Source organism: Myxococcus sp. CA005 (genome assembly GCF_006518205.1).
Lineage (GTDB): Bacteria > Myxococcota > Myxococcia > Myxococcales > Myxococcaceae > Myxococcus > Myxococcus xanthus.
In genome coordinates, this window is the sequence record NZ_SRLV01000054.1 from 1 (window position 1) to 56,566 (window position 56,566).

Here is a 56,566-nt window from a genome sequence, read left to right on the forward strand (position 1 = left end):
CCCCTGCCCGCCCATGCGCAGCCGCTGAAGGAAGTGCCGTGTGAGTTCACCGCGCTCCTCGCGGAATATCGCCAGGGCCACGCCTCACCAGCGTATCGGCGTTACGTGCGAGAACAGCTCCGCGGACTCGTGGAGTCCCTGTCCGAGGACGTGCATTGGCAGCACCTCAGCGACGAGCAGGACGCTGACGTGCTGGCCTTGCTCTCCGACACCTGGGTGCTGCGCTACGCCCTGGAGGGACAGGCCCGCATCCTGGAGCGGCTGGTGGACCGCGTAAGTGAGACACCCGACGCGCGCCTGCGTGCCGTGTTGATTCGTTCACTGCAACAGACGGGGGAGCCCTCCACCCAACTGTTGGGCATCCAGGTCCTCCAGGGCCGAGACGTCTACCGCGACTGGGTGACGGACGCAGCGCCCGAAGTCCGCGCGGCCGCGGTGGAGAACTTCCGGGAGGAAGCTGCTCGCAACGCCGGCCGCTACCGCGTGGTGGCGGAGCGAGCGGTGTCGCTGGCCACCGTCGCGGAAGACCCGGCCACGGCAGCAGGACTCCTGGGCGCGTCTTCCATCGAAGCGGTGAGAGGGCCGTCCGTGGCGCAGGTCCGTACATTGCTCCAGTCACCGAAGTCCCCCGTCGTGCGTGCCGCGGCTGCACGGGCCCTGGCGACCTCGCCCGTGACAGAGCTCTCCGCGAGCCTCGATGCACTCGCCGCCCGCTACAGCGCTGAGCCTGAGGCGAGCGTGCGCGCAGCGCTGCTGGAATCCATCTCCCGGCTGGGCCTGAGCCGCGCCGTGCCCGTCCTCGAGCGGCTCCGTGACACGAACGCCGCGGCTCGAGACGAAGTGAATCCCTGGATTGCACTGCTCGCGGAGCATCCCCAGCGGTGGGAAATGCTCGATACCGCACGGAGACACTCTCACCGATGAACGGGGCATTTTGACCTGCACCCTGCCTCGGGACGCGTTAGCTACGCCGGCCACGGCCCGCGGGCCGACCACTCACCGAGGGAGCGACAGGCAATGCCCCAGACGAAGCTCGAAGCACGCAAGGCACTCGGAACCACGGGCCTTCAGGTATCCCCCCTGTGCCTGGGAGGGAACGTCTTCGGTTGGACAGCCGACGAGGCGACCTCGTTCGCGGTGCTCGATGCCTTCGTCGACAACGGCGGCAACTTCATCGACACAGCTGACGTCTATTCGAGCTGGGTCCCCGGCAACCGCGGCGGCGAGTCGGAGACGCTCATCGGCAAGTGGCTGAAGTCGCGCGGCGCTCGGGAGCGCGTCGTCATCGCCACCAAGGTGGGCTCGCAAACAGAGCTGGGGAAGGGCCTGGGCCGCGAGCACATCCAGCGCAGCGTGGAGGCCTCGCTGCGCCGGTTGCAGGTGGACGTCATCGACCTCTACTACGCGCACTACGAGGACCTGGACACGCCAGTGGAGGAGACGATGGCGGCCTTCGACGCGCTGGTGCGCGCCGGCAAGGTCCGCGCACTGGGCACCAGCAACCACTCCCCGCAGCGGCTCACCGAGTCGCTGGAGGTGTCCCGCCGCAACAACCTCGCCCGGTACGCGGTGCTGCAACCGCACTACAACCTCGTCGAGCGCAAGGACTTCGAGTCATCGCTCCGGGGCATCTGCGAACGGGAAGGGCTCGTGGTGGCGCCCTACTTCGCGTTGGCCTCGGGCTTCCTGACGGGCAAGTACCGCAAGGACCAGCCACCTCCGAAGTCGGCCCGCGCCGAAGGCGTGCTGAAGCAGTATGGAAACGCGCGAGGCTGGGCGGTGATTGATGCCCTGGAGGCCGTAACGCGCCGGCATCCGGGAGCGAACTTCGCCCAGGTCGCGCTCGCGTGGCTCGCGGCTCAGCCCACCATCGTGGCGCCCATCGCGAGCGCGACGTCCGCCAGCCAGACACAGGAACTGCTGGGTGCGTTCACGTTGCAACTGACGGAGGAGGACCTCCGCGCCCTGGACGTTGCGTCGTCCCGCGAGGCCTGAGAAGGCTCGAAGCCCATGAGCACGTTCACCGACTTCAAAACGGCCGACCTCTGCGATGCCCACGCGGGCACGCCGCGGTTCCAGATTGCCGAGCCCGGGTTCCAGGACTACGGCGGCGTCCGGACCTTCGCGGGTCCCATCAGCACGGTGCGGGCACCCGAGGACAACTCCCTCGTGCGCAAGGCCTTGGAGGAGCCCGGCCAGGGCCGGGTGCTGGTAGTGGACGGAGGAGGCAGCCGCCGCTGCGCGCTCGTGGGAGACCAGCTCGCGTTGCTCGCCCAGCAGAATGGCTGGGCGGGCGTGGTGGTGAATGGCTGCATCCGAGACGCCGAGGACGTGGGCCGCATGCGCATCGGCGTCAAGGCGCTGGGCACCCACCCGCTCAAGAGCCTCAAACGCAACGAGGGACAACGTGACGTGGAGGTCCGCTTCGCCGGAGTCACCTTCCGCCCCGGCCACTACGTCTACGCGGATCTGGACGGCATCGTCACCTCCGAGTCGCCCCTGGGCTGACGCCAGAGGCCCCGGGCGGAAGTGCGGGCACTACCCGCGTCGCCACCACTTCCGCCGCGCGGCCCTCACATCGGACCAGTCCACCAGGCAGTCGTGCACGTTCTCCTGGCCGCGTTGGGCGTCAGGCATGTCCCCTGACTCCACTCGCGAAACCAGCTCCGGCAGCCGCTCGTAGAACGTGGGCGAACGGTACTGGGGATGCAATGTCCACAGGCCCGGCGCGGCGCCCAGGAAGTCCAGCCGCCACAACCCGCGACGCTTGAGCCTCCGGGTGACCAGGTTCTCCGGCTCGCGGTACGGCGGATTGCCCGCGCGTAAGGCACGCAGCACGTGAATGGGCGGCGCCAGCTTCGCCTGCAGCGGGCCTATCCGGCGCACCAGTGCATCGCGGTCCACGAAGAAGGCCCGGCTACTGAAGCGCCGGAAACGGAACGCGTGGGAGCCCTGTGCATCGGGCTCGTACCAGCGACTGTCTCCCGCAATCGTCCCGTCCGCACGCGGCGGGCCCGACAAGGGACTGCAGCTCACCAACTCCTCGCGTGACGCGAGCTGCGCGGCCGCCTCCGCCATCCAGGCGCGCGACGCTCCGCCGACGAGCATGTCGGCATCCAGGTGCATCACGTGCGGGTGCTTCGCCGCCGCGAGCCCGAAGAAGTAGGAATGGAAGGGCCCGCCGCGCGAGTCCTTCATGGGCAGCCGGGAGCCTCCGAAGAACTGCTCGGAGAGTGACTTCGTGACGGCGGGGGAGTAGTCCACCTCCACCAGCCGGATGCGCGGATCCGCCGAGGACAGCTCCGACAGCAGCGCGTCCATCTTCGGCTTTCGCTCCAGCCATGCCCCCGCGAAGCGGCTGCCCTGGCTGCGGTGCAGGTCCAGCACGAGCAGCACCTCCTGCACGGAGGGCCCGAGCTGGCGCAACTGATGCGGAAGGATGAGGCGCGCGTGCGGATAGTCCGTCGGCGCGAGGTTGATTTGCAGGGTGACCGGGCTCACGGAGTGTCCAGCAAGAGGGAGGTCGCGTCATCCATGACGGAATGGCCCTCACTTGCCATACCCACGGTGCACCAGACAACTGAAGGAGGAGTGGTCCTGGCAGGAGTCGAACCTGCGGCCTCTCGGTCCGCAACCGAGTGCTCTATCCCCTGAGCTACAAGACCGGAACTGCGACTGCGAGAGCGCCCCAGCCACGAGGCGCGGTGTCAGAAGGAAGCGATGCCGTCGAACAGGTCTTCCGGCTCGGACTCGATGGGGAGGGGATTCATGGGCGTCACCTCGGGGATGAGCGCTCCGACAGGGAATCGAACCCTGTTCACACGGTAGACGGCCGTGCTGCGATTCCAATCGCATCCCGGAGCAGTGGGGTTGACCCGGAAAAGAAAGAGGCCGGGTCCCCTCGGGGAGCCCGGCCTCTTGCCTGCCATGCCCTGTCCTTCGACGGGGCACGGTGGGTCAAAACCCAGGCGGGAGATCTCGACGGGAGGTCGCCCCCCGCTTGGAATCACGAGCGGTGGCCCGGCCAGCGAGTGCGAGCGCATCGATGCCGATGACAGTATCGTTCAGGGTGTCGGGATTCATCGGGCTCGTCAGGTTCGCCGTCTTCATGGCCACCGCTCCTTTCATGGGAAATGGACGCAATGGCCGCACAGGGCCTGACAGGCTGTGCACGGGCTGAAGACAGGGACGCGATGGCGGAGGACGCACAGCAGCAGGGCTACACCCAGTGGGCACCGCCTATCGAGATGGCGGATGCGGTGGACGCGTTCTGGCAGTTCTGGGTGCCCCGAAAGCCCCACGACGTCCCCCTCCCCCGGCAGCACCGGGTCCTTCCGGATGGCTGCACCGACCTCATCTTCGGATTCCAACACGCCCCAGGCCCGGTGTGGCTGGCCGCACCCCGGCTGGCCGTCGTCGGCCCCATGAAGCGCTTCATCCTCGTCGACCTCGAGCCCGGCGGGGTGAGCCTGGGCGTCAGGCTCCGCCCTGGCTGGGCGCAGGCCCTGCTGGGTGTCAGTCCGCGTGAACTCTGCGGACTCAACGTCTCCGCCCAGGACTGCTCGCCCGCCCTCATGCAGTTTCAGCGGCGGATGGAAGACTGCGCCTCGCCCGCCCAGGCCATGGCCCTGCTCCAGCGCACCATCGCCCGACGCTGGGCTTCGTTCCGGAGCATGGCGAAGCCGCGCGCCGTCCAGGCCCTGGGACACCTCCAAGCCTCGTCGGGACAGGTGCGCATGGCCGCGCTCGCTCGCGAGCTGGGCGTGAGTGAGCGCACCCTGCACCGGGACATCCTGGACGAAGCCGGCGTACCGCCGAAGCTGCTCGCGCGCGTGCTGCGCCTCCAGCGGGCGGTGTCCCTGCTGCGCTCCCGTGAGGGCACGGACCTGTGTGACGTCGCGCTCGAATGCGGCTACGCGGACCAGGCGCATTTGTCACGAGACGTGCGGGAACTGGCCGGCGTGTCGCCCACCGCACTCGTGGGTTGAGCGCTGTCCGATTCCTTCAAGACAGGCCCGTGCCATCCGTGTGACGACGCACTCACACAGACGTCCCACTGACCAACAGGAGTCCGCCATGAAGCTCGGCTACATCATCCTCTACGTACCGGACGTGAGCGCCGCCATCGTCTTCTACGAGAAGGCCTTCGGACTGGCGCGCCGCTTCATCCACGAGAGCGGTGGCTACGCGGAGATGGAGACAGGCACCACCGCCCTCGCCTTCGTCGAGGAAGGCGCGGCGAAGGAGCATGGCTTCACCGTGCGCCATCTGCGGCCGAAGGAAGACGCCGCGGCCATCGAACTGGCGCTCGTCACTCCCGACGTGGCCACCGCGTACACACGCGCCGTGGAGGCGGGCGCCGAGGCCACGCAACCTCCCAAGCAGAAGCCCTGGGGACAGACGGTGGCCTACGTGAGAGACATCAACGGCGTCCTGGTGGAGCTCTGCTCGCCGATGGAGGGGTAGTGGCAGTCGGGACGACTGGATTCGAACCCGCGACCGGGTGGAGCGAAACCCCAGCAGGAGCGCGCCTGGAGTTGCCCCCATCAAATCGGACAGCTCGGGGTTGGGAATTAGCAGTACGGAATTCGCGGGGTGACATCATCTTCAGTCCGCGACGAGGGCGGCAGCGGCCGTAGTCGTCGTCCCGTCCGGCGGCCGTGCATCACTGGTGGGCGCCGTGGGGTCGCCCGCCGTCACCTTGCCCGCGTGCGGCGCGCGCTCAGACGCGACCTTCGGACTCAACCGCCACTCGCGCTCCGTGATGAGCCGCGCGCCGCGCGTGCTGAACAGGTAACTCCACACCCACGTGACGAACACGCCGAAGCGGTTCTTGAAGCCCACCAGGTACCAGACGTGGATGAAGAGCCACGCCACCCACGCGACGAAGCCCGTCAGCCTGGCGCGGCCCGTCTCCGCGATGGCCCGGTGCTTGCCGATGGTGGCCATCGCGCCCTTGTCCTTGTAGCGGAAGGGCGTGCGGGGGCGGCCGCGCAGGTCCGCGAGGACGTTGCGCGCCACGGCCCGGCCCATCTGCATGGCCGCAGGCGCGACACCGGGCACGAGCTTACCGTCCAGCTCCACGTGGGCCACGTCACCCGCGGCGAAGACCTCCGGGTGGCCGGGCAGCGTGAGATCCGCCGCCACCTGCACGCGCCCCGCGCGGTCCAGCGGCACGCCGAGCCCGCGCGTGAGGTACTCGGCCTGCACACCTGCAGCCCACACCACCGTGCGCGAGGCCAGGCGCTCGGAGCCGAGCATCACACCCTCGGCGTCCACCGCCGTCACGCGTGCCTCCGTGCGCACTTCCACGCCCAGGGCCGCAAGGTCGCGGTGCGCACGCACTCCCAGCTTCTCGCTGAAGGACGGCAGAATGCGTGGGCCCGCCTCCACGAGGAAGACGCGCGCGCGGGACGGTTTGATGCGACGGAAATCGCGCACCAGCACCGTGCGGCTGATGTCCGCGATGGCGCCCGCCAGTTCCACGCCCGTCGGGCCCGCGCCCACGACGACGAAGCTCAGGAGCGCGCGCTGGCGCTCGGCGTCGCGCTCGTTTTCCGCCTGCTCGAAGGCGCTGAGGATGCGGCGGCGCAACTCCGTCGCCTGCTCCAGCGTCTTGAGTCCCGGGGCGAAGTCCTCCCACTCCGACTTGCCGAAGTAGCTGTGCTGCGCGCCGCACGCGATGACGAGGTAGTCGTAGCGCAGCCGCACGTCGCCCTCACCGCCCACCCAGCGTTCCTTGAGGTTCACCCACGTGACGCGGCCCAAGTGCACCGACACATTGGGCTTGCGTGCGAACTGCGAGCGGATGGGCACCGCGATGTCCGCGGGGCTCAGTCCGCTAGTAGCCACCTGGTAGAGCAGCGGCTGGAAGAGGTGATGGTTGCGCTGGTCGAGGACCGTCACGTACAGCGCCGAGTGGCGCGCGAGCGCCTTGGCGGCCGTGAGTCCGGCGAAGCCCGCACCCAGCACGACGACGTGCTTCTGGCCGAGGGCGAGCGGAGGCGTGATGGGGTCCATGGGACATCTCCTTCACCTGGCCGTCGCACACGGCCGAGTAACCGTGGTGCGCCACCATGGCGTTGATGAGGCTCAGCCGATAGGCGCAGCGCGCGTCGTCGCCAGGGCTCGATACGTACTGCGCGCGCTCGGATAGACAGCCCCTAGTGCGCGTCCCCGCCGCTGGTGAACTTCAGGCCGATGACAGAGACGACCATGAGTCCGAGGAAGAAGAAGCGCCCCAGTGTGGCCGGCTCACGGAAGAGCACGATGCCAACAAGCGCGGCGCCCAAGGCCCCAATTCCAACCCAAACCGCGTACGCAGTTCCGGCCGGCAGCGTGCGCATCGCAATGGACAGCAGCGCCAAGCTGCTAATCAACGTGACGGCAACAAAGAGACTGGGCCAAGGCCGGGTGAAGCCCTGCGTATACTTGAGGCCCACAGCCCAGCACGTCTCCAGCAACCCAGCAACGAGAACAAGCAGCCACGACATGACGCACCCCTGGTCAGGGCGTCGTCTTACGTAACCGGGTACGGCGCATCTCGTCCGGGCAGGGCTGCAATCTGAACTGATTGCAGCTGGTGCGGCTGGCCTACTAGCCCGGCGAGGCCGTTTTGTCCACCGCAGTAGCTTGTGAGTCGACAGGCTGGATGCTGGGCAGTGGAGCTGCCCTCGTCAAATCGGACAGCTCAGGCTTGGGAATTGGCAATACGGACCGCGATGAGGGTGGCAGCGGTTGTAGTCGTCGAACCAGGCGGGCCATCTGGCGTTGGGTGACGGACGCGATCAAGGAGCACCGGCACCTGCGCGGGCCCTACGTGTTCTGCCTGGATGACGGCAAGCCGCTGACTGCCCACAGGATGGACAGGCCGCTTCAGCACTCGCTTCGACGAGCGGGCATCACTCGCGAGGTGGGAATCATCGGCTGGCTCGACTTGCGCCACACCGACGCAAGCCACCTCGCCATGCGAGGCGTTCCGAGGCGTTCCGCGGAAGGTCATTCAGGATCGATGGGCCACACGCCGCCATCGACATGACGGAAAAGCGGTACGCCCATCTCAGGCCGGATACGCGGAGGAACGCCGTCAGCGTCCTGGGGACCTGCCTGTTGCGCCCACATGCGACACAGGTGCAACACGGACGAAGGCCGTTGCCAACCATGCGTCCTTGGACTCGGAAAACTTGCCGCGGGCGGGATTCGAACCCGCACGATCTGCATTCTGAGTGCAGTGCCTCTACCAGTTGGGCTACCGCGGCGTTCTTCGATGACGGCAACCCGGGTGGGCTGCCGGAAAGCGGTCGACGGGATTCGAACCCGTGTTCACCTGGATGGCGACCAGGGGCCTGACCACTCGGCCACGACCGCATGTGCTGCCACGACCCGGAAAAGAAAGAGGCCGGGTTCCCTCGGGGAGCCCGACCTCTGGCCTGCCATGCCACGTCGATGGACGGGCGAAAGGCGTCAGAGTCCGGGCCATCTACCGCCAATGGGTAGACCAGGCAGCACGGGAGCGGGCAGCAGGGCGACGGGCGCGAGCACGCCGATGCCGATGACAGTGTCGTTCAAGGTGTCGGGATTCATCGGGCTCGTCAGGTTCGTCGTCTGCATGTCACCGCTCCTTTCTGTGAAAAATGACGCGCTGGAAGCGCGGGGCCTGACACGGCACCACGCCTGTCACCGGCCCGGCCAGCGGATGGGGTAAGAAGGCCCTGGAGCCTGCGCCGCCTCCCCCAGGCCGAGGTCACCCGGGCGGCGTCCCCTCGATGAAGACCGTTCCCTGCCTGCTCGCATGGTCCGCGATGTTGTTCCTGTCCGGGTGTGCGGACACCGGCGATGACTGCGACCTCGTCCCGCTGCCAGGAGGCCTGGGACAGCTCCCGCCCCTGCTGTCGCTGGAGCTCCCGGCGGAGCTCCATGTCCAGCCGAGCCTGAACTCCACCTGTGAGGGCCTCGATACTTCCCAGGTCCCCGACAGCATCACGGCGGAGGTGTTCGACCCGAACAACCACGCCGTGGCCTCGGAGGCGTCCCTCACCGGCAATGGACAGGCGGCCACCGTCCGCTTCACCCCGACGACCACCGGACGCCACCACGTCCGCGTCGCCTTCGCCCCGGTGGGCAGCCTCCAGCAGTTCGGCGCCTACGTGTCACGCGCGTGGACCGGAGGAGAGCCGACAGTGCTCCCGCTGCCCCGCTGCACGCAACTGGACCGCACCACGCATGGCACCTGGCTGTGTGACGGTGTGGCGGTGCACACGGCGAACGGAACCCAGACGCCACTCGGCGGCGTCTCCGGCATGCCCGACGTGGCCGTCGCGGGAGATGTCGTCTGGGTCGTGGGCGAGGACCGGGTGCGCCGCTTCGTCGACACGGGCTCGGAACTCGAACTCACCGGCTCGCTCCTGCTCAACCAGCGCGACACCATGAAGGTCATCCAGAACCGGCTCGCCACCGCGGATGAGCTGTGGGTGCTCGACTCGGAGCGCCTGCACCGCTTTGCCTTCACCTCAGAAGGTGTCGTCGTTGGTGCCACCCCCACTCCGTGGGGACGGGCCAACCAGTTGCCCTTCGGCGTCGACATGGTGCTGGGCCTGCTCGTGCGTCTGGGCCCCGACACGGTCAGCGTCATCCAGGTGACGCAGGAACCCGACAGCCGCGCGTGCACGTTCCGGTTGGGCCCGAGCGGGGCCTTCGTCGCCTCGGAGGCGCCGTGTCAGCGCCTGCCGGGCGTGCCAGCGGGCATCGAGGCTGGCGCGGTGTGGACCCGCGTGGACACCCTGCTCCCGCCGCAGCCAGGACAGACGCTGTACCGGTGGGCCGCGGTGGATGGCGCGCTGACCGAACGAGGCACCCTGGTCGTGGACGCGCCGCTCGAGTTGGTGAGCGCGCCCCTCCGCCCCGGCTTCGCCATCCCCTTCATCCAGTGGCGGCAGTCACGCATCGGCTCCGCAGTGCCCGTGCCGCCCGAGTCACAGGGCCCGCTGGGACTGGAGCTGCTGCCGGGCAACGCGGACCTGTCTCCCGGACTGCGAACCCTCTCTCCGCGCTTCTACTGGGAGGCCGGCGGCGGGCAGGGCCTCGGCGGCACGCGGGTGTACGAACGGCGTGCGTCTTCGTTGAAATAACGAGACGGTTGGGGCACACACGGAAGGAAAGCGCGAAATGTCGCCTGCCTGCCTCTCGCGATACCTGGCCTTCCGGGTGTAGAGAGGCCCGCGCGCCGCGGCACCACGCGCTCCACCCTACACGCCCGGAGGTGAGCCCCCATGATGGAAAGCCCCCAGAGCGCCGCGCTCTCCATGGAGGAACTGCACGAGGCGTGGCCCGTGCTCTCCGTCGATGAGCGGCTGGAGGGCTTCCGGTTGCTTCCCGCTTCGGTGGCGGACGACTTCTTCCTGGCGTTGTCGGCGCGTGAGCAGGCGGAGCTCATCCTCCACCTTCAGCCGGCCGAGCGACGGACCTGGGTCCGGCTGCTGCCCCCGGACGACCTGGCCGACCTGGTACAGGCGGTGGAGCCCGAGCAGGCGGAGTCCATCCTCTCGCAGCTCGACGACGCCAGCCGCCGCGAAGTCAACGTGCTCCTGGCCTACGCGGAGGACGACGCCGGCGGTCTGATGAATCCGCGCTTCGCTCGCGTGCGGCCGGACATGTCCATCGACGAGGCCATCAGCTACCTGCGCAAGCAGGCGCGGGAGCGGGTGGAGACCGTCTACTACGCCTATGTGCTCGACGCCGAACAGCACCTGCTGGGCGTGCTGTCCCTGCGTCAGCTCTTCCAGACGGCCAGCGACAAGCGCGTGGCGGACGTCATGCAGCGCGACGTCATCACCGTGTCGGAAGACACCGACCAGGAGGCCGTGAGCCGGCTGTTCACCGAGCACGGCTTCATGGCCCTGCCGGTGCTCGACGTCCAGCAGCGGATGAAGGGCATCGTCACGGTGGACGACATCGTCGACGTCGTCCAGGAAGAGGCCACCGAGGACATCCAGAAGGCCGGCGGTATGGAGGCCCTGGAGGCGCCCTATTTCGAGACCGGCTTCTTCGGCATGCTGAAGAAGCGCATCGGCTGGCTGCTGGTGCTCTTCCTAGGGCAGATGCTCACCGCCACCGCGATGAGCAGCTTCGAGGACGAAATCGCCACCGCCGTGGTGCTGAGCCTCTTCGTGCCGCTCATCATCTCCTCGGGCGGCAACTCCGGCAGTCAGGCCTCCACGCTCATCATCCGCTCGCTCGCGCTGGGCGAGATGCGACTGAGGGACTGGTGGCGCGTGGCTCGCCGAGAGCTGCTCTCCGGACTGGTGCTGGGCGTGGTGCTGGGTGTGGTGGGTCTGGCGCGCATCCTCATCTGGAACTCCATCTCCGGCGTCTACGGGGAGCACGCCTTGGTGCTGGGCATCACCGTCGCCCTGTCCGTGCTGGGCGTGGTGACGTTCGGCACCCTGGCCGGCTCCATGCTGCCCTTGGTGCTGCGAAAGTTCGGCTTCGACCCCGCGAGCGCCTCCGCTCCCTTCGTGGCCACACTGGTGGACGTTAGCGGCGTCCTCATCTACTTCACCGTCGCCAGCCTCCTGCTGCGCGGTACGCTGCTCTGAAGCGCCGGGGCCCGTGAGGCCGCGGCTTCGCGGGAGACACGGCCATGCTTCACCTGACCCCACGGCGCACCCTCGACCTGGAGGCGCCCGCCGCGCCAGGACGTCCGTCTCACGTCACCGCCTCGATCGGACTGGTCCGCTCGGGCGACTGGCTCTACACCGTCGCGGATGAGCCGCTGCACCTGGCCGCGTTCCCCCTGTCGAGGGCAAGTCCCGGTCATGGCGTGGTGCTCTTCGCGAACCACCAGCCCGAAGCGCCCGTCTCCCTCAAGTCGTCGCAGCCCGACCTGGAGGTGCCCTGCCTGCTGGCGCCCCAGGGCAGCTCGCCCCACGGTTCGCTGCTGATGCTGCCGTCGGGCATCTCCGCGGGCAGGCAGCGCGGCGCGCTGGTCGCCCTGGGCGCGGACGGCACCCTGGCGGGAGATGCCCGGGCCGTGGACGTCACGGCGCTGTACACCCAGATCAGCCGGGAGTTCGGACCGCTCCGCATCGCCGGGGCGGCGATGTCGGGCGGACTGATGCGGTTGCTCCAGCGCGGCAGCGGCGAGCCCGGCACCGACGCCCTCGTGGACCTGGACGCGGAGCGGGTACTGCGCGGACTGGAAGCCGGCGCGCTGGGCCCGGACGTAGTGCGCATGACGCGCCGATGGGAGCTGGGACAGGCCGGAGGCATGCGGCTGTCCTTCACGGCGGCGTCGCCGCTTCCTGGCGGGCGGATGGTCTTCACCGCGACCGCGGGGAGCACCGGCCCGACGGCAACCGTGAGCGGCTCCGTCGTGGGCGTGCTGGCGCCGGATGGCTCGCCGCAGTTCCTCGACGCGCTGGAGGGCCACGTGACAGTGACAGGCGTGGATGCCCGGGTGGAACAGGGGCGCGTGCGGCTGCTCCTGGCGGCCCTCTCCGAAGATGGGGCGGGCCCCGCGAACCTGCTGGAAGCGACGCTGGACGTCCCGGCGTAGGGCGGCGCGTCCGCCCCGCGTCAGTCGTGCTCGTGCGCGGCTTCCTCGGGGCGGCCACCGACGGCTTCCAGCGACGTACGCGCCGGGCGGACGCGGTCGAAGGCCACCTCGCGCTGCCCCACGCCCGCGGCCGTGGTGTTGGCGATGCGCCGACGCGCCCTCGCGATGTAGTCCTGCACCAGCGCGGGGTCAGGGTGTGTCTTCAGCGCATCCACCCACGTCTCGATGGCCTTCTCGTTCTCTCCGGCGTCGGCGCGCAGCTTGCCCATCTCGAAGAGGGCGTGCGGCGCCAGCTCGGAGTCCGGGAAGCGCGTGCGCAGGTCCGCGAAGGTGCGGGAGGCCTCCTGGCGGCGGCCCTCCATCATCGCGATGGCCTGGGCTTGGAGGTACAGGGCGTCATCCACGTAGGCGCTCGTGGGGAAGCGCTCCATGACTCGGCGGGTCTCCAGCTCGCACTGCTGATAGTCGCCCAACTCGAAGTAGAGCTTGGTGACCAGGTAGTGCAGCTCCGCGCCCTGCGGCGGATTGAGCTTGAGGGCCGCAGTGAGCTGGTCGATGGCGCCGCGCAGGTCGCGGTAATGCACGCGCAGCAGGTCCGCCAGGATGATGCGGGACTCGAGCGCCTCCGGCGACTCGGGGCACTGCTGGATGAGCTCGCGGTAGACGCCCACCGCCTCCTTCACCTTGCGCTGCTCCAGCCAGTAGACATCCGCGGCCCCCTTGAGGGCGCGCGCGCGGAGCACCAGCGCCTCCGGTGAGGAGTCGTGGCGAAGCGCGTCGAAGGCCTTGCGGTACTCGACGAGCGCCTCGTCGGGCCGCTTCTCGAAGGTGGCGTCACGGGCCCGCTGGAGATGGTCCACGGGCTTGTCCCGGCACGCCGTGGCGGCCAGGGACAGCACGGCGAGCGCGAGCCGCAAGGACTTCATCAGTCGCAGGCCTCCGGCGTCACGGTGACGCACTTCGTGTCCTGACAGCGGACGCAGACTTCCACTGGCGAGACGTCGGTGACGCAGACGTTGACCCGCGAGGTGCGCGGGCAGTCCTCGGACGTGACGCAGCGGTAGGGCTCCCCGCCATCACGCGTGATGGCGCTGGCCGTCGAGCCACAGACTTCCAAGTCGTTGCATCCGAAGAGGCCCACCGCGATGGCGGCGAACGCTCCGCACAAGGCGCGTCTCACGGCGGCGGTTGTACCCGGATTCGCCCGCGTCGTCACTGACGCCCCGCTCGCTCGCCTGGCGCCAGGAGCCGCGTTCGCGATTTTGGGACAGGGATGTCGGGTGTGTCATGGAGCACCCGGTGTCAGGGCCGTTCTGGGCGCTCGCGTCAAGGCACCGCCGGGGAGATGGCGGCGAAGGCCGCGACAAGGACATGCTGAGCGCCAACGACACGCATGAGCCTTCCATCCCATCCAAGAGCCGTCATCACGGGTGCAGGCAGCGGCCTGGGCCGCGCGCTCTGCGAGGAGCTCGCACGCAGACGGGCCCGCGTGCTCGTCACCGACATCAACGCCGCCTCCGCCGAGGAGACAGCGCTGCGCGTCACCCGCGCGGGAGGCGAAGCGCACGTCCATGTCTGTGATGTCACCGAGCCGGCCCAGGTCGAAGCCATGGCCGACGCCGCGGAGCAGGCCCTGGGCGGCGTGGACCTGCTGGTCAACAACGCGGGCGTCGTCAGCGCGGGCCCAGTGGGCGAGCTGTCACTCTCCGAATGGAAGCGCGTGCTGGACATCAACCTGTGGGGCGTCATCCACGGCTGCCATGTCTTCGTCCCCCGGATGCGCAGGCAGGGGTCCGGCCACATCCTCAACATCGCCTCGGCGGCGGGACTCGTGTACGTGCCCGACCTGGCGGCCTACAACGTGTCCAAGGCGGGCGTGATCGCGCTCTCCGAAACACTCCACGCCGAACTGAAGGCCACCGGCATCGGCGTCACCGTGGCGTGCCCCAGCTTCTTCCGCACCCGAATCGCCAGCACGGGCCACTACACCAAGGACACGCTTCGAACCCTCGCCGGCTTGATGCTGGATGAAGCCCGCCTGGGCCCGGAGGTCGTCGCGCGCAGGCTCCTGAAGGCCGTGGACGCGCGAAGCCTCTACACCGTCCCCATGGCGGATGCGCGCTGGGGCTGGCGCCTGCGCCGCATGGCCCCCAGCCTCTTCCTCCGCGCCGTCGCCGCGATGAACCCCTCCGCTCGCGCGTGGCTTCTGCGACGACGCTGAGCCCCTTCAAGGCGCTGGCCGACAGAGGCCGCGCTCGATGAGGCTCGACGGCAGCATCCCATCCTCGCCCGGCTTGAAGATGGGCTGCATTTTCGCCACGCCCTTTCGTCGCTGTTCGTCCTGTCGCTGCGCCTGCGCGGTGCCGCGAGGTGGAGATGTCCCGCCGCCAGTCGCAGCGCTTCCGCGAAAGGCTCAGCGTCTGAGCGCCGTCAGTTGTTGCCGCGCGGCGCCTTGCCGGAGGTGAGCACCGCCTTGTCCACCGAGGCGACACCACTGCCGCGCCGCTTGAGCTGACGCGCGCGGTCCTCCTGCTTCTTGTAGTGCTTCATCATCGCGATCATGTGTGGGTCGGACGTCTCGCAGTGCAGCTGCGTCACTTGCTGGTGGCGGCGACCAAGCTCCTGCCACGTCTGGAGCATGGCCTGGTTGCCCAGGAGCCGCTCCTCGACGGAGTCGAGCACCGCGTCCATCGCCTCGCCTTCGGCCTCCAGCGCCGCGAGACGCTCCTGAGCCTCCTGAGAGGGCGACATGCACCCCGTGCCCAGGGAGAGTCCCATCACCATGGAAAGCCCGAGCCACCTCCGCCGAATCCCCACGTCGCCTCCCGCAGTGTCTCGCGCCGCCCACCGGCCGCTTACGCGAAACGCAAGCTAGGGAGGCACCCCCGGGGCGACAACCCGCCCAAGCAGCAGAGGCAGTCGTTCTTTCAGCAGGCGACGATTCCCGACACTGGTGGCGCGGGGGGCAGGTCGGCGGCGGAAGGGGATGCGCGCACACCTGCGTCCAGCCAACGACGTGCGGCCGCCCGCGCACTGTCCGGTGACGTCTACTTCGGCACGGCCTTGAGCGATGCCTTGCCGTCCTTGATGACGACCTTGAACTCCACCGCCTTCGCGTTGTGCTGCTTGAGCAGCTCCGGCACCTGCTTGCGCAACGTGGCCGCCACCGACTCGTAGGACAGCTTCGACGTGTCCTCCTGGCAGCGGCGCTTCGCGGTGACGTACGCGTCGTAGACGGCACGCAGCTTGTCATCCGCCAACCCGCCTCCGCCGCTCGCCGAGGGGGGCCGGGATGCGGCAGAGGAAGGCGGCATCGAAGCGGGCCGCGACGGCGGAGGGATGTTGCCGGCCGTGCCCGTGCCGGGCGCCCTCGGCGGGGGAGCCATGCTCCCGGCGCCGGTGGCCACGGGCCGCGACGGAGGCGGCGTGCTGCTCGCGCCGACGGCAGAAGTCCTCGACGGAGGCGGCGTGCTGGCCACGGCGCCCGGTGCCTTCGCCGCCATGCCCGGCGGCGCCACCGACGTGCCGTGCGCAGGCGTGCCACCCGCCGCGGGCGTCACAGTGGGCTGCCCGCGCGGAGGTGTCCCCGCCACGGGCGCCACGGAGGGAATGCCTGTCAGCGGCGCAACGGCGGGGGCGCCTCGCAGCGGCGTGCTTCCCACCGCGGGCGTGAGGGGCGCAATGGCGGGCGTCAGCGGCGCGACCGCAGGCGGGCCCTTCGACGGCGCTCCACCCGTGGCTTGGAGAAAGCTGGCGGCCACCTGCGGCTCGTTGACGGGACGGGGGCGGATCAACTCCTCCACCTCCTCGAAGTCCATGTCGGAGATGTCCTCCGGCAACTCGACCACGCCCTTCTGCCCCGCCGTGCCCGTCGCGCCGGCCTTCCGGGTCTCCGCGCGGCGGCGCGCCTTGAAGACATCCCGGCGATAGGTGCCCGCTTCGATTTCCTGGAGCGTGCGCATCCACAACCGTTCGTACGTGAGGAACTTGTTGTACAGGCCGGCGACGCGGAACTTGGCGGAGGTGCTGCGGATGAACGCGCCCTTCAGCTTGTTCATCCGCTTCTTGAGGTCTTCGTGAGCGCGCGACGGCGCCTGACGCTCGTTGCCCAGGAAGTACTGTTCGTAGAGATTGCGAAGGACGGCGACCTCCGCCTCCAGGGCTTCGCACTCCTGGAGGACGGCCTCGCTGGAGCCGGGGTCGGCCGGGGTGGACCTGCCAGCGAAGCTCTTGGATGCGGACTGTCGGGCGTCGGGGGGCGGCATGACTCCTCAGAGTGTCCCCAAGAGGCCCGCGCGATTCAACCTCACGCAGCCGAGGGGGTAGGCCCCAGGCTTTCCGCCTCGCTCTCCCGGCGGCGGCCCTTCTGGGCGAGCAGCACCGCGCCAAAGGTGAACATGCACAGGGAGATGAACTGGCTGGTGGAGACATTGTACCACGCCTCCAGCGGCACCGCCGCCGCCAGCTCCCCCGCCCCCAGCGACTGGAGCAGGCCGTGCAGGGTGCCGCGCTCCACGTCCCCACGGAACAGCTCCACCGTGCTCCTCAGCACCGCATAGGCCATCAGCCAGAACGCCAGGACGTGGCCATGGAAGCGGCGGTAGCGCCGGGCGTACAGCAGCCCCACGAAGAGCACCAGTTGCCCGACGGACTCGAAGAGCTGGGTGGGGTACACCCCCAGGGTGTAGCCCTGCTGCGCCACCCAATCCGAGATGCGTACCGCGCCAGGCGCGGCGTGGTGGAAGATTTCACCCGTAGCTTCCACGACGTACCGCGTGTCCTGGAGTTGGGATGAATACGCCAGGCTGGACGTGTTGCCCACCCCGCCCAGGAGGTCCTGCGCCACCCCGCTGCCGGGGAAGTGCACGGCGGTGGCGGCATGCGCGGGCGCCACGTCCCCCCAGCAGCAACCCGCGCTGAAGCAGCCCAGGCGGCCCAGGCACTGGCCCAACGACACGGTGGGGATGCACACGTCAGCGAGGCGCCAGAAATCCAGACCATGCATCCGCGCGAACACGAACGCGGCCACGGACGCGCCAATCAGGCCGCCATAGAAGACGAGCCCTCCGCCCAGGGAGAACACCTGCGTCCAGTCACGGGCGTAGTCCTGCCAGTTCACGAGCACGAAGAGCAGCCGGCTCCCGCCGATACCGCCGAGCAGAATCCAGACCGTCATGTCCATGATTTGCTCGCGCTTCTTCGGCCCCTCCACGTCCACCCACGCCCCGTCCTTCAGCTCCAGCGTGCGCCATTCGTCCTGCGCCAGCCGGCCCGCCACCGTCACCGCGGTGATGAAGCCCAGGGCCAGCAGCAGGCCATAGGTGTGCACGGGGATGCCCTCGCCCTTGGCACCCGGAAAGGCCCCGGGCGGCAGCGAGTACTGCAGGGCGAACCAGGCCAGCACCGCGCCCACGACGCCATACCCCGCGGCCCGCAGCAGCCGGTCTTGCGCGGACACTGGCACGCGCGTGCCCGTCCGGGCATCCAACTCACCCTCGGCGCTGCGCCAGCCATTGAAGACGACGTAGCCCACCGTGCCCGCGGCCATCGCGTACAGCAGGAGCTGCGACCAGAGCGAAGTGAAGGTGAGGTGGACGAGGACGGGGAGCATGGCAACGAAGGCTACCCTCGTTGCGCGGGCGGGACGACACGCATGCGCGCATCCGGGCCGCCTGGCTGCTCGGCCCGATGCGGCGGCCTAGGCCTGGGTGGGGGCCTGGGCCGGCTTCTCCTTGCGGACGAAGGAGTCGATGATGAGCATGCCCACGCCAATGCAGATGGCCGCGTCGGCGACGTTGAAGGACGGGAAGGTCGCCTTGTCGAACCAGTGGACCTCGAGGAAGTCGATGACGAAGGCCCGGGCGACGCGGTCGATGTAGTTGCCCAGCGCGCCGCCCAGCACCAACGGCAGCCCCCACAGCGCCCACTTCTCTTCCGGGTCCGTGCCGGTCAGCTTGCGGAAGCTGAAAGTGATGAGGATGAGCGCGCCAATGATGGCCACGTGGAAGAGCGGTACCCGCGCCTCAGGCGGCATGCTCCGGAACATGCCCCACGCGGCGCCCGGGTTCTCCAGGTAGCGGATGCGGAAGAACGACTCCGAAATCTCGATGTGCCGCCGGGGCTGATAGTGCATCCCCGTGAAGCCCTTGGGGGGCGGCTCGGAGTACATCGAGGCCAGGCGCTCGCCCAGGCTCTCCTTGCCTTCCATCTGGGTGGTCAGCTCGCGGACGACGAGGTACTTCGTCCACTGGTCGAGCACGATGACGCCAAGGGTGACGGCGAGGAGGATGATGTATTTGCGCGGCACGGGCCGGGACTTACACCAGCCGCCGCCCGCCCGTCACGGATTGGGGCTTTTCGGCGCCCGCAGCGAGTCCAGCAGCATGAGACCCACCCCGACGCTGATGGCCACGTCCGCCACGTTGAAGGTCGGCCAGCGCATCCCCGGCTGGTTGCGCCAGTGCCAGTCGATGAAGTCGATGACGTAGCCACGCAACAACCGGTCCACGAAGTTGCCCAGCGCACCACCCGTCACCAGCGCCAGGGCCACCCGGGCCAGCCGCTGCTCCATGGGCGTGCGCCGGTACATCACGAAGATGAAGCCCATGGCCGCCAGACTCACCACGAGGAAGAAGAGGCGTCGCACGCCCTCGGGCATGTCGCCGAAGATGCCCCAGGCCGCGCCCGGGTTCTCCACGTAGCGGAAGTGCCAGTAGTCCTCGATGAAGCGATAGGGCCGCAACACCCGGTACGAGCCGTCCTCGGGCGGCGGGCGGTTGTCCAGGTTCTGCTCGGTGACGAAGCCCGTCACCCGCGCCAGGCCTTCCCGCCCATCCAGGGCATCCGTCAGCCGAGAGACAGCTAGGTACTTGGTCACCTGGTCTGCGGCGAGCACCGCGACAATCACGAGGAGGACGAATCGATGGGAGACTTTCATGTCGCGCGCCCTCCTCTATCCCGCTCCTCGGAGTCCTGACAACGAAGAGTGCCCACCCGCCCCTTCCCTGTCCGCTCGCTCCATCTCCCGGCCAGCACGGGTTTGGGGCATGGTGTCACCATGCCGCCTGTTGAGCCCGACGTGAATCCTTCAGTCTCCGACACGCCCCCACCCACCGAGGCCGCGACCAAGCCAGCGAAGCCCTCGCTGATGGCCCGCTTCAAGAACCTGATGCTCGAATTCGGGCCGCTGGCGTTGGTGGTGAACTACGTCATCTTCGGCTTGGTAGTCGTGGGCTTCTACGCCGCCATCGAGTTCGGCTTCCAGCCCAGCAGCACCGGCGAGAAGGCGGGCAGTTGGGCGGCGGCCTACGCGGCGTCGCAGGTGGTGAAGCCGCTGCGCCTGGCCGCGGTGTTCGTGCTCACGCCGCTCATCGCCCGGATTCCTCCCGTGGCGCGCTTCATTGAGCGGAACAAGCACAAGTGGAGCTTCTGAGCCGAGGCCCGCGGCGGCCCAGGATGGCCGCCGCGAACCCGCCAGAAAGAGCGTCCCCTCAGAAGTTGGGGACGAGGAAGTCCTTCACCACGCCCATGTGCTGCATGTTGGAGGAACTGCTGTCGCCGGACTGCACCGGGGCAATCTCCGACAGCGGCCGGTAGGTGCGGCTGTCGAGCACCAGCCCGTTGGGGAAGGTGCTGGAGCCAATGACGGTCGCCTGCTGGTACTGGCGCAGGTCCTGGTCCACCAGAATCTGGTCGTAGGGCTTGTTGCGGTTGCTGTTGGTGCCCGTGTTGCCGTTGTGGTCCGCCGGGTGCGGCCCCGCCGTCGTCACGACCTGCCGGAAGGTGGCGAAGCAGGACTCGCTGAAGCTGTCCGTGTTCAGGTCGCCACCGATGACGAGGTAATCGTCCTCGGGAATCTGCGAGCGGACCTCATTGACGATGGACTGCGCCTCCGCGTTGCGGTTGCTGGAGCTGGACGTGAGCAGGTGCACGCTCACCGCCCAGAGGTCGCGGGGACCGGGGATGTCGATGCGCGCCCAGGCGAAGTCCCGGTTGGACACGCGCGGGTCGGGCCACTGGCCGAACTGGATGATGGGCCAGCGGCTGATGATGCCATTGGGAATCTGCGCGCCCGTCTCACGGGAGTAGTGGAAGCCCGGCGCAATCTGATCCACCAGCGAGCGGATGTCCGACGCCGAGTTGCTCCCGTAGTTGAACTCCTGCATCAGCACGATGTCCGGGTGCACGCCCTTGATGAGGCGGATGCCGTGCCCCGGGTCGTAGGACTGGTAGTTGCCGCTGCTGAGGTTGGACGCCATCACCCGGATGGGGGTGTGGCCCGCGTCCGTGCCACCGTCAGTCCCGGCATCCGTGCCCGCGTCCGTACCGGCATCCGTGCCCGCGTCCGTACCGGCATCCGTGCCCGCGTCCGTACCGGCATCCGTGCCCGCGTCGGGCTCGGTGCCAGCATCCGGCTCCGGGTCCACGCCCGCGTCCGGCTCGGGGTCGGTGCCGGCATCCGGCTCCGGGTCCACGCCCGCGTCTTCTTCCTGGGTGCCGCCGTCCGTCTCCTCGTTCGAGCCGCCGTCCACGCCCGCGTCGGTCGGCACGCACGCGTTGCTCGGCACGCAGTGGCCGCCCTCGGCCCCCTCTCCGGACGAGGGGCAGCAGACCGCATCCGGGTGCTCGCACGCGGTCTGCGAATCACAGGCCCGGACGCACAGGTGGCGGTCATGGGACGCGACGAAGATGCAGGATTCGCCCTGCGAGCAGTCTTCCCTGGCGCCCTCGGGGCTGCACTCCGTCCAGAGAACCCCTCCGTCCTCGAGCGGCTGCGGCACCTGAGGTGGGTTGCCCTCACCACACGCCAGGGAAAGAAGGGTGAGCGAAACCGCCGCGCACAGGAGGGAGGTGAGCGTCTTCTTCATGCTGTCGGACTCAGGAGTCGAGAGGGGGGAAATCGCCGACGACACCCAGGTGCGGACGGCGGCGGGAGTATAGGAACCCTCGATGTGACGATCTTGTGACTTATGGCACAGCTGAACGATTTTATCTACGCAGTCACTCCGAAACGTCACGGGAAGTCTGGCGGACCCGGCACGGCAGTCACAGAAACATCCCCGTGAAGCACGGAGGGCCGCGACAACGCGGGCCGGAGGGTGGACATGGGACAGCCGAAGGCCCAGGTGACGATGCGCTTCCATGGCGCGCTGAATGACTTCCTGTCTCCCGCGCACCGGCATCAGACGTTCAGCCACGCGCTGAGAGGCCGCCCGTCGGTGAAGGACCTCATCGAGTCCCTGGGTCCGCCCCACCCGGAAATGGACGTGGTGCGCGTGGATGGCGAGGCCGTGGGCTTCACGCACCGGGTGCAGCCGGGCGCGTGCGTGGAGGTCTACCCCACGTCCATGGTCGAGGAGCCCGGCGTCCGGGTGGGGCCTCCGCTCCAGGACACGCCCCGCTTCGTGCTCGACGTGGGGCTGGGACGGCTCGTGGGCTTCTTGCGGATGCTCGGCTTCGACGCCCTGTGGCGCAACGACTTCGCGGACGACACGCTCGCGCGGCTCTCACATGACGAGGACCGCATCCTCCTCTCGCGTGACATCGGGGTGCTCAAGCGCGGCGAAGTCCTGCGTGGCTACTTCCCCCGCTCGACGGACCCGGCGGAGCAACTGGTTGAGGTGGTGCGCCGCTACGGGCTGACGTCCCGCATGCATCCCTTCTCGCGCTGCGTCGCCTGCAACGCCGCGCTGACCTCCGCCGAGCCATCCGAGGTGGCCGGCCGCATCCCCGAGCGCGTGGCGGAACGGCACTCGCGCTTCCAACAGTGTCCGGACTGCCAGCGCGTCTACTGGGCCGGCACGCACCACCAACGAATGCAGGCCCTGGTGGTCCGACTGCGCGAGCTCGAAGGCGCCCCCTAGGCGTCCGGTTCGCTCAGAACATTGGAACCCGAGAAGTCACCAGGGCGTAACGGAAACCTCGCAAGCAATTGCAACTCCGCAACTCTTGCGAGGTCTCTTGAGACCCAACCCTGAGGTGCGACCCTAACGTTGCCCACGAGTTCCGGCCAGTTACAGTGCCGCCGCTCAGGCATGGCAATTGCCTAGTGAGTAACACTGGTATCGCCCTCACGGGCCGGAGTCCAAGGGAGTCCCGCGACATGGTGCAACGTCCCACAACCCGACGGCGGCAAGGTGGCTTCACGCTGCTGCTCGCCATGGGCGTCGTCACGATGGTCACCCTCGCGGTGCTTCTCAGCTACGGCGTGGTGAGCCGCGAGGCGGAAGTCCAGGGTGATGGCCGCCGCTACAAGGAGGCCTACTTCGCGGCGGAGGCGGGACTGGCCGAGGGGCGCGAGGCGATGCGCATCCGGCTGGGCAATCTGCAGAGCTATTCGTCCGCGCTCGCGGCGATGCCGCAAGTCAACGAACCGGGCCTGCCGGCAGGCGGCGACCGTCCCTATCTCGAGGTCCTTCAAGGGCCAGGCGGGGTCGGAGGCTGGAACTCGCTGGCCATCGACGAGTCGGACTTGGCGCCCACGGAGCGCCAGAGCCCCTCGGGCGATGCCTACGCCGCCTTCCCGCTCCAAACGAACGTGCGCTATCGCGTCTTCGTCCGGGATGACGAGGACGCCACCACGTCAGGTCTCGACGATGACAATGGGCAGGTCTGGCTCATCGCCGTCGGAGAGGTCGTGGGCCGCGATGGAAGCCGGCCCACACGCGCTGTCATCCAGGCCCTCATCTCCAACGAGAACGCGCCGGCCGTCACCAGCCCTGGCCCGACTCAGGAGGGAGGCGGCCCCGCAGGCACCTTCGACGGCTCCGGCACGGTGACCGACGTCGGAAATGAAGTGGACATCACCCCCGCCCCTTGACCTCTCGTTGAGCGCCCCCATGAACCGACTCATCCTGTTGTCCCTCCTGCTCCTGCCGGGACTGGCCAGCAGCGCCACGGATGAAGGCAAGCTCGCCTTCGAGAAGGCCTGCGCCCGCTGTCACGTCGTCACCGCGCAAGGACAGAAGAAAACAAAGGCCGCGGCCAAGGCCCCGAACTCCCGCAGGCGCGGGCCGAGCGTCGACCTGGGCCCCGTGGTCCCGATGCGCACGCCCGACCAACTGCGCGCATGGCTGGCAGGCCCCAACCAGATCAAACCCAAGACGGGTTGCGATACGCGCCTGCTACCCGATGGCGACAGGGAGCTGCTCCTCAGCTACCTGGCGCTCAGCCTCCACCCCACACCTCCTACGCGCGAGGAGCAGCTTCGCCTGCAGCTCAAGCAGGACCTCGCAGCGCGCCAGGCGCAGAAGCAGCGCCAGGCGGATGAACCGTCCCGCCGTTCGCAGGGGAAGAAGTGATGCGCACCCTCATCCAGACACTGGCCGCCGTCACCTTGTTGACCGCGCCGTTGGCCTCCGCCCAGACCACGCCGGAGTCGGCACCGGCCCAGTTGTGCGAAAACCAGCTCGACCAGAACAAGCAGCCCGAATTCAGTGAAGAGAACCTGGAGATCGAGTCATCGACCGTCCTCATCACCGAGGAATCACCGGCCCGGCTCCAGCTCAACACGAACCGCACGGCACTGAACGTCGAGAACATCTACTTCCCGTTCGATCAGAACGTCACCATCAGCTACGTGTACGAATCGGCAGGCGCCTCGCATGCGCTCGGCTACATGTACATGGATGACCTCCGCGTCAGGGGCTATGTCGACAGCAACGGCAACCTCGTCGACAGCAACAACAACGGCATCTTCGACCTGCACGAGGACCTGTTCAACCTCGCGCCCCGGAGCGGCGACAAGGCCCGCCCCTACATTGGCGAGAGTCGGCGCTGCACGCGGAACTTCGTCTCGGACGGAGAGACGTACAACCAGCCCGAACTGGCGATGAACTCCGAGTGCCGCAACACCTTCGACGAGAACCACCGCGAGATCGCGGACGCCCGCCCGGGTTACACCTTCGAGTACAACATCACGGACGTGGTAGGGGCTTTCGCCAACGACCGCGACAACCCCGGCGGGGCCTTTTCAGATAGAGGGCTCTTTCCCCATATCCCCAACCTCCTGGAGCCTCCTTCGGACCGCAATGGAAACCTGGGCCTGGGGCGAATGGTCTTCCTGCTCGCCGACGATGACGACGGCCGCTCCACCTACGGAAACCTGTCGCCGGTCCCAGACACCGGCGACTACCCCGACGGTATCCCTGACTACGACGTCTCCCATTACGACCCGCGGGGGCTACCACGCGCCAACAACCCGGACCGAGGAATCTCCCCCTACGACCGGACCGTGGACCTGGGGATGATCGAGGGCGGGAAGGAAGTCATCTTCTTCGTCGTCGTGTTCTATTCAAGCCGCAATCACGGCCCCAACGAAGGCTACGTCTATCCATGTCTGAAGCAGGACCCGGATGGCCGCTGCGCCCTGCACCTGCGCACGTCCATCAACGTCTTCTTCTCCAAAGCGGCGTGGAACATGGACCAGAACCCCGAGGGCGGCACTATCGTTGCCGAGCGCAACATCGGGTGCCAATACCTGGAAGGCTGCAACCGGGACAATCCCGCCAGCACGCCTGACCAGGCGTGCCGGGTCCAAGGCACCAACGAATATCTCTGTGGCTGGCTGGACGGCCCCATCGAGGAGCAGAACACCACGCTCTATCGCCTCGCGAACGACGAGCTCTACGGTCGGCTCGTGATGCCCATGGAGCGGGTGACGATTCCCAGGCCCGGCGGCGTGCGCAACCCCATGCCGCACGTCATCGTGGGCGCGCCCACCACGGACCCCTTCCGCTGGATTCTGGGCTTCGAAGACATCCCTGGCGGCGGCGACCGCGACTTCAACGACGTGGTGTTCGTGGTCAACAAGCAGAACGGCGGCAGCACCCGCTCCGCCACCGTGTCGGGAGACCTCTCCCCGGACATCGCCAACGACTTCGTCATCACCAAGGTGCGCTTCAAGCGGCAGGACGACTTCGCGCCGGCGCCTCGCACCTGCGCCGGCGGAGCCCCCTGCTTCAGTGAGGACGTCCCGGGGGCGTGCACGCCGGAGGACGGGCCCGAGCCCACCATCGCCTATTCGCTGGCGGTGGATTGCCGCGTCTGCCGTCCCCACCCGGACACCGGGCAGATGGAGTGCGTGGCCAATCCGAATTCACCGACGTGGTTCCCGGTCCACTTCCCCGACACGTCGCCGCCCACGCAGGAGGTGGAGCTGGACATCATGGCCATGGGCTTCACCGGCTCCCAGCTCTGCTGGAAGGTGGACATCACCAGTCCCAACGAGCAGTGCCGCCCCATCATCGACGACGTCGAAGTGGGCTATCAGGCCATCCGCGCCGGCAGCTACTCGCGAGCCTCACCGTCCGCGCTGGCCAACGTCATCGTCTGGGGTGTGAACGAGACGCCGGGCAGCGCCTGGGGCCGGGGTGGGGCATGGCCGGGCTCCGGCATGCCCGCGCCAGGCATCCGCGCCTATGACGGACAGAAGGACTTCACCCTCCGCGGCCGGCTCTACTTCCGCTCGCTCTATGACCCGGAGGAGCCGAGCGTCACCCGGGCCGTTCAGCGGTGGGACGCGGGCAGAGTGATGGCCCTGTCCTTCGGCACCAACGGACATCGCGACGACCCGCTCCAGCGCAAGCTCTACACGATGGGCGCGTCGGGTGGACGCAGCACCATCACCGACGAGATGTCGGACACCAGCAGTAACAGCCTGCTCTTCCCGGACGCGCTCTGCGACGAGGAGCGGAATGGCCGGTACCTCTACGACCTCAACAATGACGGGAAGTGCGGCACGCCCTCCAGCGAGTCCGATGAGAAGCGCATCACGGGCGTCACCAACGACCGCAACTTCCTGCGTGAGTGGCTGTATGGCTGGGAGGACCGCCACGCCCCAGGCACCCGTGACGACCGTCGGCCGTGGGCGCTGGGTGGCATCAACATGTCCACGGTCGCCATCAGCCTGCCGCCGTACCTCGACACCTGGGCCAACAATGCCCGCGCGAGCGAGCGCGACCTGTATCGCCGCAACTTCCTGGAGCCGCTGGCGGACCGGCCGACCGTGGCCTTCGTGGGCACCATGAATGGATACCTGCACGCCTTCGACGCGGGCGAATTCCGCAACTCCACGCATGACCCGTGCAACAGCAAAACCCAGGCACGCGGCTACTTCGAGACGACGACCTGCAATCAAAACCAGATCAACAGCCGCGACTACGGCTCCGGCCAGGAGCGCTTCGCCTATCTGCCGCGAATGCTGCTGAGCCAGTATCGCAACCTCTACGTGCGCTTCAACGGCTCGGGTGCCCTGTCCAGACCCTCCATGGACGCCTCCCCCAGCATCGCCAACGTGGACTTCGGCATCCCCAACACGGCCGCGTGGACTCGCTCGACCACCGCATCGAAGACGCAGGGCGCCAAGACGGTCCTCGTCAGCGGGTCGGGCAAGAACAGCCCCGCCGTCATCGCGTTGGACATCACCCATCCCGATGACGCGTGGTACCCGCTCCCGCTGTGGGAGTTCGACCTGCGGTCCTCGAACATCGAGCACGCCTTCTCCACGGCCAAGGTGACGACCCCGGAGGTGCAGTTGCCAGACAACTCCGGCACGAATCACGCACCCTCCATTGGCCGCTTGGTGTGGGGCTCGGAGGCGGAGGGCAAGTGGACGGCCGTCGTGGGCACCAGCCAGGTGCCTTCGTCGCCGGGCCGCGCTGGCGCCCTCTATCTCATCGACATGAAGACGGGGCAGCCGCTCAACTACGGAAGCTCACCGGCTGGCGCCATGGCAGGCATCATCACCTTGGACACGGGCTCTGGCATCGCCGCGGAGACCGCGCTGGTGGACCTGGACCGAGACGGCAACTACGACGTCATGTACGTGCCGACCACCGCGGGCAACGTCTACCGCGTCAACCTGGACCAGGTGAACCCGAACGCGCCCCTGGGACAGAAGGTGAAGGTCTGCAAGATCGCCAGCGCGCCCGTCACGCTGTCGGACCATGACGACGCGGCCAAGGGACAGGACCCCGTCTACCAGCAGATTCACTCCAACCTGGGCGTGAGAATCGTCCGGAACTCTGGCAGCCCCGTGGTTCGCTTCTACTTCGGCACGGGTGACAACCCAGACGAGTTCTCCGACGGCCCCGAAAACAAGAACGCCTATCGCTACCACCTGCTGGGCTACGAGGACACGGACCCCTCCGGCACCCGCGCGTGCGCGCTGCTGGACCCGCTCTGGGTCCAGCAACTGGACCCGGGGCAGGCGGTGTGGGGCGGCGTGACGCTCGCGGACGACAAGGTCTACGCGACCACGGCCGTCGGAGCCGCAGCGGACGTCTGCAACCTGAGCCAGGACGAGAGCGGCCGGTTCTACGAGTCCGGCCTGCTTCCGGATGGCAACAGCGCCCCCGCGATGACCAGCGCTTCGCTCGGTGGCCACGGCGTGAGCGCACCTGTGGTGCATGACAATCACTTGTTCATCCCCACGGCCACGGGAGAGGTCAAGGTGCAGGGCAGCGGGAAGTGGGGCAACGGCAATGCGAACGGCGGCGCGGCCCGCTCGAAGGTCCTTATCTACGCCCCCAGCCCGGACGGGAGGATGCCGCAGTGACAGCGCTGAAGAGGCGCCAGCACCGGGGCATCACGCTCCTGGAGGTGCTGGCCACCATGGCCATCCTGCTGATGGGCGTCGGAGCGGCGATGCTGGTCGTGACCCAGACCAGCTACTCCAACCGCCGCAGTCTCAGCGCCACCCAGGCGCAACTCATCGCCGAGCAGGCGATGGAGAACATCACGCTGCTGGGCTGCTCGGTGCAGCCCCCGTGCGGCAACCTGGAAGGACTGGATGAGAGCTACGTCCTCTTCCAGACGAGCGCGGGCGCGCTGAGCAACGTGCGTCCCGCCGACCCGACCGTCATCGCGCGTGAGTACCAGGTCGTCGTGGACGTGGACGTCCCCTCCATCCTCAGCACTATCGAGCCGGGCTCCCTGGTTCCGGAGGAACTGCAGCGGGACCTCGTCCCGGGTGTGCCAGACACCGCGGGGAACATCGCCAACGTACGCGTCGTCGTGAGCTGGCAGGAGCAGGAGCGCAGCGACCGGCAGGTGGTGGTGCTCCAGACGAGGATGGCGCCGTGAAGACGACTTTGACGCGCCATCGCCGCCGGTCGCTCCATGGCTTCACGCTGCTCGAGGTGATGATTGCCACTGCCATTGGCCTCATCGTGTTGGGAGCGGGACTGGTCGCGGCCATGCAGATGCAGCGGCGTGCCCTCTTCGAAGAACAGACGATGCTGGCGCAGGTCACCGGGCGCACGGTGAAGGAGTTGATTGCCGCCGACCTGCAGCGGGCCGGCTCAGGCATGGGGAATGCCCCCATCGTCTTCAGTGACACGCGCACCCATCCAGCCATCCAGATGTGGACGGAGCCCGACCTGTCCATGCCGGACTTGACGCGTCCCTTCCCCGAGGACCCCGCCTTCTCGCTGCCGCCCGCGGGGCACCTTGAAGAAGAAGTGTCGGACGTCCTGCGGATTCACTGGGGGGACACGCGAGGCATGGTGACGCTGAGTCCCTGCGCTGGAACCAACGTGCGCGCAGACACACGGACGTTCTGCACGGTTGAGAATCCCTCGCCCAGGCTCCAGCCCACCACCGCGCCGACGACTCCGGCCCTGCTCGTGAATCCCGCCAGGAATCTGGCCTGCCATGTTGAAGTCACCAACGTGGACGCCGCGGGGCGGCGAATCAACGTCGTTCCGGGCACTGGCATCGAGACCACGACGACAGACCGCTGTGGTGACTTCGCCTCGGAGCCGAACTTCTGGAACACCGAGCCCGACCGGGAATCCTGGCGCATCATGCCGGCCCAGAGCGCGACCTACCGCGTGAACTGGGCCAGTGGAACACCGACGCTGGAGTACCTGGGGCCGGGCGCGGCGAACTGGGTGGTCCTGAGCCGGGATGTCGAACGTCTCTCGGTGCGGCTGGGGGTCGCGGCCATCGCACAGCCATTCGGAGGCATGCGCTGGTTCCCGGATGTGGCCAACGGGCGACCGAACGGGCTGGATGCCTGCACCATCACCACCTGCCCCATTGAACAGCACCCCAATGAACTTGTCGCGCCCGCGACGGACGAGGAGCTGCGCCAGCGGCTGTTCCAGCGCGTCCGCGAGGTGGAGGTCACCCTGGTCGTCCGCACGCCACGGCAGGACCGTGAAGCCTTTGACCCGGACCAGCCCATTGGTGTGGATCGGGAGCGGTTCCCGATTGATGGCTTCAAGCGGCGCACCTTCACGTTCCGGGTGATGCTCCGGAACTTCGCGGCGGGTGGACTTCAGCCCCTCCTGACGGAAAATTGAGCATGAGGCACACACGCGGAATCACATTGCTGGAGATGATGGTCACGGTGGCCATCGCCTCCATCCTGCTCGCCGCGGCGCTGATGGGCATCCAGACGCCCGTCAACCGTCAACGCGAGAATGAGGCCACGCGCGAGCTGTGGGCCTCCACGCTCCGTGCCCGGCAGCGCGCCATCTCCACCAACCAGCCCGTGCGCATCGTCGTGGAGGAGAACGTCCCTCGCGGTGATGGAACCTCGCGCACGGTGGCCCGGTGGGAACAGCTCCGGTGCGACAATGAATGGGACAACGCGGGCTGCCCCGCGAACGGCTGTGAGAACACCACCTGCCGCACCAACCCAGCCTGCTGCAGCGAGGTGGGTCAGGACATCGTCATTCCCGTCTCCATGAACGCGTTCGCGATTCACGGGCTCTGCTACATGCCCGGCTCCGGCCGCCCCGTGCGCCCCGGCGACCTGACCTGCATGCGGGACTTTCTCGATGACCTGCCCGCGCTGGACGCCGCGGCCCCGGGCAACCTCCGCTTCGACTTCACGTCGGGCCGGCCGCGCAGCCTCATCCAGGTGGAGCCACGGACGGGCCTCGCCAATGTGATGGACTGCAACCCTCACGCATCGACCCAGAACCAGGCCATCGAGTGCGTGAACTGAGCACTGCCGGCACCTGAAGAGGACCCTCCCCCGGACACATCCGCCGGGGAGGGTTCCACCCAGGCGGCCCGCTACGCCGCCAGCGCCTCGCGGCACTTGAGGCAGACGTCGCCGCCCTGCCCCACCGCTTCCGAGTACGTCCAGCAGCGCGGGCACTTCTCGCCGTGCGCTGGGAGCACCTCGGCCGTGACGCGGACGCCTTCGCCGAAGGCCTGCGCCACTTCCAACGTCTGCGCCGCGTCACCCTTCACGTCCGCCAGCTCCACCTGGCTGGTGATGAAGAGGCCCGGCAGCTCGGCCAGGTGCGCCTGGAGGAAGTCGCGCGCCGCGCCCTCTGCCGTCAGCACCACCCGCGCCTCCAGCGATGAGCCGATGCGTTTGTCCCGCCGCGCCGCCTCCAGCACGCCCTGCACCGCGCCGCGCACCGCGAAGAGCTTCGCGTAGCGCTCGGCCAACGCCGGGTCCAACTTCGCGGACACCACCGGAAAGCCGCCCAGGAAGACGCTCTCCGCCGGCTTGCCCGGCAGCGTCTGCCACGCCTCCTCCGCCGTGAAGCTCATCACCGGCGCCAGGAGGCGCAGCAGCACCGAGGCCACCTCGTACAGCACCGTCTGCGCGCCGCGCCGGGGCTGCCCGTCCGCGCGCCACGTGTAGAGCCGGTCCTTGAGGATGTCGAAGTACACCGCCGACAAGTCGCCGGCGACGAAGTCCACCACCGTCGCGTAGACGAGGTGGAACTCGTAGTCCTCGTACGCCTTGCGCACCCGCGCCACCACCTCCGCCAGCCGCCCCAACGCCCAGCGGTCCAACGGCAGCAGCTCCACCTCCGGCACCGCGTGCTTCGCCGGGTCGAAGTCGTAGAGGTTGCTCAGCGCGTAGCGGACGGTGTTGCGAATCTTCCGGTAGCCTTCCGACAGGCCCTTCAGAATCTGGTCCGACAGGCGCACGTCATTGCGGTAGTCGCTGGCCGCCACCCACAGGCGCAGCACCTCCGCGCCGTACTGCTGGATGACCTTGTCCGGCGCCACCACGTTGCCGCGGCTCTTGGACATCTTCTCGCCCTGGCCATCCACCACGAAGCCGTGCGTGAGGCAGGCCTTGTACGGCGACATGTCGCGCGTGCCCACCGCCACCAGCATGGACGAATGGAACCAGCCGCGATGCTGGTCACTGCCCTCCAGGAAGAGGTCCGCCGGAATCCGCTGCCGCTTCTCCAGCACCGCGGAGAACATGCACGCCGAGTCGAACCACACGTCGAGGATGTCCGTCTCGCGGCGGAACTCCCCCTTGCCGCAGCGCGGGCATTGGAAATCCGCGCCCAGGAACTCCTTCACCGGCGTGCGGTACCACACGCCCACGCCCTCTTTCTCCACCGCCGCCGCCACCCGCTCCATCAACTCCGGCGACACCACGGCTTCCTCGCAGCCCTCGCAGTAGGCGATGCAGATGGGCACGCCCCACGTCCGCTGGCGGCTGATGGTCCAGTCCGGCCGCGTCTCCAGCATGCCGCGGATTCGGCTGTGCCCCCACGAGGGCACCCACTGCACCTTGTCCACCTGCTCCAGCACCACCTGCCGGAACGTCTGCGTCCCATGGAAGGGCGCGTCCATGGGGATGAACCACTGGTACGTCGCGCTCAGGATGACCGGATTGCGGCAGCGCCAGCAGTGCGGATACGTGTGCGCCACCGTGTCCGTGGCGCCGTTGAGCAGCGCGCCCTTCTCCACCAGCAACTGGATGACGACGGGGTTCGCCTCGAACACACGCCGGCCTTCCAGCGCCGGCCCCACCGTGTCGTCGTAGCGGCCGTCCGGACGCACGGGATTGTAGATGTCCAACCCGTACTTCAGGCCGACCTCGTAGTCCTCCTGGCCGTGCCCCGGCGCGGTGTGCACCAGGCCCGTACCGGCATCCAGCGTCACGTGCTCGCCCAGGATGACGCGGCCCCGGCGCTCGTAGAACGGGTGCTGGTACGTCAGGTGCTCCAGCTCCTCGCCGCGCGCGTACGCGAGGATGCGCGACGGGTCCACCAACGCCGCCGCGGAGACTTCACCGCCGGGCAGCTCCACGTGCTTCACCGCCAGCTCGTCCGCCTTCACCTCCGCCAGCACCTTGGGCAAGAGCTCCCGTGCGACGCAGATGACGCGCGTGCCGAGCTGGTAGAAGACGTACTCGAACTCCGGATTGACGGAGACGGCCAGGTTGGACGGCAGCGTCCACGGCGTGGTCGTCCAGATGACGAAGGCCACGTCCTTGCCCTTCAGCGAAGGCACGCGCTCGGCCAGCTCCGCCCCGGCCTGGAAGGCCACGTACACGGAGGGCGAGGTGTGGTTCTCGTACTCCACCTCCGCTTCCGCCAGCGCTGTCTGGTCGTACAGACACCAGTACACGGGCTTCTTGCGGCGGTAGAGCATGCCCCGCTTCGCGAACGTGGCCAGCTCGCGAATCTCCTGGGCCTCGTAGGTGAAGTCGAGCGTCTTGTACGGCTGCTCCCACGAGCCGAACACGCCCAGGCGCTGGAACTCCGCCTTCTGGATGTCGACGAACTCCAGCGCATAGGCGCGGCACGCCTCCAAGAAGGCGTCGCGAGCCAGCGTGCGCTTATCGATTTTCTTGTCCTTCAGCCGCTTCTCGACGGCCTGCTCAATCGGAAGCCCATGCGTGTCCCAGCCGGGGATGAAGTCACACCGGCGGCCGGACATGTTCCGGTACTTCACCACGATGTCCTTGAGGACCTTGTTGAGCGCGTGGCCCGCGTGCAGGTGGCCGTTGGCGTAGGGCGGACCGTCGGGCAGGACGAAGGGCTCCGCGTCCGCGTTCTGCTCCAGAATCTTCCCCCAAATCCCCCGCTCCGCCCACCAGCCGAGCATGCGCGGCTCGAGCTGCGCCAGGTTTCCCTTCATGGGGAAATCCGTGCGCGGCAGGTTGACCGAGTCCTTGAAGTCCTTGTCCTTCGGGGGTGTGTCGCTCATGTCGACAGCGGCCGTAACACGCGGCCCCCAGGGCTTCAATGCGCTCAATCCCCACGCTATGCTGGACAGCTAGGCAAGGAGGAACCTGTCAGCCCCTCCGCCCAACACCACTGCGAGGACTGACGATGAAGAACTTTGGACTGATGCTCTTCCCACTGACGGTCCTGCTCCTGGCAGGCTCCGTCGAGGCCGCGTCGCCCATCCCGGGAGCAGAGGCGCCGGTCAGCATTGGCCAGACCAGCGACACCTCGTCCGTCAAGGACGAGGATGGCAATGACATCGAGCTGCCCAAGCACGATGCCAAGCAAACTCAATGCATCGCGAAGTGCCAGGAGCCTGTCGCGAAGTGCATCAGCGGATGTGAAGGGGGAGACCGTAAATGCCAGCTGCGCTGTGCGCAGACCATGGAGCGCTGCGCCCGAAAGTGCGGCGTCCAACTCTGACAGGGCGGGGCCCCAGGGGGGCCTCACTTCGGCTGCACGCCCAGCTTGCGATAGAGCCCGACCATCAGCATGTCGCCTTCGGGCTGAGTGCGGATGGTCAGTTGCTCCGTGCCTCGTTGAAACACACCGGGCTGTTCCCGGTCCTCGACAAAGCCCGCCCGGGTCAACTCGACCTGATAGAACTCCCGGACCTCCGCAGACGTGGCCTTCACGGCGTACATGGCCATCTGTGAGCCTTCCAGATTGGACCGCGTCACCTGCTCCGCGCCAGCCATCACCGGTGCCCAGTCCAGCTGAATGCTGCCGCCCGGGGTGTACTTGGACACATCGGAGGTCCCCAGGATCAACGTGACGGTGTTGTCCTGGTTCTTCTGGAAGATGACCGTGTAGGCCGTGAGCGTCTCGGTATCCAGCGCCGTGAGCATGGGCTCGGCAATCGGCGAGTTGAGCGCCTCCGGTGAAGAGGAGATGAAGAGCCCCGCGGCCCGGAAGCGGTCCACCATGTGCTGGATGAGCGGGTCCATCTGCCAGGACGTGCGCGCGAGCTGAAGGTGCATGGGCACACCATCCGTCACCTGGAGCCCGGGAGACTCCACCCAGGCTGTCACGGCGGGGATGTCCCAGCGGAAGGACGGGCGAGCCGGTGGCGTGCCTGCATCCTGCCCGGGCGCCGGTGCCGGCGCGGGCTTGGCGCCAGCGGCCGGTGCCTTCTTGGGAGGGGCCTTTCCCGCCTTCGCTTCCGCCGAGGGACGCCCCTTCGGGGCAGCGGGCTTCGACGTTTCAGCCAGCCCCACGGAGGGCGCTGTCGCGAGCGCCACGCACATCAGCCACACGCGCATCAGGGACACTCATTCCCCAGGAAGCACGAGTCCCGGCGGCCATATGAGACGGGGTACGGAATGGCCTGCCAGTTGAGCCCCGGTGGCAACAAGCCCGGGGACGTGGGCCAGCCCTTGAACCCCATGGTCGCCAGGCCGCCCATGGAGTCAGCGGGCAGTGGCTGACCGAAGAAGGCCTCCTCGCCCACGGCGCTCATCCAGAACATGTTCTCCGCGCCAAAGAAGAAGGGCAGCGGCAGCCCTCCGACAACCGTCTGCGCCAGACGGCTCGCCGAGAAGTCCGGTCCAAAGGCATTCACCATCAGGCTGACGCCATAGACGCTGGAAGCCATTCCCCAGTACGGCAGGTTCAAGGGGCAGGGGGCGGGAATATCGGGGATGATGGGGCACGAGCCGGACTCACCCGAGCCCGTCAGTCCCCAGTCATCCAGCATGCTGGTCAGACGGCCCGTGCAGTTGCCGCCCTGGGCGCGCCCCATGGCGCACACGCGAATGGGGAGCATCCGGTAGTGCTCCGCCTGGAAGAAGCCCCCCGACTCCCGCTGGGCGACACGCTGCGGAATCCGGAAGGCCGTGAGGTCCGCCTGCGCGGTACAGGAGATGCCGCCGCCGTCGCGGTAGGCAACCGACGTGAAGACGGGATGCGGGTCGAAGGTCGGACCGCCCTGGGTACACGACACCTGCATCCCGTCCGTCCGGGTCAACGCGAGCGTGATGACGCCCGCGCTGTTGGTGGTCGTGCGGCTGTCGAAGTCCCGGTAGCGCATGGCGGCGTCCTGCCCCGCGCGCTCCGCCGCCGCGGAAGAAGGCGATGAGTCATTGGGCCACTCATGCAGCTTGTGTCCCGGCGCCTCCAACAAGGCGGAGTGCGCCGCTTCGGTCACCTTCACCGAAAGGAAGGATACCTCGGCGAAGTGGATGACGAAGAGGAGGATGGTGATGAAGACGAGCGAGCCGATGGCCATCTCCACCATCGCCTGGCCTCGCTGGGTGCGACGCGAAGGAGACAGCTCCATGTCACGGCCCTCCCCTGTAGCCCTGTGCACGCAGGGCCTCGTATGCCTCCGCCGCCCAGCCCACGCCGGCGCCGTTCAGCTCGTCCACGAAATCCTCCGCGCCGCTGGAGTCCACGGTGGCGGGGACCAACGTGGCGCGCCAGTACGGATTGAGCAGATTGGGAGGCTCGCGCCAGTGCTCGCGACGATGGTAGTAGGCCAGCCCGGTGGACACCGCCGTCTGGCGGCTGATGTTCAACCCGCCGCCCGCCGGCCCCAGGACGAGTCCGCTGTTGTCGAACCCGCTGTCCGTCCCCCCGAACCGGAAGCGGAACAGCAGGTTCCAGGGGTCCGCCTGGGTGCCACGCACGGCATAGTCCCGCTGGATGACCGCGAAGTTCTTCGGCTGGCCCCAGTTGTCATCCTTGTCCATGACCTTGACGCCGTTGTAGTCGACGAACATGGGCCAGACGGACGGGCACCCCATCCGATTGCGGCCATAACAGGTCCCCATGTTGTGACGCGTCTGCGCCGGCTCCAGGTCACCCGTTCCCAGGCGCGGAGACCAGCGGTGCCGGTCCCTGGGGTCGCTCGAATCCGAGGCGATGAGCAGCGACTCCGCGACACCGATTCCAAAAGTCTGCGTGGGGCACGGGGACCGGCCACGGGCGAAGGTGACGAAGGCCAGACCATGGTCATCCGCGATGGAGTACGTGTCCGTCGTGCCCAGATACGTGCCATGAAGCGGCGTGCGAGCCCAGTAGGTGCTGCCATCCCCCTGAATCATCACCGTGTCCGGGGTAGTCAACCGCCGCTGGATACCCGCCGTGACGAGCCAGTCATCAGTGGGGAAGATGCCACGGTTGGCGACGAAGCTGTGCCCCCGGCTGCCCATGGCCGCGTAGACGTGATGCCCGTTGATGAGGTTGGGCCACGCCACGGCCCCCAGGTAGGGCGCCACCTCGCGGCGCGTGGTGGAGACCCCATCCACTCGGAGCTCCCCCGCCCAGCGGCTGCCCGCGCCGGCGCTGTCGATGATGTCGTTCGCGGCGGACTGGTTGTTCAATTCGAGCATCATGCGCCCGTACTGGACGACCTGCCCCACGACGAACATCTGCTGCGCGGCCTGGCTGAGCCGCAACGCTCGCTGCGCGGCGGGCCGCTCGAGCTGATCCCACTGAGGAGCAATCTCCGTCCGGTCGTAGCGAGAGAGCGCGTTCTGGCTGCGGGTGATGTCCCGGACGCCCTGGATGGCGCACCTGCAGAAGCTGCTGCACCCCGAATAGGGAATGCAGCACGGCAACAACGCGATGTAGGGAAGCATCGCGATGGTGTAGGCATTCCGCGTGGCGCCAATCTGCGCGCGGTAGTAGCTGCTCCAGTCGATGAGGCTGTTCACCGCGGCCTTGGAGACCAGGTGGCCAATCTGCGCCCGGCTCATCAAGGCCATCTCGTTGAAGACGCGCGCCGTCGTCGCCGCCTGGCTGTAGGCAGCGGCATCCGCCGCGGCCTGGACCTCCATCTTCTCCTTCACCTTGGAGCCAAACGACAACGTCAAGGTCACCAGCAGGGTGAGGAGCAACAGCGTCAAGGCGAACAGCACCAGCGTCTGTCCGCGGCTCAGTAGCTTGTGCGTCATAGTGCCTCGGGAGCAGGAGCGCAGTTCTGCGTCTGGAAGAAGCGCCGTTGCACCGGCGTCAACATCCGAAGAGAAGCGGAGGCGTGGATGGGGATGACGTACTGCTCGGAGTTCATCCGCCGCAGCGCCTCTTCACGAATCAGCCCTTCCAGCCCCATGGACGGAGGCCCCTGGGTCCATCTGGCGCGTTGGGTCTGCATCAACGGGTTCTGGTTCGTGTAATCCCGCCACCCCCAGCGCGCCATCGTCAACCGGGCGATGACCCAGTTGGCGAAGGGAATCTTGAGCGGAAACCAGTAAACCAGCCGCGTCTCGAGCCGCACGATGCCCGCCGGATTGTCGAACTGGTCGAAGAGCGCGTCCTCGTTCGGCACCGCCGTGGCCAGTGGGCTGTCGCGGATGATCCACACGATGGCCCCGGTGTGATTCCCGTCGGGCATCGACACCCGGTTGGCCCGCCCTGTCGCCCCGTTGTACTGGTTGTCGCGGCGGGCCGCGAAGGCATTGGCCAGCTTCTGCCCCGGTGAGCCGCCCGCGCCGCCCAGGAACGAATAATAACTGGGCATCAGCGCGAGGATGGCCGCGTGAGTCATGGCCTGACAGTCGCCATGGTTGACGCTGCCCACCCGCGTCGCGCGAAAGGCGGCGTACTCCGCCAACAGCCGCCCCTGCAGCATCAGGAAGAGCTGCAGCGTCCCCAAGATGAGGAACACCATCAAGGGGAGCGTCAGGGCAGACTCCACCATCGCCTGTCCGGATTCGCGTCTTCCGCTCGGGCGCATTGAATTCATGGCGGGCGCATGTTCCGGGAATTCAGTCCAGATCGGACATACGTCAACTTGACGGGGCGTTCCTTGCATCGCGAACAGGAGAACACGGCTCTGCGACAAACGCGCTTTTCTGGCGTGAAACAACCGAGTTACAGCATCCACCGCTGACTCATGGGGCTAACGTGACTTCATCCCCTTTGTGTCCAACTGGTACTTTTTCACCAGCCGTTCAATCGACTTCCGGTGGAGCCCACTCTCACGCGCGGCGCGAGACAGGTTTCCTTCGCAGCGCGTCAAAACGCTGGTGATGTATTCACGCTCGAAGTTCTCCAGCAGTTGCTCCTTGGCGTTTTTGAAGGAGAGGTGCTCGTTGAAGGGCAGCGGCCCTTCGCGGACCTGTCCCCGCACGCGAGGCGGCAGGTGCGCGGGCTGAATCTCCTCGCCCTCACTGAAGGTGAGGACGTGAGACAACACGTTCATCAGCTCACGCACGTTGCCCGGCCATGAATACGACATCAGCAGGCCCAGGGACTCCGCGGAGAAACGCTTCTTGCCGTGCTTGCCCACCACTTCCGGGTCCGCGAGCGCGCGCTTGAGGATGAGGGGGATGTCGTCGCGGCGCTGTCGCAGCGGCGGCAGCTGGATGGTGATGACGGACAAGCGGAAGTAGAGGTCCTCGCGAAAGCCGCCGACCTGAATCTCCTTCATCAGGTCGCGGTTGGTGGCGGCGATGACGCGGCAGTCCACCTCGATGACGTCGTTGCCACCCACGCGCCGCACTTCATGGTTCTCCAGCACGCGCAGCAGCTTGGGCTGAAGGTCCAGCCGCAGCTCGCCCAGTTCGTCCAGGAAGATGGTGCCCCCGTGCGCGCGCTCGAAGGCGCCTGGCCGGCTGCTCACCGCGCCGGTGAAGGCGCCCTTCTCATGGCCGAACAACTCGCTTTCGATGAGGTTGGGCGGAATGGCGCCGCAGTCCAGCACCTCCATGGGCCCCTTCGTGCGGCCGGACAGCTCATGGATGGCGCGTGCCACCAGCTCCTTCCCGGTGCCCGTCTCACCTTGGATGATGACGGACACTCCCATGGGGGCGATCTTCTTGATGAGGCCGAATATCTGCCGCATCTTCATGCTCTGCCCCACCATGCCGCACAGCTCGCCCTCGCGGTCGGGCTCGATGGTGACTTCCTCATCCAGTGGCGCGAAGGTCAGCACCGACGAGCCCGCGCGAATCTGCGAGCCGGGTGACAGGTAGGCCCGCTCGATGCGCCGGCCATCCAGGAAGGTGCCGTTGGTGGAGCCCAGGTCCACCAGCAGATAGCCGCGCTCGGTGAACTGGATTTCGAAGTGGTGACGGCTGGCGGTGCGGTCCTCCACCAGCACCAGGTCATTGCCTGGATGCGCGCCGCAACGCAGCCGCTCCTTGTCGCTCACCACCGAGCGGCCGGTGTCCGGTCCGGAGGTGACGGCCAGGCGGCACTTGTGGAGCTTCACCGTGGTGCGCGGGTCCACCACGAGCGTTTCGCCCAACAACGGAGAGTGGTTCAGGTCTTGTCCGACGTCGCCGGGACTGGTGTGGATGTCGTCAGGGTGCAGAGGGGGAGCACTCATCTGCGCACGAGGATAGCAAAGGCCCCCCACGAGGCCCGCCCCTCGCGGGCGTCCGTGCTAGGCTCTCGTGCCCCGCCCATGTCTCCGCGCAAAGTGAAGCCGAAGAAGGTCCCGGTCCTGCCCGGGTCCCAGGCACCCGACCGTCCCGAACGGGCCCCACGGCGAGGGCACGCGAAGAAGACGGTTGTCATCCTGTCCCGCAAGCGCGCGCTGTACTCCACACGGAGGCTGGTGGCCGCCATCCGCGCGCGGGGCCACCGCCCGTTGGTGCTGGACACGCTGCGTTGCTGCCTGCTGCTCGCGCAAGACGCACCGCGCATGACGTATCGCGGCGTGGAGGTGCGTGGCGTGGACGTGGTGGTGCCGCGCATCGGCGCGTCCATCACCGCCTATGGCCTGGCGGTGGTGAACCACTTCGAGATGATGGGCGTGCCCGTCCTCAACCCGCCCACGTCCATCGCGCGCAGCCGCGACAAGCTGCGCGCGCTGCAGTACCTGTCGCGCTCCGGGCTGGACATCCCCCGCACCGTCATGGCGCACGACCGCAGCAACGTGCGCCGGCTGGTGGAGGAGGTCAACGGGCTGCCCGTCATCATCAAACTCATCAAGGGCACCCAGGGCGTGGGCGTGATGATTGCCCACACGCTGCCGGAGGTGCAGACCATCCTCGACACCTTCTGGGACCTGGGACAGGAAATCGTGCTCCAGGAGTTCGTCGCGGAGAGCGAGGGACGGGACGTGCGGGCCCTCGTCGTGGGTGACCGCGTGGTGGGCGCCATGCGGCGCAAGGCCAAGTCCGGCGAGTTCCGCTCCAACATCCACCGCGGCGGCGAAGGGCAGGCAATCGAGCTGACCGCGCCCTACACGGAAGCAGCCGTGCGGGCCGCGCGTGTCGTCGGGTTGGAGGTCGCGGGCGTGGACATGCTGGAGGGCCACGCCGGCCCCCGGCTGATGGAAATCAACTCCAGCCCGGGCTTCGAGGGCCTGGAGCGCGCCACGGGCATGGACATCGCGGGGGCCATCATCGACCACGCGCTGAAGTACGCCGAGGCGAAGCGCGCCGGGTGAGCGTGAACCCGGGTCACGTGAGGTTGCTCGCCTGCTTTCGAGCAGACACACAGCCGGGGCAAGGCACCTTGCATGCTCCTCAGGAACACAGGAATGCCTCCGTGGCCCGTGTGTCCTGAGGAGTTGGCAGCGACGCGGGTGGCCCTCTAATCTGGCGGCCCTCAAATGAAAACGCTGCACAAGCCGCTGCAGATCACCCTCTACCAGGACGTGCTGTGTTCCTGGTGCTACCTCGCCGACCTGCGCCTCGATGTCTTGCGCCAGGAGCTGGGCGAAGCCGTTCGCTGGAGCGTCAGGCCGTATCCGCTGCGCGTCCATGACGTGCTGCCCACGACGCGCGAACAACGCGCGTTGGTGGAAGAGGTCGAGCGCGCACAGCGCGAACCGGATGCCGCCGCGCGCATGTTGTCCACCGACCTGTGGCTCGGGGGCGATCCACCGCGCACCAGCGTGCCGGCGTTGGCGGCACTGGAAGCGGCGCGGCTGCAGGGCCCGCAGGCGCGCGCGTTCCTCGCCCGCGCCATGCAGCGCGCGGCGCTGGAGCAGGGCGTCAACGTATCCCGCCCGGACGTGGTGTTCGAGCTGGCCTCGCGCGTGGGCCTGGCGATGAACGAATTCTCCGCGGCCTTCCGCTCGGAGGAGACGCGCCGCCTCATCCTCGACGAGCACCGGGATGCCACCCACCGTGGCGTGCGGGGCGTGCCCACGCTCGTCATCGGCGGCCGGTGGATGCTGTGCGGCCTGCGTGAGCTGGCCGAGTACCGCGAGCACATCCTCGCGTGCCTGGGCAAGGTGTCCGTGCCCCGCTCGGGTTCACCCGAGCGCGTGGTGCACTGAGGCGCCCCACCCTTCCGGAGGCCCTGCGCGCGACGGGCGCGCAAGGCCCCGGTGGAGGGAAGGCTCAGGCCTCTTCGGCGCCGCTGCTGAGCGCCATGACGAGCCCGGCCATCAGCAACTGCAAGAAACCCAGGGCGGGAATCACGGGCACGCAGCAGAGGAACACGCTCACCATGGCGAGCAAGCCCCCCAGCAGCACCGTTCCAATCATGGGCAGGCGCTGACCGCGCGAGTAGTCGAAGCAGCGGCGCAGCGTCTCCACGGCGCCGGGCGATTCGGTCCGGGCCAGCTCCGGCTGCATCAGGATGAGCGGCGTGAGGAGCCACCCGCCCGGGAAGACGTAGAGCGCGAAGGCCACGACCCCCATCACCGCGAAGCCCGGCAACATGGGCGTCACGGCCGAGTCCAGCTCCGAGGGAGGCAGGTCCTTCAGCGCCACCAGCTCCGACCAGGACACGGTGCCAGTCGCCAACCCCGCGCCCACCGCGCCCACGACGATGAGCAACAGGAGCGGGAGCATCAACAGGAAGGACAGGAACAGCGTCCCCAGGTACGTGGGAATCTTGCCGAACTGGCTGAACATCCGCCCCAGGTCCGCGCGCCGGCCGCTGAGCACGTCCATGCTCATCCGGAGGAAACCCAGCGTTATCCCGCCCTGGATGGCGTAGGAACCAATGATCCCGATGAAGAAGCCCAGGACGGTGATGACGGTGCTCCCCGTCGCGCCACCGACCATCGAGGAGACTTGCGAGACGACCTGCCCGGCGAAGGAGCCCGCCAGGAAGATGAGCACGCCGACACAGAGCATCACCCACTCGCGCTTGAACGCATCCCAGGACAGGTCCATCAGCCCGGAGACGCTCCAGTTCTCGCGCGTCAACGGAAAGGCCTGCCCCACGCCCTCGCGCTGACGGCAGGCCGGGCACCAGGCTTGCGAGCCCCCCTCGCCGCAGGTGCGGCACATGAAGTTGCCGCAGCGGGAGCAGGTGCCCACCGCATCGAATCCCGGGTGGAGCGGACAGCTCGCGCCCGAAGTGAACTCCGTCTCCGCCATGGTGCGTCTCCCCTCGCGCCGCTGCTCACCTTTCTGGGACAGGCGGCACGCACATTTCCCCCTACACCACCCAGGCGGTGTCCACCAGAGGACGAAGGGCGTTATCCTGGGGCTGGCGGGTGGACGAAAGCGGGACTGCACCCGGGCGTGAATTTTCTCCACGCTCGGCCGTCTTCCTCGCGTGGCCGCAAGGTGGACGGCCCGGCCGTCCACTCCGCCCAGGAGAGTCACCACATGCGCCGCCTGCTCGCCCTCGCCGTTCCGCTTGCCCTGATGATGGGCACTGGCTGTGTCGCCCACGTCCACGGGCCGGCGCGGCACCACGCCCCGGTTCAGGTCATCGAGTACAGCTATTCGAGCGACCACCCCATCCCCGATGACTTCGGCGGCGGCTGGTGCCCGTACTCGCACGTGCATGTCCACGACTACGAGCCGACCACGACGTACTACGTCTACTCGGACGACGCGTACTACTACAGTGGCCCGTCGGTGGTCTGGTACTGGAACGACCACCCGCACGCGCACGGCGGCCTCTGCAACATGCACGGGCGCCACTCCCACGACTACTACCCGAGCACGGGAAGCATCTACCGCTACGAGCGCAACCGCGGCTACGTGTGGAGCCGCACGCACAGCGCTTCCGCGGGCTACGGCTACGTGCGCCCGGCGACGCGCCCCTCCAACCGTCCCGTGGTGCCCGGCAACACGTACAGCGGAACCCGGCCTCCTCCGGGAGGTACGCGCTGGACCACGCCGCGCGGTTCCAGCTCGGGCGGCAACCACCGGCCGTCGCGCGGCCAGGGCAACAACTCTGGCAGCGGCTGGAGCAGCCCTCCCGCGGGACGCACCTCGAACAACGCCGCGCCCAGCAACAACTCCGGCAGCGGATGGAGCAGCCCTCCCGCGGGACGCACCTCGAACAACGCCGCGCCGAAGGACGACGACTCGCGCGACAACAACAGCGGCAACCGCTGGGGCAGCGGCAACTCCGGGAGCAGCGGCAACTCCAACAGCGGCAACTCCAACAGCGGCAGCGGCTGGAACACGCGGGGAGGCAGCAGCGGCGGCTCCAGCAGCTCGGGCTCCAGCAACTCCAGCTCCAGCAACTCCAGCTCCAGCGGCAGCGGTTGGGGACGCGGTGGCAGCAGCTCCGGCAGCAGCAACCGGAGCTCCAGCAGCAGCTCGGGCTCCAGCTCCAGCAGCGGGGGCTGGGGACGCGGGGGTAGCAGCAGCGGGAAGTCGTCCTCGGGCTCCAGCGCGCCTCCGTCCGGCCGCTCGGGTTCGTCGTCCTCCTCCGGCGGCAACGGCCGCTGGCGCTGAGTCAGGCCACACCGCGGGGCGGGTGACGGTTCGACAACACCTGGCTTCCACATGAACGGCGCCGCGTCCCACTCCGGGGCGCGGCGCTGATGTTTTTCGGACAGCGCGGCGCCCTCCAGCCCCATGGCCAGCACCACCGCGGCGTCGACCAGGGGACGGACGGAGCATGGGGTGGATTGCCGCCACGTGAGGCCGTGGAGAGCTTTCCCGCGATGATGCGTCCTCTCCTGATGGTTCCATGTGCCGTGCTGGGACTCTCACTGGGCTGCGGCCCTGGCGATTACACACCCGACCCTGGCGTGCAGACCGACGACGCCGAGGCCGTGGACCTGGACAACCTCCACATTGGTGTCAGCGGCACGGTGGACCTGCTCCCCGAGGCCCGGCGGTTGATCGAGGCCCGGGGCCTGCCCCTGCCCTCGCTGGAGGGAGCGCCCCTCACCGCCGCGGAGCCCCTGCGGCTGGCGGTGAATGACGCCAACGCCACCTTCGGCACCGCGCCGGCCGCCGCGGATGGCGCCTTCACCGTGCGCGACGTGGCGGTGCGGGAGATGCACCTGAGCCTCGCGGTGGGCGCGGAGGCCGCGGGCCTGGTGCCCGCCCATACCGTCGTCTACGACGCCGCCTTCACCGGTGCCCGGCCGCGCACGGACATCATTGGTGCGCGCGTGTGGGCGCTGCCGGACGCCTTCCATGACGCGCTCAGCGTCGCCGTGGGGGAGAGCGCCATCCGGGGCCACACCGACAACCGGGCGGCCACCCTGCGCGACGCCGGCTTCGTGCTGGGGCGCGTGGTGGATGCCAGCGGCCATCCCGTCGCTGGCGCGAAGGTCGCCCCCGACGGCGAGGCGCTGGCCGGTCGCATCTACTACCCCACCGCCGACCTCCAGGGAGTGAACCAGGAGGGCACCGGCCCGGACGGATTGTTCGTCTACGTCCACTCGGGCGCGGACGCGGAGGCCTTCCTCCTGTCCGTCACGGGCACGGACGACTACACGCCACGCAACGTGGGCGTGGCGCCGGGCTGGGGGCTGGTGCTCACCGTCCATCCCGGCCTCCACCCGCCTCCCTAGACAGCGCGGCGCCCGGCCTTCCGCTCGCGGCTCGGCTGCTCGGGGTCTGCTGCCCCGCGCGCTGGCCGCCCCCATGTTCCGACGGAGGCGCGCACGGCCCGAGCCAATGACTGGCGGCGCCCCCACCGTCCGCACCCATCGCTGCGCCGCACTCGCGTCCGATGCCGGATGCAAGGGCGCGACGCATCTCTCGCTGGAGCGTCTCGACCGGGGGCCTGGGGCCGGTGCGTCACGGGAGGAGCCCTGTGCGTTCCAGGGGGACGCCACGATGAACGAGTGCTGGAGGCCGCAGCGCCGGAGCGCAGCCATGGCCCGCGGCATCGCCTGGCTCGCGACGCTGGGCGCCCCGCTCGTGGGCGCGCTGTACCTCCTGGGCTGGGCCTGGGACGTGGAGATGCTGAGGCCCGGCGTGGCTGGCATCCCCATGACGCCGGTGACGGGCATCGCCATGATTTTCGGCGGCGCCGCACTGGGCCTGCGGCTGCGCGCCCGCCCGTTCCGCCATCAGGAATCCACGGCCACCGCCTGCGCGCTGGTGATGGTGGTCATCGGCGCGGTGAGTCTCCTGCGCGACATCACGGGCTGGGACGTGGGGATGGAGCACATCATGCTGCGCCTGCTCGATGGACACGCCTCGGTGCTCCCTCTCCCCTCTCCCCTCTCCGCCACCTGCTTGACGCTGCTGGGCGCGGCCCTGGCCCTCCCGGAGCGGAGCCACTCCGTCCGGTTGCGCGACACGCTGGTCGTGTTGTCACTGGTGACCTCGACGCTGGGCCTCAACGGCCTGTTGATGGGCCCCTTGTTGACGGTGGGCACCCTGCCCTTCCTCGCCGAGCGCAGCATGGGCCTGCCCACCGCGCTGACACTGATGTTGCTGGCAGTGGGCACGCTCTGCGCATGGCCGGGGCTGGGACTGATGGGCCGCATCACCCGCGATTCGCTCGGCGGCTTCCTCGCGCGCCGGCTGGTGCCGGTGACGCTGCTCGGCCCCTCGGTGCTGGGCATGGTGTTGATGCTCCTGCACGAGGTGCGCGCCATCAACCTGGAGGCGAAGCTCCCCATCTTCGCCACCTTCGTGAGCGCGGGCGGCGCGGCGCTCGTGCTCCTGTCCGCGCGGGCGCTGGACCACATTGAAGCCCACCGCCAACAGGCCACCGCGGCGCTGGAGGCCTCCGAAGCACGCTACCGGGGCCTGCTGGAGACCACCCCCGCGCCGCTGCTGACGGTGGACGCGCAAGGCCTGCTGCGCTTCGTCAACACGGAGGCGGAGCGGGTGTTCGGCTACCCGCGCGAGGAACTGCTGGGACGCGAGGTGGAGGTGCTGGTCCCCGAAGGGCTCTTTGGTGGCCGGAGCCTGGACACCGGCTTGGGCGAGCGCGCCATCCAAGGCCGCCGCAAGGACGGCAGCCCGCTGTCGCTGGAGGTGCGACTGAGCCCGGTATCAGGCCCGGAAGGTCCCAGCGTGCTCGCCGTCGTCCGCGACGTGTCGGAGCGAGAGCGGTACCTCTCCAAGGTCCAGCGCGCCCGTGAGGAAGCAGAGATGCAGCGCAGCCAGGTGCAGGCCCTGCTGGACCACACGCCCGTGGGAATCGTCTTCGCGGAGGCGGACGGCGGCGGGCTGGTGGCCAATCCCGTCGCGGAGCAACTGCTCGGGCGCCCGCTGAAGGGCGTGTCGCTGGCGATGACGGGGATCAACCCCGTCGTGCTCACCACCGACGGCAAGCCGGCCCGCCGGGAGGACGTGCCCATCGTCCGCGCGCTGCTCACGGGCCAGCTCGCGGGGCCCGAGGAGTTCCTCATCCTCCACCCCGATGGGAGCCGGCTGCCGGTGTTGATGACCGCGGCCCCCGTCTTCGGTCCCAGCGGGAAGGTGCGCGGCGTGGTCTCCACGGCGCAGGACGTGACGACGCGCCACGAACTGGACCGGCTCCGCGAGGAATACGTCAGCCTCATCTCCCACGACCTGCGCAATCCGCTCCACACCATCAGCCTGCGCGTGGGACTGCTGCGGCGCGCCCTGCGCGAGCAGAACCTGGAGCGGGAGGAATCCATGACGGAGGCCATCCAGCGCAGCGTGGCCTGGATGAACACCATGATTGAGGACCTGCTGGAAGGCTCGCGGCTGGAGTCCCAGCGGGAGACGCTGCGCCGCGAGCCCCGAGACCTGGCGCGCTTCCTGGAAGAGGTGATGGAGCGGGACGTGGCCCCCGACGTGCGCGAGCGCTTCCACCTGGAGGTCCCAGGCGCGCTGCCCCCCATCTGGATGGACGCGGCGAGGCTGGAGCGGGTGATGGCCAACCTGCTGAGCAACGCCGCCAAGTACAGCCCCGGTGGGCAGCCCATCACCGTGCGAGCCCAGCTCCAGCCGGAACAGGTGGTGGTGTCGGTGAAGGACCTGGGCCCCGGGCTGAGCCCGGAAGACGCCGCGCGCGTCTTCGACAAGTACTTCCGCACGCAGAAGAGCGGCGCGTCGGACGCGAAGGGGCTGGGGCTGGGGCTGTACATCAGCCGCCTCATCATCGAAGCGCACGGCGGGCGCATCTGGGTGGAGAGCGAGCCCGGCCAGGGCTCCACCTTCAGCTTCAGCCTGCCCGTGGCCCCGCCCGGCGCGAACCCGCTCCCGCCCCAGGTCCCGGATGACCAGGCCCCGGCGGCGGGAGACGGCTCGGCCGTCAGCGCGTAGGGGCCCAGCGCGGCAGCCAGTCCGGCCCCTTGGCGGTCGTCAGACGCGTCTGCCCGCTGCCATCCGCGCGCATGACGTACACGTCCGTGTCGCCCTGGCGCTCGGACACGAAGGCCAGGTACTTCCCGTCCGGACTCCACGCGGGCATGTCGTCCCGGTGCTTGCCGTCCGTCAGGGCCACCGGCGCGCCGCCCGCCACCGCCACCATCCAGATGCGGGCGTTCCCATCCGGCAGACGGCTCACGTAGACCAGTCGTTGCCCATCCGGACTCCAGGCGGCCTCACGCTCGTCGCCCTCGAAGGACTCGCCCGACACGGCGCGCAGGTCCGAACCGTCCGGACGGAGGAAGTACAGCCGGTCCTTGCGCTCGCGATCGCTGACGATGACGAGCCACTTGCCGTCCGGGCTCCACTTCGGCGTGCGGTCCTCATGGTGGAAGAAGGTGAGGCGGCGCTCACCACTGCCGTCCGCGTTCGCCACGTAGACTTCGGGGTCGCCCTCGCGGCTGCATACGAAGGCCACCTCCTTCCCATCCGGAGACACCGCCGGCTCGAAGCAGCCTTGTGGCACCTGCGTGAGGCGCACCTCCGGCCCCCCCTCACGGGGCTCCAGGCGCACCACGTCACTGAAGCCCTCCGCGTCGGACTCGGCCACCAACCAGGTGCCATCCGGCGCCCAGCTCGCGTTGCGCGCACGCGCCCGGGGCGGGTGCAGCGGTACCGCCGGGCTCTTGCCATCCAGCGGCAGGACCCGCATCTGCTGGCGGTGCAGCCCGCCCTCCTCCGTCGCGGTGATGACGAGCAGCGACTTGCCGTCCGGCGACAGGGGACCGGGGTACTCGTCCTCCTCGCCGCGCGTCAGCTGCGTCTCCACACCGTCCGGACTCACCTTCCAGACATCCTTCTGCCCTGCCCGCTCCGACAAGAAGATGACCGCGCCTGGAATGGAGCGAGCCTCCTCCTTGGACAGCGGCCCGGAGCCGGACGTCCCGCCACACCGGCCGGAACATCCGACACCGAGCACGGCGAGCGCGGTCAGACACCGCGCCCGCCACGGCCAGGAACGTTGAAGCCGTTCAAGGCCCCGCATCACCACCTCACTGAATCCGGAGGGCGTCCGCCATGACGACGTAGCCTTCGGTGGCCCAGCGGCTCAGCTGCACCTTGTTCCAGCCGGCGTTGAAGTTGTAGGTGCCCAGCGTCACCCACTTGCTGCCGTTGGTCTGCTGGTTCACCGTCACCGTGCTGTTGCCGCCCGCGTGCGTAATCATGAAGGGCGCCGCGGGAGAGCGGTTGGTGCCCTGCACCCACCAGGCCTGGATGGTCCGGCTGCCCGCCGCAGGCATGTGGAAGTGGAACACCGCCGGCTCGGAGACGGGCTGCGTGGAGGCGTAGTAGTAGTCGTTGCCGTAGTAGCCCGCGCTGGTGCCACGCGCCCAGGTGGACGGCACCGCGATGTAGCCCTTGCTGGAGTCGTTGTTGGCGTTGTTGCTGTCCACGACGATGACCGGGTTCGTTCCACCGCCGCCGTCACCACACTCGCTGCGAATCTTGCTGATGTACGTGGACCACGGCCAGTTGGGGCCCGGGTCCGTGCGGGTCTCCGGCTGCAGCCGGCCGTGCGCCACGATGTGGTAGCTGTCGCGCGGGATGCCCTGGTCCCGGGTGATGTTGCACGTCAGCTTGGCGGAGGTGGTGATCATCCCCGTGGAGAACGAGGCCGAGCTGGCGTAGCCACCGTGCTCGATGCCGATGGAGAAGTCGTTCGTCGACCGGCCGTTGAGGTTCGACTTGACGCCGCCGTTGAGGCTGCTGCGGTAGGCAGCGGCCACGTGCCAAGCGCGGCTCGACTCACGCACGAGCTGCGACACCTCGGTGCCGCTCTCGTTGACCACGTAGTGCGCGCTCACTCCCGCGGCGGAGTTGGTCAGCCAGCTCCAGCAACCCGAGTAGCCACCCTCACAGGTGTGGATGACGACCATTTGCTGACCGATGCCAGCGGGCCGCGCGTTGTAGTTGGGCGACGGGCGCCAGATGGAGGCCGCGTAGTCCGGGCCGGCCGCAAGGGCCTGCATCTTCGGCAGGGCGAACTTCGGCTCGACCTGGGTGGCCTCCAGCGACACAGCCACCTTGCCCGCCGGCGTGAAGGCGCCCGCGCCCTCGCGCAGCACCGAGTACACGTCGTTGTGGATGTAGTGCGCCTGGATGTCCGGGTCGGAGATGTCCGTCAGGCGCACGGCCACCGGGGCCCACGCGCCCAGGTCCGCGCGGTCGATGCCCGCCTCATCGGCGTACTTCGACAGCAGCGCAGCGCCGGCGCGCAGGTTGGCCAGCGGCTCGTCACGCACCGCGTCCGCGGACACACCCGCCAGGGCGGCGCCGTCGGTGATGAGCTGACCGCGCAGGGCCAGCAGACCAAAGGCCGCCGGGCGGCCCTCGAACTCCTCCTCGCCGCGGACGTGCTCCCAGCGCGTCTCCGCGTAGGAGATGGCCTTGAGCAGGCTCACCGGAACGTTGAACTCACCAGCGGCCTTCGTGAACTGCGCGTCCAGTTCGTTGGGCGTGCGGCGAGCCGCGTCGGCCACCGCGCGGGCGGCGTCGTCCACCGCGCCTGCGGGAACCTGCGACTCAGGTGCTGTTTCTTCCGGAGACGTTTCGGGCTGGGGGCCACAGGCCGCCAGGGCCATGGCCGCGGCCGTCACCGCGAACGTCTTGCGCAACACGTGCATGGAAACTCCTTGAAGGGGGGTCAGCAGCTCCACGGTCGCCCCCGTCCCACGGGAGCGGCGCAGGGGGCCACTCCTGAGCACCATGCATGCCAGCCGCGCATTCCCAGGGAGCACCTCTTTTTCCCGACCCCAGGTGGAGCATGGATGCTCCACCTTCCCGTCAAGAAATCTGCCCTCGAACCCGGGCCCCCGACGGTGCAACCACCCGGAATCAGGAATGACGCACATGTAAGCCCTGACAATCCAGGCGTCGGATTGGCCAACCGATGTCGCACTGACGTGTTTCGAGACAGCCCGACGTAAAGTTTATTTACTACCTTTCCAGTTCTCCCCACCTTTTGGCGTGACACCGGATGCAGGGGATAGGACGAGGGGGCCGACAGGGGCGAGGGCTTCCGCTATGAGGGGGCCATGCGGCTCTTCGGAATCGGCGACACCCACCTGCCCTCCACGCGACAGAAGGACATGCACCGCTTCGGGTGGTCCGAGCACCCCCTGCCGCTGCAGCGCGCGTGGGATGAGCGGGTGGCTCCGGAGGACGTGGTCATCGTGGCGGGGGACATCTCCTGGGCCACGCGGGCCCACGAGGTGATGGACGACCTGGCGTGGCTGGACGCGCGCCCGGGGCGCAAGGTGCTGGTGCGCGGCAACCACGACTACTGGTGGGGTGACTCCGCCTCCAAGCTGCGCAAGCTGCTGGAGCCCTTCCGAACCCTGGAGGGCTTCCTCCACAACAACGCCGTCGTCATGGGCCCGTGGGTGATTGCGGGCAGCCGGCTGTGGACCGCGCCGGAGGCGCCGCCCATGCCCGGTGGGGAGATGGGGGACGAGGCGGCGGACACCGGCTATGTGGAGCGGGAGACGCGCCGGCTGACGGCCTCCATGGAGGACGCGAAGAAGAAGGAGGCAGCCAGCCCCACGCCGCTGGTGCGCGTGGTGGCCGTGCACTTCCCGCCGGTGTACGCGAACGAGAAGTCCACCGCCTTCAGCGAGCCCATCGAAGCCTTCGGACCGAAGGTGTGCGTCTATGGCCACTTGCACGCGGCGGGCATTGCCGCGGGCTTCACGGGTGAGCGCGGCGGCGTACGCTACGTGCTGGCCTCGTGTGACGCGGCGGGCTTCGCCCCGGTGCTGCTCGACGAGGTGTGAGGAGGCGCACCATGCCGTCCAACAAGGCGGAGCTCGAGGCCCGGCTCGCGGCCGTGCACCCCGGTGATTCGGTGCGCGGGCTGTTCTTCAAGTCGGTGCTCAGCCTCGTCCAGCAGCAGGCGGGCCTGGCGGCACTGGAGACAGTGCGCCAGGGGGCGCTGGGCGCGGCGTACACCGACCTGCTCACGTACCCGGCGCGGGACTTCCTGACGCTCCTCTACCGCGCGGCGGACGCGCTGGAGCCGCTGCTGGGGCCCGAGGACGCCGTCTTCCACGCCTGCGGAGAGAAGGACGTGACGCGCTTCTCCACCGGGCCAGGCATGCTCATCTTCGGAATCATCTCCCGCGGGGACCCGCAGAAGCTCTTCGCGGGCGCGCAGATGGGCTACGGCGCGGCCGTCAGCTACGGCAGCCGCGACTACGTGCCCACCGGCCCCACCTCCGGCACGCTGCACATGCGCCGGGACATGCTGCCGCCCGCCTACCACGAGGGCATCCTCACCGGCGCGCTGAAGGTGCTGGGCCTGCAAGGCACCGCGCGCGCGACGCCGCGAGGCATCGACAGCGCGGACTACGACATCCAGTGGGCTTGAGGCGCGACGCTCAGTCCACGCGGATATAGGTGACGTCCAGTTCGGCGACGACGCGCTCGCCCACCGACGCCTGGCAGGTGAAGGTGTGCGCGTCACCGTCGTGCGCGCTGCGAACGGCGCCGAACGTCACCGTCTGGCCCGCGTAGGCCAGGGTGTCCGCCTTCAGGCGCACGTCCTTCGCCATGCAGCGGGCCCACGGCGCGCCTTCCAGCCGGCGAAGCAGCGTGGTGGCCACGCGCGTCATCCCACTGGCCACCACGGCCACCGGCATCACCGGGTGCAACGCGAAGTGCCCCTTGCACATCTCCGCCGTCACCGGCCCCAGCGTGGCCGACAGGCTCTCACCATCCGGCCGCCAGTCGCGCAGCGCCAGCGGCTTGCTGTAGGGGTTCTGCCGCAGCTTGGCCCACTCCTCGGGGGTGCGCTGCATGCCGTCGTCGCGGCGCGGCTCGCGGCGCATGTCCACCCGGGCCTCGCCGAACAGGCGCGTGAAGGCGGCGGCGGACAGCACGTTGTAGTCCACCTCCAGGCGGAAGAACGGCGTGCCGTCCGGCAGCGACAGCAGCGTGTGCGCGGTGGCCGAGCGGCGGCCGGTGAACTCCGCCTTCGCCAGCCCCCACAGCAGGTCCGTGGCGCGGGCCATGGGCTCCGGGCGCAGCCACTGCCCGCGCGCGCCGCACGCCAGGTAGAAGTGCTGGCCGTCCTTGGGCGACATCAGCGCGGACGCGCACGAGCCCAGAATCGCCAGGTGCCGCCCCGCCTCACCCAGGCCAATGGGGCCCGCTTCCGCGTCCGGGTCCTGCTGCACTGGGATGCGCGCCACCACCTCGCCCTCCCCCATCACCGTCACGTCCTTGAGGGCGTAGTAGGGGTCCCGCACGCAGATGCGCGGGTAGAGGTCCGCATGCGTCAGCAGCGTGTGCGGCGCCAGCCCCGACAGCGTCTCCAGCGTCTGCTCCGACGAAGCCCAGGCAGAAACAGGGGCAACAGCGGAATTCGCGGACGAGGGCGCAATGTCGAGGAGCATGGACTGACCTGATTTCGGACGAGGGGTGCCGGGGGACACCAGTTTTCGAGATGCCGAGCTTCGTTCCGCCGACAGAAGACAAATTCCGGCGGACGAAAATGATTATCGGCATACGGTCCGATTTGTTGCTTCCTGTCGTAATTTTCCGTCCGAGGGGTAAAATTGGACGCAAATGTGGCAGGGAGGCGCAGCCCAGGGCACAGAATCGCCATTCAACGCAAAGAGTCAAGGGCAGATATGGGGTGAAGCACACCCGCCCTGGCTCAGGCGTTCACGGAGCTACAACTCCACCTGCGCGCCCAGCTCCACCACCCGGTTGGGCGGGATGCGGAAGTACGCGGTGGCGCTGCGCGCGTTGCGGCTCATCCAGGCGAACAGCGCCTCGCGCCACACGGCCATGCCCGGGCGCTTGGTGGGAATCAGCGTCTCCCGTCCCAGGAAGAAGCTGGTGCCCATCAGTTGGAACTGGAGCCCCTTCTCGCGGCAGCGCTTCAGCACGTCGGGGATGCCCGGGTTCTCCATGAAGCCGTAGCGCGCCACCACGCGCACGAAGCCCTGCTCCAGCGGCTCCACCTCCACGCGCTCGCTGTGCGGCACGTGCGGCAGCTCCTCGGAGAGGATGGTCAGCAGCACCACCTGCTCGTGCAACACCTTGTTGTGCTTGAGGTTGTGCAGCAGCGCGGGCGGGGTGCCTTCCGCGTTGCCCGTCATGAAGATGGCCGTGCCCGGCACCCGCACCGGAGGGTGGTCGCCGAAGCTGCCCAGCAGCACCTTCAGGGGGATGCTGGACGCGCGCAGCTTGGCCGCCAGGATGTCGCGCCCCCGCTTCCACGTCGTCATCAGCGTGAAGACGACGACAGCCATCAGCAGCGGGAACCAGCCGCCGTCCGCCACCTTCACCGCGTTGGCGCCAAAGAAGGCCAGCTCCACGGACAGGAACAGACCCACCACGGGAATGGCCACCCACCGCCGCACGCCCCACAGCTCCCGGGCCACCACGTAGGCCATCAGGGTGGTGATGACCATGGCCGTGGACACCGCGATGCCGTACGCCGACGCCAGCGCGCTGGAGGAGCGGAAGCCCAGCACCAGCGCCACCACGCCCACCAGCAGCGCCCAGTTCAGACCGGGCAGGTAGATTTGCCCCATCTCCTCCGCCGAGGTGTGCACCACCTCCATGCGCGGGCTGTAGCCCAGCTGCATCGCCTGGCGCGTCAGGGAGAACACCCCCGCGATGAGCGCCTGCGAGGCGATGACGCCCGCCACCGTGGCCAGCGCCACCAGCGGGTACAGCAGCCAGGACGGCGCCAGCAGGAAGAAGGGATTGCGCGCGGCGCTCGCGTCGCGCAGCAGCAGCGCCCCCTGCCCCAGGTAGTTGAGCATCAGCGCCGGCAGCACCATGGAGAACCACGCCAGTTGGATGGGCTTGCGGCCGAAGTGGCCCATGTCCGCGTAGAGGGCCTCACAGCCCGTCACCACCAGGAACACGCCGCCCAGCACCAGGAAGCCATGCAGGTGGTTGTGGCGGAACAGCTCCACCGCGTGCCAGGGCGACAGCGCCCCCAGCACCGCCGGGTTGTGCACCAGCTCCTTCACGCCGAGCCCGGCGAGTGTGAGGAACCAGATGCACATGACGGGACCGAACACGGCGCCGATGTCCGCGGTGCCGTGCCGCTGCACCAGGAAGAGCGCCACCAGGATGACCAGGGCGATGGGGATGACGTAGGGGTCGAAGACGGCCGTGGCCACATGCAGGCCTTCCACCGCACTGAGCACGGTGATGGCCGGCGTGATGATGCCGTCTCCATAAAGGAGCGCCGCGCCGAAAATGCCCAGCGTAATCAACATCGGACGCGACCGGTGGGACGGCTGCGCGCGCTGCCGCTGCATCACCAGCGCCATCATCGCCAGGATGCCGCCTTCGCCCCGGTTGTCCGCCTTCATCACCAGCAGCAGGTACTTCACCGACACGACGATGATGAGCGACCAGAAGATGAGCGACAGCACCCCCAGCACGTTCGCGGGCGTCGGCGGAATCCCATGCGCCCCCGTGAAGCACTCCCGCAACGCGTACAGCGGGCTCGTGCCGATATCGCCGTAGACGATGCCCAAGGCCCCGAGGGCCAGCAGCGCCGAGCGCTTGAAGGTGTCCGGGCCCTTTTTGACGTCTTCGCCGCCCGGCACTCCGGTGGTGGTCGCTTTCACGAAGCCGCGCTTTAGCTGAACCCGGGCCTGGAGCAACCGCCACCGTATCGCGCACAGAGTATTCCCTTGTGCGCCTGACGCCTCCCCGCCTCGGCGTCACAGGGCCCTAGGGCGGGGAGTGCGTCCGGAACGAACACTCCCAGGCCAGGGATGTTCGACATTCGCGACGGCATGGCCGCCCTGCCCGGAGGGACGCTCCTCGCCCCGTTACAGCCATGCTCCCATGCAACACGATGGGTGGGGGGACTCGATGACGATGTTGGCGGCACTTGGTCAGGCAGAAGCCCGGCGGTCCGGAGCACGAGGTCCAGCGATGCTGGAAGCCATCCTCCAGGTCTCCCCCCTGGCCATCCACCTGATGGACGTGGATGGCACGGTGCGGCTGTGGAACCCCGCCGCCGAGCGGCTCTTCGGCTGGAGCCGGGAGGACGTGCTTGGCCACCGCGCCCCCTGGGCCACCGACGCCCGCTGGGAGAAGTTCCGCCGCCATCAGGAGCAGGCCACGCAGGGCATGGAGCCGCCCTGTCTGGAGCTGGAGCTCCACCGGCGAGATGGCACGCCCCTCCATGTGGAGCTGTGGGCGGCGCCCATGCCACCGGCCACCACCGGTCCCGCCCAGTGCCTGGGCATGCTGGTGGACGTCACCGAGCGGCGCCGGGGCGAGGCCCACCGACGGCTCCTGTCAGAGGCCAGTGAAGTCCTCGGCTCCAGCCTGGAGCAGGACGCGACGCTGGAGCACCTGGTGCGGCTCGCCGTGCCTGCCTGCGCGGATTCCTGCCGCGTGTTCCTCGAAGATGCCCCGGGCGAGGTGCGATGCGTGGCGTCCGCGGGCCTGGATGCACGGGAGCCCCTGAATGCGGGTACGCCTCTCGTCCCGGACGAAGCGGCGGTGTCGCGAATCATCGCGTCCGGAGAGCCGGCGCTGCACGACGCGGAGCCGCCGTCCTGGCTGGGCGTGCCGCTGGCGTGGCCGGGGCGGAAGGGCGCCGCGCTTGTCTTCTCGCGCACCGGACGGACCTTCGACGCGCGGGACGTGGCACTGGCGCGGGAGTT

50 protein-coding genes, 3 tRNA genes and 1 riboswitch (1 of these 54 cut by a window edge) are annotated in these 56,566 nt (G+C 68.5%); of the genes, 25 read left to right on the forward strand and 28 right to left on the reverse strand.

What is annotated here, in order from left to right; translation table 11 throughout:
- From FMQ63_RS22905 to rraA, 3 genes are all read left to right on the forward strand, one after another.
- Positions 1–924: hypothetical protein (locus FMQ63_RS22905; protein WP_228556473.1), on the forward strand; the 924-nt coding region annotated here is incomplete at its 5' end.
- Positions 925–1,017: 93 nt separating this feature from the next.
- Entirely contained in the window at positions 1,018–1,995 is a 978-nt protein-coding gene (locus FMQ63_RS22910) for an aldo/keto reductase (protein WP_011550526.1), read from the forward strand.
- A 15-nt stretch (positions 1,996–2,010) separates the two neighbouring features.
- Entirely contained in the window at positions 2,011–2,508 is a 498-nt protein-coding gene (gene rraA, locus FMQ63_RS22915; RefSeq protein ID WP_011550525.1) for a ribonuclease E activity regulator RraA, read from the forward strand.
- 30 nt (positions 2,509–2,538) lie between these two features.
- Here rraA and FMQ63_RS22920 read toward each other — a convergent pair whose 3' ends face one another.
- The 3 genes from FMQ63_RS22920 to FMQ63_RS37535 all read right to left on the reverse strand — a co-directional run bounded on the left by FMQ63_RS22920 (position 2,539) and on the right by FMQ63_RS37535 (position 4,110).
- The gene (locus FMQ63_RS22920; RefSeq protein WP_011550524.1) at positions 2,539–3,501 is read right to left on the reverse strand and encodes a hypothetical protein; all 963 of its coding nucleotides are present in this window, start codon (positions 3,499–3,501) and stop codon (positions 2,539–2,541) included.
- 91 nt (positions 3,502–3,592) lie between these two features.
- A tRNA-Arg gene (locus FMQ63_RS22925) sits at positions 3,593–3,665 on the reverse strand.
- A gap of 292 nt (positions 3,666–3,957) precedes the next feature.
- Positions 3,958–4,110 (reverse strand): hypothetical protein, encoded by a 153-nt coding sequence (locus FMQ63_RS37535; protein WP_153881173.1) that lies wholly within the window; start codon positions 4,108–4,110, stop codon positions 3,958–3,960.
- 83 nt (positions 4,111–4,193) lie between these two features.
- On the opposite strand from FMQ63_RS37535, the gene FMQ63_RS22930 reads away from it, so the two are divergent.
- Positions 4,194–4,988, forward strand: a complete 795-nt coding sequence (locus tag FMQ63_RS22930; RefSeq protein ID WP_225909700.1) for a helix-turn-helix domain-containing protein — start codon at positions 4,194–4,196, stop codon at positions 4,986–4,988.
- Positions 4,989–5,076: 88 nt separating this feature from the next.
- Positions 5,077–5,466, forward strand: a complete 390-nt coding sequence (locus FMQ63_RS22935; protein WP_011550522.1) for a VOC family protein — start codon at positions 5,077–5,079, stop codon at positions 5,464–5,466.
- Positions 5,467–5,607: 141 nt separating this feature from the next.
- Here the strand turns inward: FMQ63_RS22935 and FMQ63_RS22940 are convergent, their stop codons facing one another.
- From FMQ63_RS22940 to FMQ63_RS37540, 5 genes are all read right to left on the reverse strand, one after another.
- Positions 5,608–7,020, reverse strand: a complete 1,413-nt coding sequence (locus FMQ63_RS22940; protein ID WP_011550521.1) for an NAD(P)/FAD-dependent oxidoreductase — start codon at positions 7,018–7,020, stop codon at positions 5,608–5,610.
- 143 nt (positions 7,021–7,163) lie between these two features.
- A complete protein-coding gene (locus FMQ63_RS22945) occupies positions 7,164–7,493 on the reverse strand; it encodes a multidrug efflux SMR transporter (RefSeq protein WP_011550520.1) in 330 nt (109 codons plus the stop codon).
- A 15-nt stretch (positions 7,494–7,508) separates the two neighbouring features.
- A riboswitch (guanidine-III (ykkC-III) riboswitch) is annotated at positions 7,509–7,566 on the reverse strand.
- A 618-nt stretch (positions 7,567–8,184) separates the two neighbouring features.
- A tRNA-Leu gene (locus FMQ63_RS22950) sits at positions 8,185–8,258 on the reverse strand.
- A gap of 37 nt (positions 8,259–8,295) precedes the next feature.
- A tRNA-Gly gene (locus FMQ63_RS22955) sits at positions 8,296–8,367 on the reverse strand.
- A gap of 96 nt (positions 8,368–8,463) precedes the next feature.
- Positions 8,464–8,610 (reverse strand): hypothetical protein, encoded by a 147-nt coding sequence (locus FMQ63_RS37540; protein ID WP_011550518.1) that lies wholly within the window; start codon positions 8,608–8,610, stop codon positions 8,464–8,466.
- A gap of 155 nt (positions 8,611–8,765) precedes the next feature.
- Between FMQ63_RS37540 and FMQ63_RS22960 the strand changes: the two genes are divergently transcribed.
- From FMQ63_RS22960 to FMQ63_RS22970, 3 genes are all read left to right on the forward strand, one after another.
- Positions 8,766–10,127, forward strand: a complete 1,362-nt coding sequence (locus tag FMQ63_RS22960; protein ID WP_011550517.1) for a hypothetical protein — start codon at positions 8,766–8,768, stop codon at positions 10,125–10,127.
- A 141-nt stretch (positions 10,128–10,268) separates the two neighbouring features.
- Positions 10,269–11,594 (forward strand): magnesium transporter, encoded by a 1,326-nt coding sequence (gene mgtE / locus FMQ63_RS22965; protein WP_011550516.1) that lies wholly within the window; start codon positions 10,269–10,271, stop codon positions 11,592–11,594.
- A 44-nt stretch (positions 11,595–11,638) separates the two neighbouring features.
- Positions 11,639–12,553, forward strand: a complete 915-nt coding sequence (locus FMQ63_RS22970; protein WP_011550515.1) for a hypothetical protein — start codon at positions 11,639–11,641, stop codon at positions 12,551–12,553.
- A 20-nt stretch (positions 12,554–12,573) separates the two neighbouring features.
- Here the strand turns inward: FMQ63_RS22970 and FMQ63_RS22975 are convergent, their stop codons facing one another.
- The gene (locus FMQ63_RS22975; protein WP_011550514.1) at positions 12,574–13,479 is read right to left on the reverse strand and encodes a tetratricopeptide repeat protein; all 906 of its coding nucleotides are present in this window, start codon (positions 13,477–13,479) and stop codon (positions 12,574–12,576) included.
- Positions 13,479–13,769 (reverse strand): hypothetical protein, encoded by a 291-nt coding sequence (locus FMQ63_RS22980; protein WP_011550513.1) that lies wholly within the window; start codon positions 13,767–13,769, stop codon positions 13,479–13,481. The genes FMQ63_RS22975 and FMQ63_RS22980 overlap by 1 nt, the downstream gene beginning before the upstream one ends.
- Before the next feature lie 177 nt (positions 13,770–13,946).
- Here FMQ63_RS22980 and FMQ63_RS22985 point away from each other — a divergent pair, with 177 nt between their 5' ends.
- On the forward strand, positions 13,947–14,774 hold the full coding sequence (locus FMQ63_RS22985; protein ID WP_011550512.1) for an SDR family NAD(P)-dependent oxidoreductase: 828 nt from the start codon (positions 13,947–13,949) through the stop codon (positions 14,772–14,774).
- A 209-nt stretch (positions 14,775–14,983) separates the two neighbouring features.
- Here the strand turns inward: FMQ63_RS22985 and FMQ63_RS22990 are convergent, their stop codons facing one another.
- The 5 genes from FMQ63_RS22990 to lspA (FMQ63_RS23010) form a co-directional block, all read right to left on the reverse strand.
- Positions 14,984–15,370 (reverse strand): hypothetical protein, encoded by a 387-nt coding sequence (locus FMQ63_RS22990; protein WP_011550510.1) that lies wholly within the window; start codon positions 15,368–15,370, stop codon positions 14,984–14,986.
- A gap of 230 nt (positions 15,371–15,600) precedes the next feature.
- On the reverse strand, positions 15,601–16,818 hold the full coding sequence (locus FMQ63_RS22995) for an MXAN_5187 C-terminal domain-containing protein (protein WP_011550509.1): 1,218 nt from the start codon (positions 16,816–16,818) through the stop codon (positions 15,601–15,603).
- Between the two features lie 41 nt (positions 16,819–16,859).
- Positions 16,860–18,164 (reverse strand): prolipoprotein diacylglyceryl transferase, encoded by a 1,305-nt coding sequence (locus tag FMQ63_RS23000; RefSeq protein ID WP_020478439.1) that lies wholly within the window; start codon positions 18,162–18,164, stop codon positions 16,860–16,862.
- Positions 18,165–18,251: 87 nt separating this feature from the next.
- Complete coding sequence (gene lspA / locus FMQ63_RS23005; RefSeq protein ID WP_011550507.1) at positions 18,252–18,860, reverse strand: signal peptidase II; 609 nt, start codon at positions 18,858–18,860, stop codon at positions 18,252–18,254.
- 33 nt (positions 18,861–18,893) lie between these two features.
- Positions 18,894–19,490, reverse strand: coding sequence for a signal peptidase II (gene lspA, locus FMQ63_RS23010; RefSeq protein WP_011550506.1), 597 nt, complete (start codon positions 19,488–19,490; stop codon positions 18,894–18,896).
- Between the two features lie 141 nt (positions 19,491–19,631).
- On the opposite strand from lspA (FMQ63_RS23010), the gene FMQ63_RS23015 reads away from it, so the two are divergent.
- Entirely contained in the window at positions 19,632–19,985 is a 354-nt protein-coding gene (locus FMQ63_RS23015; protein ID WP_020478440.1) for a hypothetical protein, read from the forward strand.
- Positions 19,986–20,043: 58 nt separating this feature from the next.
- Here FMQ63_RS23015 and FMQ63_RS23020 read toward each other — a convergent pair whose 3' ends face one another.
- On the reverse strand, positions 20,044–21,420 hold the full coding sequence (locus FMQ63_RS23020) for an endonuclease/exonuclease/phosphatase family protein (protein ID WP_026114065.1): 1,377 nt from the start codon (positions 21,418–21,420) through the stop codon (positions 20,044–20,046).
- 237 nt (positions 21,421–21,657) lie between these two features.
- Here FMQ63_RS23020 and FMQ63_RS23025 point away from each other — a divergent pair, with 237 nt between their 5' ends.
- The 7 genes from FMQ63_RS23025 to FMQ63_RS23055 all read left to right on the forward strand — a co-directional run bounded on the left by FMQ63_RS23025 (position 21,658) and on the right by FMQ63_RS23055 (position 30,509).
- Positions 21,658–22,416: a Mut7-C RNAse domain-containing protein gene (locus FMQ63_RS23025; RefSeq protein ID WP_171452224.1), complete on the forward strand. Its 759-nt coding sequence runs from the start codon at positions 21,658–21,660 to the stop codon at positions 22,414–22,416.
- Between the two features lie 239 nt (positions 22,417–22,655).
- Positions 22,656–23,372 (forward strand): type II secretion system protein, encoded by a 717-nt coding sequence (locus FMQ63_RS23030; RefSeq protein WP_225909699.1) that lies wholly within the window; start codon positions 22,656–22,658, stop codon positions 23,370–23,372.
- 19 nt (positions 23,373–23,391) lie between these two features.
- A complete protein-coding gene (locus FMQ63_RS23035; RefSeq protein WP_225909698.1) occupies positions 23,392–23,853 on the forward strand; it encodes a c-type cytochrome in 462 nt (153 codons plus the stop codon).
- Positions 23,853–28,109: a DUF4114 domain-containing protein gene (locus FMQ63_RS23040; RefSeq protein ID WP_020478441.1), complete on the forward strand. Its 4,257-nt coding sequence runs from the start codon at positions 23,853–23,855 to the stop codon at positions 28,107–28,109. Before FMQ63_RS23035 ends, FMQ63_RS23040 begins: the two co-directional genes overlap by 1 nt.
- Positions 28,106–28,636 carry a prepilin-type N-terminal cleavage/methylation domain-containing protein gene (locus tag FMQ63_RS23045; protein WP_011550499.1) on the forward strand — a complete coding sequence of 177 codons (531 nt, stop codon included), beginning with the start codon at positions 28,106–28,108 and terminating at the stop codon, positions 28,634–28,636. The genes FMQ63_RS23040 and FMQ63_RS23045 overlap by 4 nt, the downstream gene beginning before the upstream one ends.
- A complete protein-coding gene (locus FMQ63_RS23050; RefSeq protein ID WP_011550498.1) occupies positions 28,633–29,859 on the forward strand; it encodes a prepilin-type N-terminal cleavage/methylation domain-containing protein in 1,227 nt (408 codons plus the stop codon). The genes FMQ63_RS23045 and FMQ63_RS23050 overlap by 4 nt, the downstream gene beginning before the upstream one ends.
- Before the next feature lie 2 nt (positions 29,860–29,861).
- Positions 29,862–30,509 (forward strand): Tfp pilus assembly protein FimT/FimU, encoded by a 648-nt coding sequence (locus FMQ63_RS23055; RefSeq protein WP_011550497.1) that lies wholly within the window; start codon positions 29,862–29,864, stop codon positions 30,507–30,509.
- A gap of 71 nt (positions 30,510–30,580) precedes the next feature.
- Here the strand turns inward: FMQ63_RS23055 and ileS are convergent, their stop codons facing one another.
- Positions 30,581–33,481 (reverse strand): isoleucine--tRNA ligase, encoded by a 2,901-nt coding sequence (gene ileS, locus FMQ63_RS23060; RefSeq protein WP_011550496.1) that lies wholly within the window; start codon positions 33,479–33,481, stop codon positions 30,581–30,583.
- 125 nt (positions 33,482–33,606) lie between these two features.
- Here ileS and FMQ63_RS23065 point away from each other — a divergent pair, with 125 nt between their 5' ends.
- Entirely contained in the window at positions 33,607–33,924 is a 318-nt protein-coding gene (locus tag FMQ63_RS23065; RefSeq protein WP_020478442.1) for a hypothetical protein, read from the forward strand.
- Positions 33,925–33,947: 23 nt separating this feature from the next.
- Here FMQ63_RS23065 and FMQ63_RS23070 read toward each other — a convergent pair whose 3' ends face one another.
- From FMQ63_RS23070 to FMQ63_RS23090, 5 genes are all read right to left on the reverse strand, one after another.
- A complete protein-coding gene (locus FMQ63_RS23070) occupies positions 33,948–34,763 on the reverse strand; it encodes a hypothetical protein (RefSeq protein ID WP_020478443.1) in 816 nt (271 codons plus the stop codon).
- Positions 34,763–35,779: a TadE/TadG family type IV pilus assembly protein gene (locus tag FMQ63_RS23075; RefSeq protein WP_020478444.1), complete on the reverse strand. Its 1,017-nt coding sequence runs from the start codon at positions 35,777–35,779 to the stop codon at positions 34,763–34,765. The genes FMQ63_RS23070 and FMQ63_RS23075 overlap by 1 nt, the downstream gene beginning before the upstream one ends.
- A gap of 1 nt (position 35,780) precedes the next feature.
- Complete coding sequence (locus FMQ63_RS23080; protein ID WP_011550493.1) at positions 35,781–37,397, reverse strand: pilus assembly protein TadG-related protein; 1,617 nt, start codon at positions 37,395–37,397, stop codon at positions 35,781–35,783.
- A complete protein-coding gene (locus tag FMQ63_RS23085; RefSeq protein WP_020478445.1) occupies positions 37,394–38,179 on the reverse strand; it encodes a TadE/TadG family type IV pilus assembly protein in 786 nt (261 codons plus the stop codon). Before FMQ63_RS23085 ends, FMQ63_RS23080 begins: the two co-directional genes overlap by 4 nt.
- 165 nt (positions 38,180–38,344) lie before the next feature.
- Complete coding sequence (locus FMQ63_RS23090; RefSeq protein ID WP_171452225.1) at positions 38,345–39,775, reverse strand: sigma 54-interacting transcriptional regulator; 1,431 nt, start codon at positions 39,773–39,775, stop codon at positions 38,345–38,347.
- Between the two features lie 78 nt (positions 39,776–39,853).
- Between FMQ63_RS23090 and FMQ63_RS23095 the strand changes: the two genes are divergently transcribed.
- Both FMQ63_RS23095 and FMQ63_RS23100 read left to right on the forward strand, forming a co-directional pair.
- Positions 39,854–40,843 (forward strand): RimK family alpha-L-glutamate ligase, encoded by a 990-nt coding sequence (locus FMQ63_RS23095; protein ID WP_011550490.1) that lies wholly within the window; start codon positions 39,854–39,856, stop codon positions 40,841–40,843.
- A gap of 165 nt (positions 40,844–41,008) precedes the next feature.
- A complete protein-coding gene (locus FMQ63_RS23100; RefSeq protein ID WP_011550489.1) occupies positions 41,009–41,680 on the forward strand; it encodes a DsbA family protein in 672 nt (223 codons plus the stop codon).
- Between the two features lie 64 nt (positions 41,681–41,744).
- Here FMQ63_RS23100 and FMQ63_RS23105 read toward each other — a convergent pair whose 3' ends face one another.
- Complete coding sequence (locus FMQ63_RS23105; RefSeq protein WP_020479069.1) at positions 41,745–42,734, reverse strand: hypothetical protein; 990 nt, start codon at positions 42,732–42,734, stop codon at positions 41,745–41,747.
- Positions 42,735–43,387: 653 nt separating this feature from the next.
- A complete protein-coding gene (locus tag FMQ63_RS23110) occupies positions 43,388–44,191 on the reverse strand; it encodes a hypothetical protein (RefSeq protein ID WP_228556474.1) in 804 nt (267 codons plus the stop codon).
- On the opposite strand from FMQ63_RS23110, the gene FMQ63_RS23115 reads away from it, so the two are divergent.
- Positions 44,144–45,127 (forward strand): hypothetical protein, encoded by a 984-nt coding sequence (locus FMQ63_RS23115; RefSeq protein ID WP_011550486.1) that lies wholly within the window; start codon positions 44,144–44,146, stop codon positions 45,125–45,127. The genes FMQ63_RS23110 and FMQ63_RS23115 overlap by 48 nt on opposite strands.
- 307 nt (positions 45,128–45,434) lie before the next feature.
- Entirely contained in the window at positions 45,435–47,810 is a 2,376-nt protein-coding gene (locus tag FMQ63_RS23120; RefSeq protein WP_225909697.1) for an ATP-binding protein, read from the forward strand.
- Here FMQ63_RS23120 and FMQ63_RS23125 read toward each other — a convergent pair.
- Entirely contained in the window at positions 47,800–48,900 is a 1,101-nt protein-coding gene (locus FMQ63_RS23125) for a PD40 domain-containing protein (protein ID WP_011550484.1), read from the reverse strand. The two genes, FMQ63_RS23120 and FMQ63_RS23125, sit on opposite strands and share 11 nt — an antisense overlap.
- 7 nt (positions 48,901–48,907) lie before the next feature.
- Positions 48,908–50,767: an N-acetylmuramoyl-L-alanine amidase gene (locus tag FMQ63_RS23130; RefSeq protein WP_011550483.1), complete on the reverse strand. Its 1,860-nt coding sequence runs from the start codon at positions 50,765–50,767 to the stop codon at positions 48,908–48,910.
- Between the two features lie 183 nt (positions 50,768–50,950).
- Between FMQ63_RS23130 and FMQ63_RS23135 the strand changes: the two genes are divergently transcribed.
- Both FMQ63_RS23135 and FMQ63_RS23140 read left to right on the forward strand, forming a co-directional pair.
- Entirely contained in the window at positions 50,951–51,688 is a 738-nt protein-coding gene (locus FMQ63_RS23135; RefSeq protein WP_011550482.1) for a metallophosphoesterase, read from the forward strand.
- 11 nt (positions 51,689–51,699) lie between these two features.
- Positions 51,700–52,281: a DUF2378 family protein gene (locus tag FMQ63_RS23140; RefSeq protein ID WP_026114063.1), complete on the forward strand. Its 582-nt coding sequence runs from the start codon at positions 51,700–51,702 to the stop codon at positions 52,279–52,281.
- Between the two features lie 10 nt (positions 52,282–52,291).
- Here the strand turns inward: FMQ63_RS23140 and FMQ63_RS23145 are convergent, their stop codons facing one another.
- Together FMQ63_RS23145 and FMQ63_RS23150 are read right to left on the reverse strand one after the other, a co-directional pair.
- Positions 52,292–53,308, reverse strand: coding sequence for a hypothetical protein (locus FMQ63_RS23145; RefSeq protein ID WP_216608667.1), 1,017 nt, complete (start codon positions 53,306–53,308; stop codon positions 52,292–52,294).
- 279 nt (positions 53,309–53,587) lie between these two features.
- Positions 53,588–55,549, reverse strand: coding sequence for a potassium transporter Kup (locus FMQ63_RS23150; RefSeq protein WP_011550479.1), 1,962 nt, complete (start codon positions 55,547–55,549; stop codon positions 53,588–53,590).
- A gap of 277 nt (positions 55,550–55,826) precedes the next feature.
- Between FMQ63_RS23150 and FMQ63_RS23155 the strand changes: the two genes are divergently transcribed.
- Positions 55,827–56,566, forward strand: partial view of an ATP-binding protein gene (locus FMQ63_RS23155; RefSeq protein WP_020479067.1) — the 5' end (the start) only. It continues 754 nt past the right edge of the window; 740 of the gene's 1,494 nt are visible here — the first part of the coding sequence; its start codon is at positions 55,827–55,829; its stop codon lies off the right edge, out of view.

What these genes read in the sequence shown, in the direction of transcription:
- FMQ63_RS23145 (WP_216608667.1), bottom strand. Translation starts at nt 53,308, where the DNA reads ATGCTCCTCGACATTGCGCCCTCGTCCGCGAATTCCGCTGTTGCCCCT.
- FMQ63_RS37540 (WP_011550518.1), bottom strand. Translation starts at nt 8,610, where the DNA reads ATGCAGACGACGAACCTGACGAGCCCGATGAATCCCGACACCTTGAAC.
- mgtE (WP_011550516.1), top strand. Translation starts at nt 10,269, where the DNA reads ATGATGGAAAGCCCCCAGAGCGCCGCGCTCTCCATGGAGGAACTGCAC.
- FMQ63_RS23030 (WP_225909699.1), top strand. Translation starts at nt 22,656, where the DNA reads ATGGTGCAACGTCCCACAACCCGACGGCGGCAAGGTGGCTTCACGCTG.
- FMQ63_RS23025 (WP_171452224.1), top strand. Translation starts at nt 21,658, where the DNA reads ATGGGACAGCCGAAGGCCCAGGTGACGATGCGCTTCCATGGCGCGCTG.
- FMQ63_RS23070 (WP_020478443.1), bottom strand. Translation starts at nt 34,763, where the DNA reads ATGCGCGTGTGGCTGATGTGCGTGGCGCTCGCGACAGCGCCCTCCGTG.
- FMQ63_RS22985 (WP_011550512.1), top strand. Translation starts at nt 13,947, where the DNA reads ATGAGCCTTCCATCCCATCCAAGAGCCGTCATCACGGGTGCAGGCAGC.
- FMQ63_RS23100 (WP_011550489.1), top strand. Translation starts at nt 41,009, where the DNA reads ATGAAAACGCTGCACAAGCCGCTGCAGATCACCCTCTACCAGGACGTG.
- FMQ63_RS23130 (WP_011550483.1), bottom strand. Translation starts at nt 50,767, where the DNA reads ATGTGCGTCATTCCTGATTCCGGGTGGTTGCACCGTCGGGGGCCCGGG.
- FMQ63_RS23000 (WP_020478439.1), bottom strand. Translation starts at nt 18,164, where the DNA reads ATGCTCCCCGTCCTCGTCCACCTCACCTTCACTTCGCTCTGGTCGCAG.
- FMQ63_RS22945 (WP_011550520.1), bottom strand. Translation starts at nt 7,493, where the DNA reads ATGTCGTGGCTGCTTGTTCTCGTTGCTGGGTTGCTGGAGACGTGCTGG.
- FMQ63_RS23075 (WP_020478444.1), bottom strand. Translation starts at nt 35,779, where the DNA reads ATGGAGCTGTCTCCTTCGCGTCGCACCCAGCGAGGCCAGGCGATGGTG.
- FMQ63_RS23040 (WP_020478441.1), top strand. Translation starts at nt 23,853, where the DNA reads ATGCGCACCCTCATCCAGACACTGGCCGCCGTCACCTTGTTGACCGCG.
- FMQ63_RS22910 (WP_011550526.1), top strand. Translation starts at nt 1,018, where the DNA reads ATGCCCCAGACGAAGCTCGAAGCACGCAAGGCACTCGGAACCACGGGC.
- FMQ63_RS22970 (WP_011550515.1), top strand. Translation starts at nt 11,639, where the DNA reads ATGCTTCACCTGACCCCACGGCGCACCCTCGACCTGGAGGCGCCCGCC.
- FMQ63_RS23105 (WP_020479069.1), bottom strand. Translation starts at nt 42,734, where the DNA reads ATGGCGGAGACGGAGTTCACTTCGGGCGCGAGCTGTCCGCTCCACCCG.
- FMQ63_RS23020 (WP_026114065.1), bottom strand. Translation starts at nt 21,420, where the DNA reads ATGAAGAAGACGCTCACCTCCCTCCTGTGCGCGGCGGTTTCGCTCACC.
- FMQ63_RS23095 (WP_011550490.1), top strand. Translation starts at nt 39,854, where the DNA reads ATGTCTCCGCGCAAAGTGAAGCCGAAGAAGGTCCCGGTCCTGCCCGGG.
- FMQ63_RS23090 (WP_171452225.1), bottom strand. Translation starts at nt 39,775, where the DNA reads ATGAGTGCTCCCCCTCTGCACCCTGACGACATCCACACCAGTCCCGGC.
- FMQ63_RS22930 (WP_225909700.1), top strand. Translation starts at nt 4,194, where the DNA reads ATGGCGGAGGACGCACAGCAGCAGGGCTACACCCAGTGGGCACCGCCT.
- FMQ63_RS23140 (WP_026114063.1), top strand. Translation starts at nt 51,700, where the DNA reads ATGCCGTCCAACAAGGCGGAGCTCGAGGCCCGGCTCGCGGCCGTGCAC.
- FMQ63_RS22940 (WP_011550521.1), bottom strand. Translation starts at nt 7,020, where the DNA reads ATGGACCCCATCACGCCTCCGCTCGCCCTCGGCCAGAAGCACGTCGTC.
- FMQ63_RS23135 (WP_011550482.1), top strand. Translation starts at nt 50,951, where the DNA reads ATGCGGCTCTTCGGAATCGGCGACACCCACCTGCCCTCCACGCGACAG.
- FMQ63_RS22995 (WP_011550509.1), bottom strand. Translation starts at nt 16,818, where the DNA reads ATGCCGCCCCCCGACGCCCGACAGTCCGCATCCAAGAGCTTCGCTGGC.
- ileS (WP_011550496.1), bottom strand. Translation starts at nt 33,481, where the DNA reads ATGAGCGACACACCCCCGAAGGACAAGGACTTCAAGGACTCGGTCAAC.
- FMQ63_RS37535 (WP_153881173.1), bottom strand. Translation starts at nt 4,110, where the DNA reads ATGAAGACGGCGAACCTGACGAGCCCGATGAATCCCGACACCCTGAAC.
- FMQ63_RS22960 (WP_011550517.1), top strand. Translation starts at nt 8,766, where the DNA reads ATGAAGACCGTTCCCTGCCTGCTCGCATGGTCCGCGATGTTGTTCCTG.
- rraA (WP_011550525.1), top strand. Translation starts at nt 2,011, where the DNA reads ATGAGCACGTTCACCGACTTCAAAACGGCCGACCTCTGCGATGCCCAC.
- FMQ63_RS23055 (WP_011550497.1), top strand. Translation starts at nt 29,862, where the DNA reads ATGAGGCACACACGCGGAATCACATTGCTGGAGATGATGGTCACGGTG.
- FMQ63_RS22935 (WP_011550522.1), top strand. Translation starts at nt 5,077, where the DNA reads ATGAAGCTCGGCTACATCATCCTCTACGTACCGGACGTGAGCGCCGCC.
- FMQ63_RS23065 (WP_020478442.1), top strand. Translation starts at nt 33,607, where the DNA reads ATGAAGAACTTTGGACTGATGCTCTTCCCACTGACGGTCCTGCTCCTG.
- lspA (WP_011550506.1), bottom strand. Translation starts at nt 19,490, where the DNA reads ATGAAAGTCTCCCATCGATTCGTCCTCCTCGTGATTGTCGCGGTGCTC.
- FMQ63_RS23115 (WP_011550486.1), top strand. Translation starts at nt 44,144, where the DNA reads ATGTTTTTCGGACAGCGCGGCGCCCTCCAGCCCCATGGCCAGCACCAC.
- FMQ63_RS23125 (WP_011550484.1), bottom strand. Translation starts at nt 48,900, where the DNA reads ATGCGGGGCCTTGAACGGCTTCAACGTTCCTGGCCGTGGCGGGCGCGG.
- FMQ63_RS22975 (WP_011550514.1), bottom strand. Translation starts at nt 13,479, where the DNA reads ATGAAGTCCTTGCGGCTCGCGCTCGCCGTGCTGTCCCTGGCCGCCACG.
- FMQ63_RS23080 (WP_011550493.1), bottom strand. Translation starts at nt 37,397, where the DNA reads ATGACGCACAAGCTACTGAGCCGCGGACAGACGCTGGTGCTGTTCGCC.
- FMQ63_RS23085 (WP_020478445.1), bottom strand. Translation starts at nt 38,179, where the DNA reads ATGCGCCCGAGCGGAAGACGCGAATCCGGACAGGCGATGGTGGAGTCT.
- FMQ63_RS23035 (WP_225909698.1), top strand. Translation starts at nt 23,392, where the DNA reads ATGAACCGACTCATCCTGTTGTCCCTCCTGCTCCTGCCGGGACTGGCC.
- FMQ63_RS23120 (WP_225909697.1), top strand. Translation starts at nt 45,435, where the DNA reads ATGGCCCGCGGCATCGCCTGGCTCGCGACGCTGGGCGCCCCGCTCGTG.